This window comes from Cohnella suwonensis (assembly GCF_042655365.1).
Lineage (GTDB): Bacteria > Bacillota > Bacilli > Paenibacillales > Paenibacillaceae > Cohnella > Cohnella suwonensis.
Genome location: NZ_JBHSMH010000007.1, coordinates 115,344 through 173,014, shown reverse-complemented (window position 1 = coordinate 173,014; position 57,671 = coordinate 115,344). Strand labels below are relative to the sequence as shown.

Here is a 57,671-nt window from a genome sequence, read left to right as displayed (position 1 = left end):
GACAATGCCGAAACGCTTGAACTGAAGGATCTTTCCCAAGAGCTTTCCGGGCATGAGCTAGAACAGGTGGCAGGCGGAGCAAAACTCAAAAAAGGTAAAACGCGTGGTCCGATTACAGGGTAACTTATGCGATACAGATTATCGAAGAAGGAGGTTTGGTCCCAATGACGGAAGAGAACAAAACGGCTGAAATCAAACTGGAGACGGAAGTCGAAGAAATCGAATTGACCGATTTGGAAGAGGAGCTTACCAGCGATCATATGGATGATGTTCCCGGCGGCTGGGGCGGCGGCAGAAAAAGAGCCAGAACCCGCACTGCCTAAGCCGCTCATAATTCAATAAGTTTGGAGGTTTGAAGGATGAAGGAAGAGAACAAAACGGCTGAAATCGAACCGAAGAAGCAAAAGAGCGAAATCGAAGTCAACGATTTAGAAGAGGATCTTTCCGAGGATCGCATGGAAGCGGTCCAAGGGGGCCGCGTCCCCGGCGATGTGAGATCCAAAGCAGCCGGTCGTATTCGCTAACTGCTCGTGTCTTGCGAAATACAGTCCAATATATTCAAATTGCTGTTCAAAAGCTATCAAATACACGGTTCGTGCATAACCGTGAATACGGTAGCTTTTTTTCTATGTCGGCAGGAAAAGGGGAACTTCAAGTGGAGCAAGCTGCACGATATGCACTCACCGTAAACGATAAAAAGCTTTCCTTGCGTCGGCTGCTTAGGCGTGCGAGAGTCGGAGATACGATGCCGGTCGTGGAACAAAGCGTCGATAGCCTTGCGCTGGAGTGCTGGGCGGAGCAGTTGGGCTTGAAGGACGGCACCGAGGAGCTGCAGACCGAATTGACGTTATTCCGCAAATCGCGCGGTCTGTTTACCGTGCAGCAAACCAATGCTTGGCTGTTTTCACGGGGGCTGAAGCTTGAGGATGTCGTCGATGTCCTCCGTCCGCGCACACTGCGAAGGAAAATCGCGGATCATATCGTTTCCGAGCACGAAATCGAGCGATATTTCTATGAGAATAAGCTCCAGTATGATCGGGCGGAAATTTCGAAGCTTGCGACCATGGAATACGGCGAAGCGCAAGAGATGCTCTTTCGATTGGAGGAAGGCGCGGATTTCCATACGCTGGCCAGGCGATTTTCAATCGATGACGCTACGCGGAAGTCCGGCGGCTATGCCGGCTTCGTCGACAGGAGCGTGCTTGAGCCGGAGGTTGCGGCAAGAGTGTTTGCCGGCAATAGCGGCGGGGTTCTGGGGCCTTTTGCAATCAAAACAGGCTATTTGCTCGTTCATGTCGAGGCGATCTATCCGGCGGAATTGGACGCTGAGGTCAGGCAAGACATTCGTGAGCGGTTGTTTGAATATAAATTTGAAGCTTATCAAAATAAACTGGACATTCATGAGTTTCTGTGGGAGCTGTGAGCCGTGACAGAACGATATATGGAGTATTTGCATCGTGTGCCGATGCTCAATGTTTTGGCGACCGGGGAAAAACGGCTTTTGGCTGAGCAGATGAAAGAAGAAACGTATCGCATGGGGCAAACGGTAGTCGGCGGGGACCGCTTGCCGGAGGCTTTTTATTTGATCGTGTCCGGACAGGCCAGAAAGATCGGTTTCACCGCGGACGGAAAGGAATCGAACCTGGGGCTGCTGCAGCCGGGGGAGCATTTCGGCGAACATGTTCTGTTAAGCGAAGTCGCTCCGCCGCAGTTGATTGTCAGAGCTTCGACCGAACTCCAGGTTTTGACGATCGGGCAGCAGCAATTCAAGCGGATCATTGCGGAGTATCCGGCGTTGGACAAGTATTTTCGGGATTTTATTTCGTCGGACATTCTGCGCTCTTTTTTGAAAAACAACACCGTGTTCACCCGCGTGGACCATTCCGCCATCCGCTCGCTGCTGGATCGCTTGACGATCCATTCGTATGAGGCAATGGAGTATCTGGTCCAGGAGGGGGAAGCCGGGGATGCGTTTTATATCGTCAAATCGGGAACCGCTTCGGTGGAAATCGGCGCGAGCGCGGCCGTTGTAAACCGGCTGTATCCCGGAGACTTCTTCGGAGAGCTGGCCCTGTTGACGGGCGAGCCCCGCAAAGCAAGCATCCGTGCGGAGGGGCCGGTTACGGTGTTCCGTCTTGCCAAATCGGACTTCGACGACTTGATCCGCAGATACCCGGTTATCCTGGAGTCAATCCGCCGCATTTCGGCGCACTACGCCGGCGAATCGGTTGAAACGGCCTCGGCTTCGGAAGCGCAGTTTGCACCGTCGGAATTCTTTCACCCGACGCCATCGCAGGCTCGTAGACCCTTCAGGTTTCGCATGCCGTCGCTTAAGCGGAACAAGTATCCGGCCATCCTGCAGCAAAACGAGATGGACTGCGGTCCCACCTGCTTGACAATGATCGCCCGCTATTACGGCATGGACGCAAGCGTCAACCGGATGCGGGAACGCTGCAACGTCGGAGCGGAAGGCGCCTCCATGCTGGCGCTCTCGGAAACCGCCGAATCGTTAGGCTTTGACGCCCAAGGCTTGAAAACGACAACTGCGCTACTAAGCGAACTTCAGACTCCCTTCATCGCGCATTGGAATGGCAATCATTTTATTATCGTGTACGAGGTCAAGAAAGATGAAGTCATCATGGCCGACCCGGCCGTCGGATTCGTCGATGAGATTCCGCTGGAGGAATTTAACAAGCATTGGAACGGCTATGTCATCACCCTCAAACCGACGGAGCGGCTGTTGCCGATCAACGATCACGAAAGCTTATGGTCCCGCTATTTTGCCTATTTTCAGCCCCATAAAAAATTGATCGCATCCACGCTTGCCCTTGCGATAAGCATTGAGCTCATCTTTTTGGTTTTTCCCGTCATGTCGCAGCAAATTTTCGATCGTGTGCTTGAAGATGTCGATTTGCCGCTTCTACATATTCTATTGATCGCCATGTTCGTGCTGGCCTGCTTTAATATGCTGAGCATCGCAGTCCGGCAATCGTTGGTGGGCAAATTGGCTTACGTCATCGACCGTTCGATGCTGGAAAGCTTTTATCGTCATTTGTTCAGCCTGCCCTTTACCTACTTTATCAAGCGGACCTCGGGAGACATCATCACCAGAGTGTACGAGAATGAAAGAATACGAAAGCTGCTGACCGACCAAGCGGTACAAGTCCTGCTGGATGGTTTGACCATGATCGCCTACGGCTCGCTAATGGTGTATTATCACCCCGGACTTGCCTTGATTTCATTTTCCATGCTGCCGATCTATTTGGCGTTCTACGCTTATTTGCTCCCGAAGCTACGCCGTAATTTCCTGAAGCAGCAGCTAGCCGAAGGGGAATCCCAGACGCAGATCGTCGAAGCGGTAGGCGCGATCGCGACTGTCAAAGGGCTGTCGATGGAAAGCGCAGTCCGCCAGAAGCTGATGCAGAAGCTGCAAAGCCAGCTCTTGCTTCGGCTGGAGGGGAACCGGTTGGACGTTCTCATCAATGCCGGCACGACAGGATTGCGTATGCTAAGCAACATCGCCTTGCTCTATTTTGGTTCTATGTTCGTGATCGAAGGGGAGCTAAGCATCGGCAAGTTGGTGGCGTTTACGGTATTGTTCACTTCTTTCCTCTATGCCTTGGAGGCGATTTCCCAGCAAAGCGGCGAGCTTTCCGAGGCTCGAATCTCGATGGAGCGGCTGAATGACGTCTATGAGTCGACGATGGAGCATCCCGATCCCAGCCAAATGCGCAAGCTGCCGAGCCTTCGGGGACATATCCGATTCGAGAATGTATCGTTTCGTTACAGCTCCGGAGGTAAAATGATTTTGCAAAATCTGAATGTCGAGATACAGCCCGGACAGACTATCGCGTTGGTCGGACGAAGCGGGTCGGGGAAGTCGACGATCGCGCAGCTGTTGTTAAAGCTGCTCGAGCCAACGAGCGGGTCGATCTATATCGACGGATACCCGCTTCGAGGCGTGCATGCGGCTTCAATTCGCAGGCAGGTCGGGATGGTGCAGCAGGAAGCTGTCATTTTCCGGGGAACTGTACGGGATAATATCGCGCTGCACGGTGAGGACGCCGCTTTCGGAGAGGTTGAACGGACCGCTCAGCTTGCAGGCGCGCATGAGTTTATCGAATCCTTGCCTCTCGGATACGACACGATGATCGGCGAAGGGGGAATACGACTGTCCGGCGGCCAGCGCCAAAGGATCGTCATTGCCCGAGCCCTCCTGCATAATCCGAGGATCCTCATATTCGACGAAGCGACAAGCGCCCTCGACACCGAGTCGGAAAGAATCATTCAGCAAAACATGGAAACGGTGCTACAAAATCGGACAACGCTGATTATCGCTCATCGGCTCAGCACGATTCGGGCTGCCGACATCATTCTGGTGCTGGATCAAGGGATCATTGCGGAAGCCGGCACTCATGAGCAGCTTTTAGCCCAAAAGGGTATGTATCATTACTTGGTGCACCAGCAAGTCTCTTAATGATATTTTACATGAATGCTGCTCGAATTTGTGGGGTATCTAATGAAATAACGAAAGGAGCTGCCGCGGCAAGCTCCTTTCGCATTTTTCGCCCATATAGCATAACATTGCTTAGATGACGATCCTGCCTGGCTGTATTTCAGATTTGTGTGATATTCTTACGTCCGGCAGAAGCACTAAATAAACTCGTATGGTTCAAAACACCTTACTCTTTAACAGTTCAAATTCAGGCCATTTCGGTTGTGAACCGTTTTCATGCGATCCTGACGGCTTCGAAACCACGCCTCCATCAAATAAAGCCCGTTGATCATCGGAGCGATCGCCAAAGGTATGGAAGCAATGAGTAAAGGGGAGCTGTCTTCGAACATGAGCCACACTTTATAGAGAATAAAGGCAACCGTCCCGAAGAGCCATGATACGCAAACAGCCATCGCCTTATAATGCAGAAACCCTTCTCCGATCTGTCCCCCTTGATTCACCAAATCTTTACGTTGCCTCCAAATAGCCGTCATATGAAAAGCTGTATAGACCGGAAGCGTCAAAAAATTCGCTAACGCCAGCGACACTCCGGCTTGGTCGAATTGCACGTTTATGAAATAAATGCCGAGCGCGCTCCAGAACCATCCGAGGATGAGGAAGCTCCACCTGTTGCGGTCTTTCAGATTGTATGTATGGTAGACGAATACCGCGCTGCAAACGAGTGCCAGTCCTCCTAACACCTTGAATCCGATGGGATTCAATCCCATAAGCAGCAGAAGCGGTGAAGACCAGAGCCATAGCGTGAGCCTCCTCCATCCCGGTTTTGAAACCAAAGCCCCTTTCTCCTGCCTGTTCATGTTTTTCGAAATGGCTGTCCATAGCAAATAATACTCCATCCCGAAGATCGCTAAAATAAGAGGCGCCACTGACAACGGTATGCCTCCCCAGAGGACTACCCGCATCGTCGACTGATGAAGCCTCGATAAGATAAGGACGACCACGGTAGCCATAATCCAGCCGTAGCCGGAAGCTATAGATTTTAGATACTCGAAATAGCCGTTTATTTTGCCGTCTCCATCGAGAAAAGCGTGCCTGGCTCTCCACAACGATGCTGCGATAATCAATACATACAGAAGCAGTATGGCAATAATCGTATAAATTTGAGTCTCCGGGGAACTGGAGTAGTTTACGTTTAACGCGAAATGGCCATAGAAAGCCCACACGTAAATCATAAGGATCGCCAGCCAGCGGAAGCCCGCACGGGGTCGAAAAGCGATGAACGAAAACAAGGCGATAAAGATGAAGCTAACCCATCCTACCCAAACCAAGGGGTGGTCGGGAACATAATTTGCAATCTCTTCCGGGCGTTGAAACTGCACAAGAATGAGGATAACCGATACACCCGCCGCCAATAAACAGGCTGCGCTCCATCCCCTCATGAACTTGAAGGAAAAACGAACTTTAGCCCCATATTCGTTCGCATTTCGATGCCGAAGCGACATTTCGAGTGCAAGAACGGCCAACAGGATCGGGGTACCCGCGAACGAAACGGAAATATACGGAGGAGAATATGAGAGTTCGCCTGCAGTCAACGAGAAGATGGAAGCCATCCAAACGATGAAGGTATAGAGCGTCTTGATGACGTAGAAAGCATCCGTCAGCTTCCCGTCAGCGTCAACGAATCGCGTTTTTCTCCTGTACAAGGCGGCGAAAATGAGCGCAAAATAACCGAGTGATGATACGATAAAGCTGAGCGTGAACCAAAGAAGCGTATTTTCGATCGGATAGAGAGAGTTTTCCAACCACAAGATGCCCATCAAACAAATCACCGGTATCGCGAGCCTCTCCGTCCAATGGCCTCTGCCGGTTAGGGCAATCCTTCGCGCCAAGATGCCAACGAGGGGAAAGCTGACGCACCCGCACCACGAGAAGGCGACGACTGAAGAACCGGAGATCGTAAACCCATCCAGCATGAAGAATGCTGCTGCTATCAAAAAACAAGTCAAAGCCCATTTGGAATTCGCGAATTCGCGAAGAATGGCACTCCACATTCTCATCGTTTGCACCTTTTCAGATCGAAAGTTTCTTGGCTGCGGTTTTCTGGGACAAAGCGTAACCGACTCCTACTATAACAGAAGAGAATCCGCAAATCGTTTAACGAATGTAAAATTTGTCGGGACCGAATGGGCACAGGAAGGATCGTGAGTGTGCTTTTTTATGTATTTGATTTGAGCTAAAGTTGGTTATATATTCGGCAAAAATGTACTGGGAAAGCAGCTTTCTCATATAATTGGATAAGAAACCATTTAGCAGATACTAATGACCAGATAGTACCAAGAAGCATATGAAAACTATTTTCTTCTGCCGCAAGAAAAGAAGCAGAGCAATTAGAGTTATTTCATGGTGCACACTTGATAAAAGCAAAAATCTAGAGAACGCGATGTTAGAGTTTCCTGCTTATGAAGAAGACCTATTCGAAGCGTTTCAAAAATGAAGTGTAAAAAAAGGCAATGAAAAGCTAACAATAAATGAGCTTGTTAGTATAGGAGTAATGAAGCCCTACCAAAGGAAAAAATCCGATCCTATTAGATATCACATTCCAGATATCTTTCTAATTTGAGGGATAGAAGAATTAGGGCACCCTTCTTGAGGGTGCCCTTTAATTTCGCCTCATTTATGATACGCTGAACCGTATCATAGGTAACGTCAAGTTTTTTGAAAAAAAACCGTCTGGAATGGACCACCCTCGACGGAAAAGTCGGCGTAAACGTGCTTCTGCGCGCTTTAAGGGGTCATCTCAAAAAAGCGACTCCTCGTAAACGTAAAAGGGGTCTTCTTGTAATATGAGAGCACGAATCCGCCTATTGGAAACGACGAGGATGAACTTTTTATTTACTCCGCACGGTATTTTCAATAGTATGAGAGGAATGGGAAGTTTAGTTGAAAAAAATTCTGTAGGTTTTATATGACAGAGCGGTGCGGAAGCTGGTCGGATCGGCGCAACGGGTAGTACGTGCTAAAAAATTCTTTTTTTTCAGAGTAGGAGATGTCCCTTATGTCGAAAAAGCTTCTTTGTTTCTTTTTGTTATGTTTGTTGTTGAACTCATCGAATGTATGGGCGAACACCGATTCCAGTTTGCTTGTTGCGAATACCAGATACGAGTGGGAAACGATCATCGAGGCAAAGCTGGATTCCGTTAAGCGCGTGGGTGACTTCTATCGAATTCAGCAGGGCAAGCAATACGGATTGATTGACTTGCAAGGGAGAACGGTATTTGAACCTCGGTTCGAAAAAATATTTGTCGTTAATGCCAAGAGCGCTTTGGGCCAACGTAAAAAATCAGCTTCAACCAATGAATTCGTCGGTATGAATGGGCGTGTCGTATTCACTTTGCCGTCTGACGTCCTCGTAGCCGACTTCTATAACGGCGAAGCTATCGTTAGCGCGTACGGCACCATTAAATTAGGCGACAACGGCAAGATGATCGTCAAACCACAGCGTGCGGGCGTCATTGACGCCAAGGGCAAGTTTACTATTCCGATGATCTACGATTATTTACAGAGAGTGGTTGATGTTCGCAGCGGAGTTGTGTATGCCGCAAACAAAGGGTTGGGGGCGAGTGCAGTTTACGGGATCGTCAGCAGAACCGGCAAAATCATCGTTCCTTTCCAGTATAGCTCCCTTCGCTTTAATGCCTTGAGAGATGCCCCCAATCTGAAACTGACGTTGAATGGCGGACTTATTATTGCGGGGAAAAACAAAAAATACGGAGTCATAACGCTTGGCGGCCAAACCATTGTCCCGTTAGCATACGATGATATCAGGGCCGATAAATATTTCGGCAATGAGTCAGCGGGAAGCGGTTATTTCGACAACGGTCAAGCCGTCGTCAAGAAAACCGGGAAATACGGCGTTATCGATCAAAAAGGAAAAGTGATTATTCCGTTTCAATACAGCGATATCGCCAATGTGAAGGAGGTAGTGTGGAACGAGGACATTCGAATTGGCAGTGTCGAAACGGATATCGGCGTTTACAAAGTCAGGAGCGGCAAACAGTACGGTTTAATCAACAATAGAGGTCAAAACCTGGGCAAATTCGAGTGGGATGAAATCGGCTCGTTTTCGGGAGGAATGGCGCCTGTTGTGAAAAACCGCAAAGTCGGTTTTGTGGATAGGAGAGGGAAACTGGTCATTCCGTTGAAGTATGATTTGCCATCTGACAAAAGCGTAATCGACGGGCTCACATTTGAGAAAGGAATATTCATTGTCGCCCGGAATGGAAAGTACGGCTTTGCATCTGACGCCGGCCGGGAAATATCGGAGCCGCAGTGGGATCAGGTGGAACCGTTTCACAATGGGATCAGTAAGGTAAAGAAAAATGGAAAATACGGATACTTGGATAAAACAGGGAAACTTATCTCGGAACCGCAATGGGATAGCGCTACAGTATTTGACAATGGATATGCGGTGATTACAAAGGGCAAGCTGAGCGGCGTAATCAATGCTCAAGGAGAAATCGTATTGTCTATCGATATGATCCGAGAAGAGTTATCCAAGAATGGGATTAATCCAGATCAGAAAATGAGCCTTTCCGTCTTCGACCAAGCAGGTTTTGCGGTGTTGAGAATGGGAGAAGGGACAAATACTACAAGCTATTATATTGACAGGTCAGGCCATCTTGCTTTTGCAAACGGGTATGCATTAATCGGTGAATACGAGAATGGCCTTTCCCGTGTATACGACGGGCCTGTAACCGATGAGAAGCTCGTCGATTGGGACGCTCCGGACGGAAGTTTCCACATTATCGACGTCAAAGGAAATATCGTGCTTACCTACCCTAAGGAATTGGAAGCTGGAACCATTCTGGACAGCGAACCGCTGACCTGGGACCAACACCAAAAGTTCCCGGAAAATTATATCGGTTTTATAGACGTTAAGGGGAAGATTGGCGTCATTACCTTAAGAAATAAGGCTTCTTGAATGATCGTTGCGATTGAGTATATAACTTACGCGCTTTTCATCAAGTTTATTGGGAGTGGACTACATGGGATGGGGAAACTCATTCGGCTTGCGTGATGTGCCTAACCAGAGGTATCCTCGTAAGTTGATTGCTCCACCGTCCGAGCACCTAGTTATTCTCGAAAGAGAAGGGAAGCTCTTGGTAGCTGTTGGTGATGAGTTTATTCAAGGCCAAGTCGAAGAAACTTTCAAGGACTTGGCATAGGGCAACAGACGATACAACAGGTTCTAAATATCGCGTTCGGACAGTTAAAATTGCACAGAGTCAGCCTCGGTGTATTTGATTTTAATGTCCCGCGATCGCCTATTACGAGAAGGGCGAAAATTCGACGACGAATTCTGGAATCTGTGGGATCCTCAAGTTTCGCCGATAGACCCGTTAAGCTGAGCCGTATCATAAGTAACGGCGAATAATTGGCATTCCCCATTTAACCCCAACTAGCCCATCCATTGCCCGTATAACGTAAGTACCGTCGTGAGAAGGCCTGCACTTATAACCGTTCCTGAAGACCATTATTCTTATACTCAACATTGACGTCCCCCTTTTGGATCAGGGCACATCCAAAACATAAGAGCCGGGTTGGATTTATCCCCCCCGGCAGATTTCCTCTTTTACTGGAATGATTGCATAAAGGCGGTCAATTGCCTTTGAAGCTCTTCTCTAACCCTGTCGATGCCGGCTTTCTTGAGTTCGTCCTTGAACTTGGCAAGATCGGCGTCGAAATTGCGAGTCAACCCCGTTGTGAGAATGATGCCCGACGATTGATAAAGATTGCTGATTGCGGCCATCTCGTTGCGCACATTGGTGTCATTGAAGGCGAAGGAAACGACCGGGCTTGTGGATGATTTGTTGTCGCTGATCCATCTCGTCTCGGTATTGATCAGATCATCCGGAACAGAAACGTCATAACGCATGAACGATTTGTTCTCCCAGCCCCAAGGACTATTTGCTTTAGGCGGGAAGTTCTTGTCTCCAAGCTCCGTGACCTTCAGCCTATTGTCTCCGACAGGCTCGAAGTGCTTGCCGGCAATACCGTATGTGGTCAGGTCATAATACTCCTTGTTGCTGCCGAACAGGTTGAGTACCAGCATGGCCCGTTCCGCGTTTTTCGATCTGGCATTGATGGCCATGCCGCTTCGAGCGGCCGAGCTGGATTCATGGATAACATCCGGATACAGATCAACAACTTCTAGCTTCCATTCCGGATGATTTTGCATGATCGTGGTGTGCGTCTGTATTGAGAATTCGATGTGACCTCCGTTGAGTAAGACCTTGCCTTCGTTGAATAGCTGAGGGCCTTCCGTCTTTTGAGACAGGATGCCCTTAGACCACATCCCCGCATCAGCCAATTCCTTAGCCTTCTTCAGCGCATTAATGTAATTCGGATCGTCCAGTGCATAAACTACCTTGCCGTCCATGTTCGCCAGGCTCGTCCAGAACAACGGAGCGTTCGATGTCAGCCTATGCAAGTTTTGCGGCATCTTGTATAGGCTATCGTTGATCAGACCTTCGACCATGACCGATCGACCGTCATAACCTTTGATGGATTTATCGTTCGTATACACCGTCTTGATATAGTTCAAGTAATCGTTCAAGGTTTGGACCGGAGGAATATTGTATTTCTCGCGCAAATCACCCCGGACGAAGTACAGTGGATGACCAACGACTTGCTTGTTTAGATAGGGGATCATGTAAATCTTGCCGTTGACCTTGATTTGATCGTAAGCGTCCGGGGACAAATACTTTACGTAATCAGGCATATACTTATCGATCATGTCCCGAGTGAGTTCTTTGAAGGCATTCTTGTTAGCATTTTCAGAATACCCTACCCAGTCGCCTGCATAAATCATGTCGAACTCTTCCCCGGATGCGAACAGCAAAGGGTATTTTTTATCCATATCGGCCCACGGGATGTACTTGACCTTAAGCGTCGTGTTCAGGTCCTTTTTCAGCTTCTTGTTGACCTCTTCGTAGACAAGCTCCGCATCGGGTTGGGGATCGCCGACCAAATACATCGTCAGTTCCAGCTCTTTGGAGATATCCACTCCGTTTACCAAAGTGGTCGAATCGGATGAAGATGTGGGCTCCGACAGCGAATTGCCATTCTCCTTTGTTGAATTTCCATTGCTGCAGCCAGACATGATCAGTATCGCGACTACCAGTAAAGCCAATGCTGGTTTGAAATTGAAGCGTTTTAATTTCATTCTTTGACCTCCGTCTTTATATAGTTTCATCATTATCGATAAACCGCTTGCGCGGGCTTATCCAGATCGATTCGCGTTGTTGCCTGGGCTTGTTTATCCCTTGACCGCCCCAATCGTCAGTCCCGACACGAAGTACCGCTGCGCAAAGGGGTATAGCAAAATGATCGGTCCTGTCGCCACCACTGTCATTGCCAGCTTTAACGTCTCTGTTGGAAGTTTGGTCACATCCTTACCCGGAATATTCACAAGCTTAGCCAAGGCCTGTGCGCCGGCAACAATCTTATAAAGGTAGAACTGGAGCGTATACAAATCCTTATCCTGTACGAAGAAGAAGCTCATCGTCCAGTCGTTCCAGTATCCCAGGGCGATAAATAGTCCAATTGATGCAAGCGCAGGTTTGGCCAAGGGCAGGATCAACCGTACAAAGATCACAATATCGTTGGCGCCATCTAGCTTACCTGATTCGGTAATGGCATCCGGAATGGCTTGCATGAAGCTCTTCATGACCAACAGATTGAATACGTTCAAGAGAATGGGGAGAATAAGTACAAGAAGTGTGTCGCTCAGTCTCAAATATTGGGTAATCAGAATGTACCACGGGAGCAATCCGCCGCTAAATAACGTCGTAAAGTAGAAGAAGAACGACACCCTGTTCCTCCAGGCGAAGTCCTTGCGGGCAAGGACGTAGGCTGTCATGGCCGTTATAAACAAGGCGGTCAAGGTACCCAGTACCGTCGTTGCGACTGTCACCAAGTATGCTTGTGCGATCTCGCTCGGGCGAGAGAAAATGAGGTCGTAGGCAGCCAGTGAAAATTCGGATGGAATGAGCCGATAGCCGTAATTAATGATGGAGTGCTGGCTGGATAAGGATCCCGATATGACAAGAATGAAGGGAAACAGGCACAAGACGGAAAGCAGCGCGATGAATGTATAAGCGATGAAGCGCATTAATCGCGTATCCTTAGAAACGGGCATTCTTTCGCATCCTTTCGTTCAGAATAAGGAATAATCGCGGTTGATCCTGCGGACCGAAGCGTTGGCTATCAGAATGATGGCGAAGCAGAGGACCGACTGGACTAATCCCGCTGCACCCGCCATTCCCATTTCGCGGGAACTGAGCAAAGCCCGTGTCACAAAGGTATCGATTACGTCTGTATGGCTGTACACCAAGGCATTCTCGCCGACAATCTGGTAATACATCGAGAAGTCGCCTCGAAAGATGCTGCCCAAATTCAAGAGCACCAGAATAATCGCGGTGGGGACCAGGCATGGAAGCGTAATGTACCAGATTTTCTGAAAAACGTTTGCTCCGTCTATCCGGGAAGCTTCATACATTTCCTGATCGATGCCGGCAATTGCCGCCAGGTATAGAATCATCCCATATCCCAATGCCTTCCATGCGTAAAAGAAGATGATGATCCCTACCCAGTACATGGGCTTATCGAAGATGTCCACCGGATCCATGCCAAACGCCTTCCGCATCGTGTTGAAAAAGCCATAGTCAGGATTGAATAAATTGTAGACAAAGGCGCCGACGACGACCCAAGAGATAAAATACGGCAGGAACATGGCTGACTGGCTCAACTTCTTGAACCACTTCCCTGCGACCTCCGAGATGGCAATGGCCGCCGAGACTTGAAGTACAAGACCGGAAGCAATAAAGACCAAATTGTAGAGAACGGTGTTGCGAAGGGCGTTCCAGATTTGATCGTTGATAAACAGGAAACGGAAATTTTCCAAACCGACCCATGGACTGCCCATAAAGCCTCCCGCGTAGTCATACCGCTTGAATGCAATAACTGCCCCAACCATAGGCACATAACAGAAGATAAAGTAAAACGCGATTCCCGGCGCAAGCATCAGAATCAAATATCGGTAGTTCCACCATTTCTGCCATCTATTCCGATTCTCCACTGTCGTTCTCCTTCCGTTGTATATCCCAAAAGATAGCACGATCGTTATTACCGGGCTCTAGTAAAGTTTTTAGATCATAGTAAAATTCTTAGAAATACAGGAAATCCGCATTGCGTCAGCTTTGAAACCAACCGTCTTCATGTTACATATAGAAATAGATTGGGAATTATGCGGGAGGGTCGTTATGTGTAGAATGCTCATCGTTGATGATGAAGTGATCACCAGAGAAGGAATTACAGAAAACCTCAACCTTGAAGAATTAGGTGTAAGCGCAGTAGCCTATGCGGATGACGGCGTGAATGGACTGTTCAAGGCTCGGGAGTGGAGGCCTGACATCGTTCTGGCAGACGTTCGAATGCCGCGGATGAACGGAATTGACATGGCCATTGGGATTCAAGAACTCTTTCCGGATTGCGCGATCATCTTTATGAGCGGATACTCCGACAAACACTATCTAAAGGCGGCCATCCAATTGAAGGCGGTCAGCTATGTAGAAAAACCAATTATCATACAGGAGTTGGAGGAAGCCGTTCGATCGGCGGTTGATCTTTGCAGAGAGGTCAAGGCAAGGAGACGGAATGAAGCGAATCGCCTGACAGCGCTCCGGAAGGCGTTGTGCCTCTCTATGACCCGGCCGAAGGAGCCTGTTCAGCTAAGGGAACAAGCGCAAGCTGCGGATGTCCCGCTTGACGATGCAAGTCATCTCGTAACGGTGCTGTTGAAAGTATCTGATCGAGCTGGAGATCCGAAACCAGAGGAATGGGAGGAACGATTGTCCCAACACGTGCAATGCTGCAGTGAGGCGAATGGTTTTCATTATTTACTCGCGCAAAAAGACGACCTGTACACCGTGATTCACTTATATCAGGACAGATCTTATGCTTACCGGCTTCAACCGGCTACGCTGAGACGGTTCTGCGATTGCCTATCCGTAAGCTTGTCTGGACAGACACGTTTCGCACTGGCTGTCGGACGGCCGGTTGAAGGCATTGCCTCCGCATACGATTCCTATCAATCGGCAGTTGTGGTCCTGCAGCAAGCATTCTACAGAGGATATGATTGCGTGTTGCTCGACGAAGGGCTTGCGGAGAACGGAAAGCCCTATCCGTTGGACCAGCCTATACTGAAAGAATGGACCAGCCTGTTGGAGGCCAGGGATTGGATAGAAGCGGAACGTTTCCTGAATGCCCTGTCGCAAGCGCTAGCGCAGCGTCAGTCCAATTTAGTAACGTCCGTGAAACAATTTTATGCCTTGATGGCATTGGCGCTTAATAACCTCGCGAAGAGCCGGGGCGTCGATCCATCGCATGCCGGGCAAGATGGGAATCTCCTGTTTTGGGAACTTCTTAGTTCAATGGAGACCCTGCAAGAAGTCAACGAGTTCTTGCAACATCAGCTAATGGATGCCAGACTCGCGCTGGAAGATACGCGATCCCCGGGGAATTTCGTCGAAGAGGTAGTCCGCTATATCAAGCAGCATTACGCCGACGAGGACTTGTCCGTCGCGATGTTGGCGGAGCGGGTTCATCTGGCCCCTGCCTATCTGTCCTTCCTGTTCAAAGAGAAGAAGGAGGAGAACCTAAATACGTTCATCACCCGCACCCGAATTGAAAAAGCCAGCGAATTATTGCAGAATCGCAGCCTCTCCGTTGCGGAAATTGCCGGAATGGTCGGTATTCGGGATGGGAACTACTTCACCAAACTATTCCGTAAGATTACTGGGGACACGCCCAAAGAATACAGAATGAGGTTTCGCTCATGATTCACAGCCTTCTTCGCTTGCTTGCCGAACTGGCTTCCCGCGCCAGACTGGTCCATAAGCTGGTGCTGTCGTTTTTTTTCCTGATGCTTCTATGCCTCGGTATGCAGGCAGGTATATACTATTCGAACGCTTCGCGTATGCTGGAGGATAAACTGATTTATTCAGCTCGTCAGTCTTTCGAACAAACTTCGGCCCTCCTGTCCTTGAAAATCTCAAATATCATCGAGAAATCGAATATCCTGATTGAAAATTCAACGTTTACGGAGGCGTTGGCTCATAATACCGATTCCGCAAGCCTTCATGAACAATTGGTTCTTTTTCAGAGCTTTCTCCCTTATGTGGCAGCTCTTGAGGACGGTACCACGCTTACGCGAGTCCGTGTGTATGTTCATGATTTGACCATTACGTCCAACGATCAACGCAATTTTTTTCATATGGATCAGATACACGATGCCAAATGGCTCAAGAGACTCACCCAAGAGGGTCTCCTAGTCGTCTGGATCACTGGCGACGATTGGCAAGGTGACGAGACCCCGCCCTTGACTCGCAATGAGAGTCCCAATATCGGGATGTTATCTTTGGGCAAGTTTATCGTAGATCCCTTTGATTATTCGCGTATCGTAGCGGCGGCTCGTTTCGATTTCCCCAAATCGAACATTTCCGAGATCCTAAAGAAGGCGAATGCAACTCCCAACAGTGTAACCTGGATTCAGAATCGACAGGGGCATTTGGCGGCAGCATCCGACGAATCAAAACTGAAGGAAATGAATTTTCCTTACCTGCAAGACAACGAAATGTCTGCTCCTGCGCATGATCCTATCCAAACCGTTACTCTACAGAACGGCAAAGAAGCATTTATGGTGCGCCAATGGCTGGAGCAGACAGACTGGCAAATGGTTACAGTCATTCCTAAGAGTGATTTGGCAGCTGACAGCCAAATCATTCGTAACCAAGTAGCGTGGCTGGCAGCCATTGTTGGACTCATTGCGCTGGCTCTTGCTTACTTTATCTCTTACTCCATGACACGGCGGATTTCAGCCTTAGCTGCTACCATGAAAGAAACCCAGAACGGCAGGCCAGTGCCTTTCGAGGGGCACCTGGGAAGAGATGAGTTGGGCACGCTAGGGCGAACGTATAATTTAATGATCAAACGGATTTCGGAACTTATGAATGATCAACTGGAGGCAGGAAACCGACTGCGAGAGGCGGAGTTGCGTACGCTTCAGGCTCAGATCAATCCACATTTTCTGTATAACACGCTGGATATGATGAACTGGTATGCCCGCCGAAACTCAGGGAAGGAAATCGTGGAGATCCTGGAATCTGTCTCCCGTTTTTACAAGTTAGTCTTGAACCGGGGAAACGACGTGGTCAGCTTAAAAGACGAGATCGCGCAGATCTCAGCCTATTTTGCCATTCAGAATAAGCGTTTCAACGGATCGTTGAAACTGGTGCTTAAGCTGGACGAAGAACTGCTGCAATATATGGTGTTGAAGCTAATCTTGCAGCCATTGGTTGAAAATGCGATTCTCCACGGAATTCTCTGTAAGGAGGAAAAGAGCGGTACCGTTACGATAAGCGTCAGCAGAAGGGCGGACGACCTGCTCATTCAGGTGGAGGATGACGGAGTTGGAATGCCAGAGAAGGTGTTGGAAAACTTCCGACGCAACATTCCGGCAGTAACGGATTCTAGTGAAACCACCGGAAGCGGCTTCGGCTTGCGCAATGTTCAGGAGAGAATCCGACTGCATTATGGAGGAACTTACGGCATTGAAATCGCCAGTGAGGCAGGTGTCGGCACAATAGTAGAACTTCGGATCCCTACCGTGCGTATCTCTGACAATCAACCGGAAGATATGAAAGTGTAAAGATACCGCTGACGATATCGAGTGATAAGATCCATAATTTTCTTAGCTCAATGTGATCGAAGACTTAAAATGCCACGCAGTTTCCTCCTGCGTGGCATTCGGGTTTCATCCAAAGCTGAGATAACGGAATGTATTGAACTCCACTTGCTTATTTTGTATCCGCGCTTTCTTCAATGATTACGAAGCACCAGCGGTCCAGTTCTATCCGCTCTCCCCTGTGAACGGGCCGGTCCGCTAGCAACTCCATGCCGTCCCCGTGTGGATAGGAGAAGGACTTCGGTTCTTCCGAATAGTTGAAATAGTACCGGACCGTTCGTCCCGCATTATTCGTACCAGACTTTACGATTAGAGGGAACTGGAGCTCCTGGTCGGGGCTCCATAAACCTGCGGACCGACAGACCCTCTCCAATACTTTCCCCATAACCTCGGCACTTATCAAGCAGCCAATATAAATCGCGGTGCCTCTTCCGTAATGGTTTTCAGTGATAGCCGCATAAGCGCCCCAATGCGGATGATCGTACCACGCAAGCACTTCAGCCGTCGTTGGTGTAAGAAGTTCCATCCAGAAGTTAACGCCGCTGTGCTCAGCATCTACCCCGAGTAGATCCCCCTTGAGAGAGACTGAATTGGGTTCGACGAATTGGCTATATTGAACGCCGCAAACCTTGCTTATAAACCCGGGCTGGACATCGGTCCGGACTTTGACATGTCCGTTGGCGAATCCGCTCTTGAACGTGTACACGATGTGACCGCCGTTCTCAACGTACAGGTTCAAACGTGAGAGCAGCTCATCCGAAGCCGCATACAACGTGGGCACTAGGATCAAGTCATATTGCTCGAATGAATCAGAATCCGGATGCAAAATATCGCAACCGATGTTCATTTCATACAGCTGATCGTACATCAGACGGACGATATCGTTGTAGCTGACCTTCCTGCCATGAATCGGGAACCAATGCAGCGCCGTCAAAGCATCGTTGCTGACGAGTACTGCAGCGCGGTTTTTCTTCTTCAAGTTGATCAGCTTTGGGGATAGCCGCGCGAAGTCGCGCCCGATCGTCGCCGCTTCTTCATAGGTCGGATTCGAGCTAAAGTCGTGGCTCAACAAGCCTTTCCAATACGTCTCGATCGAATTGTGAATCGAATGCCAATGCCAGTATTCGACCATGTTAGCGCCGGAGGCGAGATGGCTGAACGCCTGAAGACGCAGTTGACCGGGATAGGGCGTCCAATGGGGGAAAGCTTGCGCCTGCGTCTCCAGCACGAAGTAGTTCATCCCCTTCAGCGAACGGGCCGAATCGCCACAGTAAGAGATTTCCTTCCCGGTCAGCAGGTCTTGCGAAGGGTGATAAATATCGACACCCGCGATGTCGAGTGCTGCGGCCGCCGAGAAGTGATCGACGTCCGGCTGCACGCCGTACGAGCCGTCCTTCCACCCGTAGTCGAAATTGTGCGTGACGAATTGGTCCGGACGCTTGTACTCGTTTACGATGGACGCCTGCCAAGCAAGAAACTCGGTGACGAGCTGCCGTTGGAATCTTGCAAACTCCGCGCCTAAGCTGCCATTGATCGTGCCGACGACGGAGGGAAAGTCCTCCCAGCTGTTAATTCGATTGCTCCAATAATCGAGCCCGAACTCCTGGTTTAACCGCTCCACCGTGCCGAATTTTTCCTTCATGTATTTAACGAACCGATACTGTACATTTGGGCCGCTGGTATGGTAATGCTTTGTTTCGTTGTCAACCTGGTAGCCGATGACGGCAGGATGCCCGCAGACGCGCCCAATCAGCTTGCGAATGATACGTTCGGCGAAGAATAGATACGTCGGATTGGCGATGTCCATAATTTGCCGGGCGCCATAACGGCCGGGACCATTCGGCGTCTCTGCAAGGATGTCGGGATGCTCCTTGACCATCCAGGTCGGAACTGCATAGGTAGGCGTTCCTACGATGACATGGATGCCCGCCTCGTGCATGGCGTCAAGCACCCGATCAACGCTTGAGAAGTCAAAGACGCCGTTCTGTGGCTCATGGGTACTCCATGTCGATTCCGCAATACGGACGAGGTTAATGCCTGCCGCCTTCATCATGCGGATATCTTCGTCAAGCCGCTCGTGTGGCATATACTCGTCGTAGTAGGCGACACCATAGAGCAATTGTTGCATGTCCGTCACTCCTTATTTAGTAATCATTTCAGAAAGTCAACAGCTCCATTTTAGAGGATGAACGGAATTATATAAATGACAAAATCGTGCGACTTGTATTAAAATATTGTCTTAAGTACTTTAATCATCAACAGGTATGACGATCGAATTTTAAGAGATATTTCAATATATTGCGTATCAGGAGGCGGTTATGCGGGAACATATCTTTCTTCCAAAACCGTTATTTCCAAGACAGTTATGCTTTCCGGATTTTATCGGCGGGTATAGCGATTATCCCGAACATAACGTGGACCGTCCGTATCGTACGACGGAGAACAATTTGGACCGCTGCTATAATTTGCATATCGTGCTTAACGGTAAAGGTTACCTGTACACAGAAGGTAAGCGATACGAATTATTCAAAGGACACGGCTTTTTATTTGGACCTGGCATGCGTCAAAGATATCACTCGGATTCTTATGAGCCCTGGAGCATCCGTTGGGTTCATTTCTTCGGAGATCGACTCGAAGAGTTTTTGGACGGCAAAGGACTTGACGAACCTTGGCTGTTCGCTATATCGGAGTTGTCCACTATCGAGAACCTATTCAATAGAATGCTGACAATCGGGCGGACATACCGGATTGAGGACGAACACAGGATGGCCTCCACGTTGTATGAGCTCTTGCTCCTGATGCAGACAACGTCCGATCGGCTGAACGTCCCCATCAACCTAGCCGCCGATAAGATCCGCTCTGTCGCGAATTACGTGCGCGCCCACAGCGGCCAGTCGTTTTCCATCGAGCAAGCGGCAGCTCTTGCTGGATACAGCACGCATTACTTCAGTCGAAAGTTCGGGCAGATGTTCGGCAAATCTTTTCCCGATTTTCTGTTAGAATCCCGTTTGATTCAAGCCAAACGTCTTCTAGCCTCCACACCATTATCCGTCAAACTAATCGCGCTGGAGACGGGTTTCTCCCAGGCTAGTTATTTCAGTTCATGTTTCCGGCGTCTCGAAGGGATGACGCCCATGGAATTCCGAAGCATTCACAGACTGAGAGACCATTAACACAAGTAGGGCTGCATTCCTTCGCAATGAAGAAATGCAGCCTCTCTGCCACCCTTATGTCCTCATTTCGATTTTATTCGTGCGGCGAATCTGGGATCGATACGTCGATCGGCGGATATACCCTAAAGTAATGAACTTATAATGTTTACTGAGGAGGCAACCATAATGGTGCCTTAAATTCGCCGTTAGAGTGATACGCTGAACCGTATCATAAATAAGGCGAAAGCAGTACAAGTGCCGGTTAACCTATATCTTTCAGAATTTGTTTAGAAGCCCCCTATACAATATTGTCCTACTCTATCATTTACCTAAGGGGCTTTGAAATGATGATTCGCAAACTAATGAAGAGCGGATTGGCGCTTATGTTATTGTTACTATCGATTTTACCGAGCAATTTGGTATTTGCGGATATTCAAACGCCAACTCCGGCAGCATGGCCAAGTGTGTTTTCGCCTTATACGACGCTTCTAGATGGCAGTGCCGTTTATGATCCGGCTGGGGATGAACACCCGACGAACGTCGATATTACGAGTGGAATTGATCAAGGGGTTGGATTATTACCGTCGATGTACGTTGCGGGTGATTCCAACAACTTCTTTGTCAGATTGCGCGTAAAAGGTGAACCGTATGACCGTAAAGGAGGATTTTTATCTTCTGTATGGCTTGTACAGTTGGCTGTAAATGGCCAGCATAAAGCAACAATCGGTTTGAACGGTAAATCGACTACGACGGACTATGTTTACGTAGCGAATGCAGACGGATCTATCGTGAATAAAATTTACGAAACAGACGGTACCGGAACGGCAGTGCCTGGTACGCGTATTACTTCTGCGGAAAATGGGCATTATTTCATCGATTTCCAAGTGCCGATTACCAGCATTATTTCGACGATTAATGACCCAAGCATGACTTCCGCATCTTCATTTCGGTTATTTTTCGGAACATCCAGATCGGCGAATTTATCGGTGATTAACAAGGAATACATGGACACCGCTTCAAACGGCGGGACAAGTGTCGATTTCGCAGGTTCTGCCCTTCCATTAAATGAAACGCCACTGGCCGTTGGGATTGATGGCGGGTCGAGTAAAACTTATAGTACAGCTAGCAACATCATGACAGGTACAAGCACATTGGCAGCAGGAACGGCTTCTATCTCGATTAATGGCGGAACACCTGAAAATGTCGCTATTGCAAATAACGCATGGTCATACGCATTGCCGACAGCTGTTACGGGTACAAATGGCGTGCACAAGGCTGTCGTTACATTGAGCGATAAGGGTAAAACCGTTACGGCGAAGCAAGACATTATGGTAACAGCGAGTGTGGATACGTTATTCATTAACGGGGGGCCAATTGCATATACCAGTTCGGCTAATCCAGCATTATCCGGAACCTTCTCATCTACGGTTACAAGGAACAATTATAAAATAAACGTATACGTAAGCGAAACAAAAGACGTACTAGGAACGTCTTATGCGGCAACGGATTCATCAGGAACTTGGAATCTGGCATCCGTTGCATTACCTAGTCCTATTAACGAGAAGAAATACTATATTACAGCGGAATGGATTGAGAATGGCCAAAATAAAACGCCATTCGCAACCGCTCAGCAAACACTGATCTATAGATCGGACATTACGGTATCACCTGTTACCGTAGCCATTAATGCTCTTACAGCCGGAGATGCCCAACCTATCATTTCAGGTACATCTAGCGGAGCAAATAAAGTAGAGGTTCGTGTCGACGGCGTGAGTACGGCTTTTGCTGCGCTCGCAGGAGATGGACAGTGGACGGTACCGGCATTGGAGAAACCTCTTTCCATGGGTTCCCATACCCTTACGGCGGTTGCGACGAATGCTTATGACAATACAGCTGTAGCCACAACTACGCATACCGTATCGGCTGCAGTCATTACGATTGATAATGGCGCTTCGCTAACGATTAACGATCCGAGTCCAACCATCCGCGGCAACACGAATGCTTCGAACGGGGCGACCGTTACGCTTCAATTAGGCGGAAAAACGTATACAACGAACGCGAACAATGGCCGTTGGAAAGTGGAAGTGCCGGACGCTTTCACTGACGGACTCTACACGGTAACCGCGTCGATTACAGGTGCTTCAGCCACGCAACAGTTAACAATCGATAGCTCGACAACCGTTGCCGTTACGACGCCAACCGGAACCATAACCAATTTGAAGCCCTCTTTTACAGGAACGACGGAACCGAATAATTCCGTATCGCTAAGAGTGGAAGATTCCGCGAGCAGTGTCGTATTTATTCAAAACTTGACTGCGAACGGAAGCGGGAACTGGGCATATACGCCTTCCGCGGATTTAGCTTTAGGTAGCTATTCGATAATAGTAACCGCTGCGGATGACTTTGGGAATGAAGCGACTGCAACCGGAGCTTTTACAGTGGAAGCAGCGCCTTCTCTAACGGTATCCAGTGCAGCCCCTGTTTCACGGACAGTGGCATACGGAACGGATTTAACTGCCGCGAAGACGAACTTGCCGTCCCAAGTAACCGTGACATTATCGGATAGTTCGACGAAAGATGTCGACGTAACATGGAGCGCGGAATCTACACCGACCTATAATGGAACTCTCGCGGGCAATTACGTTTTCACAGGCACATTATCCAATCTGGGTGCAGGTATAACGAACAGCGGAAGCGTTACAGCTTCGGGAACCATTACGGTAAGTCAGGCCCAATTAAAAACGGGCAATGACATCTTAACGTTTGTCATTAACGGAACTGCAGCAACGGTCAACTCTACGAACCATACCGTCACCATCGAATTGCCGGCAGGAACGGATGTAACGAATTTGACGCCAACCTTCACGCTGTCCGAAGGGGCCAGCGCCAAAATCGGCAATAATTCACAAACAAGCGGTACAACAGCCAATGATTTCTCCAATCCTGTGACTTACATCGTTACTGCGGAGAACGAAGTTGCGCAAAGCTGGACAGTGACCGTTACGGTAGCACAACAAGGTCAAACAGCAGCCCCAATGGTGAATCCGGTCTATGTCGGAGACACGACGATTTCGGGGACAGCGGATTCGAACGCGGCGGTTGCCGTTTCAACATTGGGAACCGCAGCTGCCGACGCATCCGGTAATTGGACCTTTACAATGGAAGAAGACACACCGTGGAATTTAGATGCAGGGGATCTTTTATCCGTTACGGCTAAAGCGGCGGATAAAACGATCAGCAATGCGGTTACAACAACCGTTCGCGTCAATATCAAATCGTTCGCTCCGATTGCGATCACGGTATTCAAAGGTACGAGCGCTGCGGATGTTCAATCTCACTTAAGTACGTCCATGGCGGCAACATTGGACGATGATACCTCGACGAGCGCGATTTCGATTTCATGGGATCTATCCTTGGTGAACTTCGATTCGGCTGGCAGCAAAGCGGTGACAGCATCATTAGGGGCCTTGCCGGCAAACGTATATAACAATCGCAATGTATTTCCACAAGCGACGATTGCCGTACTGGATAACTTATCGCTTGCGGGAAGCGGCGGCGGTACCCAAACGATCACCGTAACGAGCGCACAACCGAGTGCGTCGATTCAACTGTACGACAAGAATGGGCAAACGATTGGTTCGCCGCTAGCCGCTAATGCATCGGGCTATGCGCAATTCACGAATGTCGCATTCGGAACAGATTATTACGTAAAGCAAACGACGACCGCGAACTTAACGAGCCAGCCGTCCAATAAAGTGAACGTAACGGCAACTCCATCCAACAAATTGTCGATTGCAGGAAGTATGGATGGATTGAAGACAGTCACCATCGCAGGAGCAACTCCGGGAGCTGCAGTCAAGCTTTACGATAAAGATGGAGTCGTCGTACAGACAGCCGTTGCGGCAGCGGACGGAACCGTGAAGTTTACGAATGTGCCGGAAGCGGAAGATTACTATGCAACGGAAACCGTCGGCGGACAAGAAGCGGCCCCTTCTCCCACCGCTGATGTTTTGCCGAAAATTCAAGTACGGTTTCAACAAACGGATATTTGGGAAAGCGTAACCTTGCCGGTATTTGCGGTTGATCGGCTTCTGCCATCCATTCCGATCCAATGGTCATCGAGCAATCCGCAAGTTTTAAGTGTTTCTCAGAACGCTTCCGATAACGAATTTGAAGTCAGTGTCTATCGTCAGGCACAAGATATTTCGGTTATTTTAACCGCAACATTATCGTTCGAAGGAAGAGAAGTGAACCGTACCTTCTTGCTTGTCGTAAAGGGAACGAACTTCACCTCGAAAACAACAAGCCCCGCGGACAATACCGTAGGACTTAACGGCAATTCGACTTTAACGGACTATACGGTTAAACGGACAACGTTAACGAGTACAGCCGGCTCCGAGTATGTGGACAAGCTTTTGATTGGGGACAATGCCAATTTAAGCGGGAATGTGTTGATTACGTTCGATAATCAATCCAGTGGAACCGTTGCAGATGAGCAAGCTGTTGAATTAACGTCAGGCGCCTTGAAAAAAATCACGGGCGATTTAACCGTCCAAACACCTGAAGGAACGTTTAGTCTGTTGCAAACCAATATTCAGCAGCTTACGGGAGACGGAAATGATTTATTCTTCCGCATTGTGCCGATGCGTTCAGATGCGGAAAAAACGGCTGTTATCCAACGTACAAACACTGCAATGAATGATGAGGCGAGTAAACTTGGCAGCAACAAGCTTGCTGAAGTTGTCGACATCCCTCGTGAAATTGAAACGAACTATTCTGGAGTCAATACATGGATTACGCTGCCCATCAAAAACATTACGCTGACGAAGAAGCAAGCGGTGGATACTTTGCGTTTGTATATCGAGCATACGGATGGTACCAAACAGGTTGTTGAACCGGGCCAAAACGGTGCCGTAATCGTTGATGCAAATGGAAATGTTGTTACTGACGATAATGGGCCGGCAGTCGGCTTGAAGTTCATGATCAGTCATTTCAGTACATTTACGTTCTTCAAAATCGCCGATGCACCAACGAACTCCGGAGGAGTTACGCCAACTCCAGCACTGGAAGTCACAGTGGATAGCATTATTGGTGACCTCGTGGAAAATGAAGCTTTCACTGTAACGGGGGAAACTTCTGCGTCGACAGCAGTTGATCTTTACGTAGGCGATAAGCTCATCACAACGATTACATCGGACTCGAAGGGTCACTGGGCATATTCAATCACGGCTGGTTTAGCTGCAGGAACGTATGAAGTAAGAGCGGTAGTGAAAGATGCAAAAGGAAATGCGATTTCCAGTCAAGTGATGACACTTGCCATTCAGGCTAAGCTTGGCTCGCACACTCGCTATATTTATGGTTTTGTGGATGGTACGTTTGGACCGCTTAAATTCGTGACGCGTGATCAAATGGCGGCCATGTTGTCGCGTAATTTGACGGATAACCAAATTCCGCGCGCAAATGAGATCGCGTATAAGGATACGGATAAATCGTGGGCCAAAAATGAAATCGAATACGCACGTGTTGCGGGTGTGATGAAGGGTTACGACACCGGCAACTTCGGACCGAAAGATCATGTAACGCGTGCACAGATGGCTGTAATTGCAGTTCGCTGGCTGGATAAACAATGCAAAGAGGATTTATCTTATAGCCAATATTGCAAAGCCGCAGATTCTGATGCAACATTTACCGATATCCAAGGCCATTGGGCGGAAGAACAAATAAAACGCATTGGCGCGATAGGTATCATGATTGGTTCAAGCAACGGTACATTCCGTCCGGACGATAAATTAACCCGAGAAGAAGCCGTTACCATATTGAACCGGTTATTCTTGCGGGGGCCTCTGGAAGGAGTTTCATCTGCAACTTTCCCTGACGTCTCGGTCAATGATTGGGCGTTCAAAGAAATTGAGGAAGCCGCAACGGATCATCGTTATGAATTAAAAGGCAGCAAAGAGTACTTAAGAAAATAATGCTCTTGATATGCCATCCGAAGCTATCAGGACATCCTGTAAATGGATGTCCTGATTTTTTCGTCTTCAGACCCGTTAAGCTGAATCGTATCACAAATGACGCGAATTTTGGTTGAAGAAGGATAGGAACATGCAGAATAAACAGATCACGATTCAAGCGTTGAACTATGGTAACCGTCCACATTATGAATGAGCATATGGAAGAGAGTTACATCACCATACAAAGCAAAAGGCGATCAGGCTGCTCAGCATTTGGGCGCCGCTGCGCATCAGCGGCATAAACACCGCCGATACCAGTGATTCGGTCTGGTTCAGCATGATACCATGACTATTCCACTTCGATCGCTTTTACTGTTTCACCCTCAATTAATACGGGGTGGTAGTAGGTGTTGGTTGGCAAGTCTTTTTTGCCTTGTAAATTCTTAATGACCCAGTCCGCTGCGTCGCGTCCCATTTGTTCTTGGGGGTGCGTCAGCGTCGTTAGTTTGATATTCGCGTTTTTGGCGATATATGAATTGTCCTGGCCAATGATGGATAGCTCGTCCGGAATGGAGATTCCCAGCTTTCTGCAGATATGTACGACTTCCAAGCCTACCTCGTCGTTGTAACATACAAGCGCAGTCAATACATCCCGATTGTCTTTCAGATACACTTCCAAGTTAGCGGACAGGTCCGACTTCGTCGATGTATCGAAAGAAAGCACATGCTCTTGCTGGAACCGTAATTTGGCTTCCCCAAGAGCCTTGATAAATCCCTTCATTCTATACTTCCCTTGCAAATCATCCATTTTCGCGATGATGCCGATCTGGGTATGTCCTTTGGCAATTAACTCCCGGGTTGCGAGATAGCTGGACTGCACGTCATCGAGACAGAAGAAAGGAACTTCCAGCTCTTCATAATAGGCATTGATCATCGCGAACGGAACCTCCTGCTCCTTAAAAGACAGGTAGTAAGCGATATTGGGGTTGAATACATTGCTTCTGGTAGGTTCAATAATCAGTCCATCCACGCCGTAGGACAGCATCATTTCCAACGCCTTTTTTTCCTGGGAGATATCATTATTAGTACTGGCTAACAGCAAGGAATAGTTATCTTCATTTAGTCGGCTTTCAATGCCGCGGATAATGGAGGGGAAGATGTAATCCGAGATATAGGTCGTGATGACGCCGATCGTTTTATTCATGGCCTTGGCACCCGTTCTGGAGCGGTACTGGCTGCTGACGTACGTGCCGGATCCCCTCTCGCTTCGCAGGAACCCCTCGTTCGATAACTCCAGAATGGCTTTTCGAACCGTTTGCCGGCTAACGTTATAGCTCATCTGCAAAGCGGACTCCGAAGGGATTTTCTCGCCTGCTTTGTACGTTCCAGAGAGGATATGACTTTTAATATCTTCAATAATGAGCTGGTACTTTGGCTTCATGCCATCCACTTCTTTCATCGTTGTTCGATAAAGTTGTACGTACACATTCTAGCATGAATGGCGTGAAATGCAAATGCAGTGATACTTATTTATGATTTCAACCGTACAAATTCCATGTTTATCCTTAGGAAGACAATTGGATGAGACGAATAGGGAGGGCATTGCAACTTATGTTAGTATAACTATTAGACTATATTGACAAATGTACGTACAAAAAATATACTAAGGCTGTCAGTAAGGGAAAGCGCCTTCTTTTACCACGAACAGAGAGGGGACATACGTGATTATGAATCATGTAGACTTGAAAGAAGCGATAACCAAGGGTGAAACTTCGCTAGGGATCGAATTCGGATCTACGCGGATCAAAGCGGTGCTGATTGATCGTCGTTTCGAGACCATCGCATCGGGAAGCTATGAGTGGGAAAATCTGTTGAAAGACGGATATTGGACGTACAACCAGGAGGATATTATTAAAGGCCTCCAAACCGCTTATCATGAAATGAAGCAGGAAGTGGAACGGAAATACGGAGTCGCCCTCCGAACCGTGGGATCGATCGGGTTTTCCGGTATGATGCACGGTTATATGGCATTCGACGGCACGGGTGAGCTGCTGGTGCCGTTTCGGACTTGGCGCAACGCAACAACTGGCGCGGCAGCTAGGGAATTAACCGACTTGTTCCAATTTAATATCCCAGAGCGCTGGACTATCGCGCATTTGTACCAAGCGATTTTAAACCAAGAGGAGCATCTGCCTCGCATTGATTACGTAACGACGCTGGCGGGATATATCCACTGGCTTCTGACCGGAAATAAAGCGATCGGCATCGGCGATGCTTCCGGCATTTTCCCGATTGATGAAGCAACTCATAATTACCATCCAATGATGGTTAAGCAATTTGATGAATTAAACGCAGCCAAAGGCTATCCGTGGAAGCTTGAGGATCTTCTTCCTAAAGTATATCTCTCCGGCGAGCAAGCTGGTGAACTGACGGAAGCGGGAGCCCGCATTCTGGACCCGGCAGGGGATCTGCAGTCCGGTATTACGCTTTGTCCTCCGGAGGGCGATGCCGGCACAGGCATGGTTGCGACGAATAGCGTCAGGAAGCGTACGGGAAATATATCCGTGGGCACTTCGATTTTTGCGATGATTGTACTGGAGAAAGAATTATCCAAGGTTTATCCGGAGATCGATATGGTCACGACGCCGAACGGCAGTCCGGTCGGCATGGTGCATGCCAACAACTGCTCCAGCGATCTTAACGCCTGGATGGGACTGTTCCGTGAATTCTCCGAAGCGATGGGATTCAATGCGGATTCCGGCAAATTGTTCAGCGTGTTGCTGAATAAGGCATTGGAAGCCGACCCGGATGGCGGCGGTTTGCTCAGCTACGGTTATCTCTCGGGCGAGAATATTACGGGAATCGACAAAGGCCGGCCGTTGTTTGTTCGCTCGCCTGAAAGCAACTTTACGCTGGCGAATTTCATGCGGACGCATTTATTCACGGCTTTCGGAGCATTGAAGCTCGGCATGGACATTTTGACCGAAAACGAAAATGTAGCGATTGACAGCATCTTGGCTCATGGCGGTTTATTCAAGACTCCTGTCGTCGGGCAAAAAATCTTAGCGGGCGCGCTGAACGTACCGATCTCGGTTATGTCCACGGCCGGCGAAGGCGGAGCATGGGGCATGGCGCTTCTCGCCTCGTACATGATCAACAAGGATCAAGAAGAGAGCCTTGACGACTTCCTCGAGCAGAAGGTCTTCCAAAATGTCGAAGGACAGGAGATTGCTCCGGATAGAGCGGATGTAAAAGGGTTCCAAGCATTCATCAAACGATATCAAGCAGGGTTGGCCATCGAACAGGCCGCTGTAGACCATCTGCTGGAGAACGGGAGGGACTAACGTTGTTAGAACAACTGAAAGAAGAGGTATATCAAGCGAATCTGGATTTGCCGAAGCACGGACTCGTGAAATTCACTTGGGGTAATGCGAGCGCCATCGATCGGGATAGCGGCCTGTTCGTCATTAAACCGAGCGGAGTCAGCTATGAGAAAATGAAACCGAGCGATATGGTCGTCGTGGATCTTGACGGCAATGTGGTCGAGGGAGATCTGCGACCTTCCTCCGATACCGCGACTCACGCCGTATTGTATAAGCATTATCCGCAAATCGGCGGCATCGTGCATACTCACTCGACTTGGGCAACCATCTGGGCGCAAGCGGGTCTGGACGTACCCGTCATGGGAACGACGCATGCGGACACCTTCTATGGCGCTGTACCATGCGCGCGGTTCTTGAACCAAGAGGAGGTTGACCGGGGTTACGAAGCGGAGACCGGACACGTTATTATCGAAACGTTCGAAAAGCGTGGATTGGACGTCATGGCCATCCCGGCCGTCCTACTTCAGGGACATGCGCCTTTCACTTGGGGGAAAGACGTGAAGTCGGCGGTCGTGAACAGCGTCGTGCTGGAGGAAGTGTGCAAAATGAATCTGTACGCGCGGCAACTGAACCATTTTGCCAAAGAACTGCCGCAGGGCATTCTGGATAAGCACTATCTCCGGAAACACGGGAAAGATGCTTACTACGGGCAGAAGTAATAGCCTCACCAAATTACAGAAAAGAGGATGATTGGGATGTCAGCAACAGCAGCTAAACAATTTTGGTTCGTCGTAGGTTCGCAGCATTTGTATGGAGAAGAAGCGCTAGCTGAAGTAAAAGCTCACGCGCAAACGATGACCGATGCGTTGAATAATAGCGGTGTTCTCCCTTATCCGCTGGTCTTGCAAGACCTGGCCGTCAGCGCGGATAAAATTACAAGCATCATGAAAGAGGTCAACTATCGCGATGAAGTAGCTGGTGTTATCACGTGGATGCACACATTCTCGCCTGCAAAAATGTGGATTCGCGGTACGAAAATGCTGCAGAAGCCTCTGCTTCACTTGGCGACTCAGTACAATGAAAGCATTCCTTGGGCAACGATCGATATGGACTTCATGAACCTGAACCAAGCTGCTCACGGCGACCGCGAGTACGGATTCATCAATGCCCGTCTGCAGAAACAAAATAAAATCGTCGTGGGCTATTGGGAGCGTCCGGCAGTGCAGCAGCAAATTGCGGATTGGATGGACGTAGCGGTTGCTTATAACGAAAGCTTCAACATCAAAGTCGCCCGTTTCGGCGACAACATGCGTAATGTTGGCGTAACGGAAGGGGACAAGGTCGAGGCCCAAATTCAATTCGGATGGACCGTCGACTACTACGGCATCGGCGACCTCGTGCAATACGTGAATGGCGTTACGGAGCAGGAAATCGATGATTTGATGGGTCAATATGCGGAGCTCTACGAATTCGATTACGGCACGAACAGCAAAGAAGACTGGGAAGCGAGCGTCAGAGTCCAAGCAAGCTATGAAATCGCCCTCAAACGTTTCTTCGACGAGAAAGGTTATAATGCCTTCACGTCGAACTTCGAAGATTTGCATGGCATGAAACAGCTTCCCGGTCTTGCCGTCCAACGCTTGATGGCGCAGGGCTACGGCTTTGCCGGCGAGGGCGACTGGAAGACGGCCGCGCTCGATCGCTTGCTGAAAGTGATGAGCCGCCATCAGAACACGGGCTTCATGGAGGATTACACTTACGAGATGGCTGCCGGCCAGGAAGCCATTCTGCAATCCCATATGCTCGAGGTAGATCCGTCCTTGGCAAGCAACAAGCCGAAAATCATTGTTTCCCCGCTCGGAATCGGCGATCGCGAAGATCCGGCGCGTCTCGTATTCGACGGCAAAGCCGGCGATGGCGTAGTCGTATCGATGGCTGACTTCGGCACTCATTATAAATTGCTGATCAACGAGGTTACCGCATTCGAACCGACGGTTCCGGCTCCTAACCTTCCTGTAGCTCGTGTCCTGTGGACGGTGAAGCCGAACTTCCAGGATGGGGTAAAAGCTTGGATCGAGAATGGCGGCGGCCATCATACCGTCGTTTCCTTGAACCTGACGACGGACCAAATCGCAACCTACGCCAAGCTGGTTAACTTGGAATACGTCGTCATTAAGTAAACCGGACTAGCTGGAACCGCCATAACGTCCCAAAACCGTTTCTTTCGTAAATGGCCGATCGCATGCCTATTTACTAAGAAACGGTTTCTTTGTTTTTCAGAGATGATATGCTGAACCTGGACCGCAAAGCATCTGAACTATGGGGTATGGATATATCGGAAAAAAATCGAAAAGCCGAAATGATTGAGGTCCGCCAAGGAACCGAAGTCGATTTGATCGTAGGAGATGATGCAATCGTGTTGTCGCCAAAAGCATTTAATGATACGACGGGTTTTGTTTCTGTTTGTCCAATCACTCATACGGTCGGACCAAATCAAAAATCTCGATTGGCGAGCTCAACGCATTGATATCGTTGGTAAAGCTCCCGATGGAGTAGTCGATGAGTGTTTAGACAAAATACATACATTTTTGTAAGCGGCTCTATCCTTCAGGAGCTGTTTATTGTGATAGCTTGTTAATAAAATTCGCCTTTTAAGAGGTTAAGTTGAACCGTATCATAAGTAGGGCGAATAAATAAAATCAAGCCAGTGGATGCCTGTGTTAAATGCATTCTCTGGCGTAAACGGATCATATTTCTGTAGAAAAGTGCATCGTGCAGATTTGTTTTTGTTCATGGGTTTAACTCAGATTGCATAAAGTGCTTTTTGCATATCGTCTACGTCTTCCTGGGCAGCCTTTTCCCCAGCCAATTCGGCAGCCGCGGCAGACGAATCTGCCCGCGGCTGTTCTCGAATTAAGATGGCTTCTTCGACAGCTCCGCGAGCTGCGATGGCGTGAACGTGCCTTTGAACACTTGCAGCTCATCGAGCTCGCCATTGAACGGCGTATCCCACCAGTTGACGCCGAGACTGAATACGGCATCAGCTCCGGAGAAGATGTCCGGGAAGTTGCTGCCCGTGAACTTCAGCTCCCCGTTGACGTAAACCGTTAGCGTGCCGTTATCGACTGCATAGGCCAGATGCGTCCATACGCCTGTCGGGATCGTGAGGCCGGTGACGCCGTCGTACCAGACGCCGCTGCCGGACCATACCATCGTATTGTCGGCTACCGGCCCTTTAGGTACGAGGCTTACCCAGTTGTTGCCGTCCTTGGCTCCGAAGAACGTCGTCGTGAAGGAGGTGAGCTGAGCGGGCTTCACCCAGAGCGATACCGCGTACTGGTTGCTGTCGATCAGCTTGTTCGGCAGACGAACGCCCGACGCGCCGTTGAACACCGCCGATTGACCGTAGACACCCGTCGTAAACGCGATGGAACCTTTCGTATTGTCGATCCGATTGCCTGTCACCTTGCCGGCTGCGAAGTTGCCGGTAGCATCGTCCAAGTTGTTCTCGAATGAATATTTAGCGGTCAGCTGCGCATCCGCGAAAGGAATGACGGTTACCGTGAAGCTCTTCGAATCGGTGACTTTACCTTTCGTCACGGTCGCGGTTAACGTTACGACGACCGCTTCCGAGCCTGCCTCCGGATGGTTCACGACGCCTTCCGAGGATACGATATCAGGATGGCTGGACGTCCATGTAATCGCAGCTTGGTGCGTCCCGACGACTGGAAGCTCCAAATTCGTCATGACGCGATCGGCGCCCGCAATACTCAGATCGGCAATGACGTCCGCCACGATCTGTTGATCGTTACGCTGTTCCTGATGGCTGCCCCATACGGTGATGCCTTCGCGCGACATCGCGGTGAAGGACATGACGAAACTCTCCGTTTGCGGGTCCCAGCCTTGAACGAATACGCCTTTATACGTGGTACCATTCAGCACAAGCTCGGCTTCGTTCTGACTCGTGAGCTTCCATGTTCCCTTGATGTCACCCGTTACCTTATGGTTTTTGTCTAGTTGGATATAACTGGATTCGACGATTTCGGACGACGTCGCTTTGCCGTGGTTAATGAATTTGTATTCGCCGATCACGTCCTGCTGTTTCACTTTGTCCAGCGACTCGCCCGCATAACGGTAAGGCGAGGCGACAAGCCAGCCGTCCTCGTTCATGAACATCTGGTGCACGCGAAGCTCATGCATTTCACCCTGTTGCGGGAAACGCGTGTGGAACACGAGGAACATTCGCCCCGTCTTAGGGTCTTGATAGAACGAGTTATGCCCCGGCGATACGTAGCCGTAGCCGATTCCGGTTCCCGGATCGCCGACCTCGCGCTTGAACAGGAAGTTGCCCATCAACTTGTTGCCGAGCGTCGCTTCATCGATATTGCCCGGTAACACCGCGCTTTGGCCGGCGGCATCGACGAACGGACCGAGCGGGCTTGCCGAACGGTACAGTCTCATGTTGTAGCCGCCGTCGGCGCCGAGCCAGCCGAGCGTCTCGAACAGGTAATAATATTGCGTTTCCTCGTTGTAGACCATGTACGGGCCTTCGCCGGACTTGAAGTATCCGCCCGCGATTTTCGTGCCGAAGTACCGGTCGACGAGCCGACCGTCGGCGGTCACCGAATCTTTGCCCGGGTAGATCGCCTTGCCGGTGGACGGATCGATCTGCAGGGTGAAGATGCCGCCGGACCAAGAGCCGTAAGACATCCAAAGCTTGCCTTGCTGGTCGAACATCAGCGCCGGGTCGATGGCGTTCGGATACGAACTATTGGCGTAGGTGCCGTCCACGTTGAACCAACTGCTGCTTTCACCGCTCAGCTTCCCGTCCTGGATGAGCTGAGGGATGTTCGTGTTCGTCCATTGTTTGTTGATCGAGCTGTTCAAGTCGTACGCCTCATCGGCGGTAAATCCGGAATAGACGAGCGTATTGACGTAAGTATAAGGGCCTTCGATGCTGCGCGAAACGGCGAAGCCGATCGCGGAGCGAATGTACGTGGACGAAGTGCAGTAGTACAGCATATACGCGCCTTTCGTTCCGTCCGCGTTCACGTAATGCGGATTCCAAAGCACGTCCGGCGCCCAGACGGAGAAGCCGCCCTTGCTGTCGGAGTCGTTCTCTCCCGCCCAGCGGAACGAGGCGGCGAGATTGCCCGACAGGTCGCCGTACAGTATGTTGTTCGGCGTCGTATAGCCGTTCGTGAAGCGGGTCCAGTTCATCAGATCGGTCGATTTGGCCGCTTCGATGTGAGAGCCGAACACATAGTAATTGTCGCCGTCTCTGACGATCGAAGGGTCATGGACGGATACGTTGGCGAATGGAGGCGCGGGTAATAGGCTAGATGCGTCTTTCTTGGAGGCATAGGCTACGCCCCACGTGGCGGTTGCCAAAATCGCGAAGGACAAAGAGAGAGGCAATAACAGGCGCTTAAATCGTGTGATCATCTATTTTATTTCCCCTTTCGAAAGTTATTCGAAGATCGGCTTGCCTTCTGCGCTCCACCGAAGCTTGCGAACGAACGTATGGCGGTTCGGATCGTACAACGGATCGCCGACGATCTCTTTGTACGTTCGGGCGTGGAAGACGAGGATGTCGTCTTGGCCGTCCTCGGACTTCGTGAAACTGTTGTGGCCAGGACCGAAAAGGCTGCGCGACTCGTCCATCTTCAGCACGGGCTGAGCCGATTTCGTCCAGGAAGCGGGGTCCATCGGATTCGCGTCCTCCGACGCTTCGAGCAGGCCCATGCAGTAATGATGGTTCGTCGCGCTTCCCGAATAGGAGATGAAGAGTCGGCCGTCGTGCTTGATGACGGCAGGACCTTCGTTCACGAGGAAGCCGATCGTTTCCCAATCGTACTCCGGCTTCGTCAGCATGACGCCATCCGCCGCGAGCGTCCACGGATTCGCCAGCGGTGCGATGTACAGGTTGGAGTTGCCTTGGATGTCGGGGTCCTTCTGCGCCCAGACGAGGTAGCGGGTACCGCGGTGCTCGAAAGTCGTCGCGTCGAGGGCGAACGATTCCCACATCGTCTTGATTTGGCCCTTTTCCGTCCATTCGCCTTCGAGCGGATTGGCCGCCGTATTCTCCAACACGAACATACGGTGGTCGAACAAGCCGTCGTTCGTCTCCGTCGTACGAGCAGCGGCGAAGTAGATGTACCACTTGCCGTCGATGCAGTGGATTTCGGGCGCCCAAATGTTCGCGCTCATCATGCCGGCAGGGCGCTTCCGCCAAGCCGTGACAGGCTCCGCATCCGCGAGTCCCGCGATCGTGCTTGCCCGCCGGACTTCAATCCGGTCGTATTCCGGCACGGATGCCGTAAAATAATAGAAGCCGTCCTCATGCTTGTATACCCACGGGTCCGCACGCTGCAAGAGGAGCGGCTGTTCCGTGGCCATCGTCTGTTGTTGTACAGTCATCGTTCTCTCTCCCTCTCTATCTCTGAGTCGCTGGCTGCGCTCGTCGACGCAGGCGCAGCACGTTGCGCGCCCCACAGGGCGACGCCTTCCTTGGACAACGCGGTGAAGGAAGCGGTCCAAGCTCCCGCGGCCTGATCCCAAGACTTCAGCCAGTATCCGTCGTACGCGATGCCGTCCACCGTCAGGCGAAGGCTCGATTGCCCGCTCAATGCCCATTGGCCGCTGCCCGCACCCGAGATGGTGCCGTCCGCCTCAAGTCGAATCGAGACGGATTCTCTCAGCTCGGCGGAGATGTCCAGGCCGTGGTTCACGAGCTCGTAATCGCCCGCGGCCGCGTCCTCTTTGACTTCCCCCAGCTGCTCGCCGGCGTACCGGAACGGGGCGACGACGGGCCAGCCGTCCGCATTGAAGAAAAATTGGTGTACCCGAATCTCATGCTTGTCTCCGGTATACGGAAAGCGTGAATGGAAGATCAAATAATAACGGCCGCTTTCCTCGTCATAGTAAGTCGAATTGTGACCCGGCGACACGTAGCCGTGTTCGCGGCCCGCGTCCGCCGGATCTCTCCACATCACGTTGCCCATCAGCTTCATACCGTAGGGCTCGATGGACTTGTCGTCGAACAGCGGGAGCGACGGATCTGCCTTCGCATCGATCATGTCGTGGCCTTGAGCGTCGACGAACGGACCGTCGGCATTTTTGGACCGCGCGACGCGGATGTTGTAGCCGCCATTCGCATCGAGTCCGCCGTACGACAGAAACAAGTAATAGTAGCCGGTGTCCGGGCTATATTGCATGTAAGGGCCTTCGATTCGGCTATGATTGCCGCCGAGCAGCTTAGTGCCGTAGCCTTGATCCGGGAGCGGCTTGCCTGTTGTCTCGTCCATCTTCAGGATGAAGATGCCGCCCGAATACGAGCCGTACACCATCCACAGCTGGCCGTCCTTATCGTAGAAGACGTCTGGATCGACGACGTTCGGATGCACCGTCGCGTCGTAAAGTTCCCCGTCCTCGCTCGGCTCGCCCCACATGCCGGATTTCAGTATAATGCCGAGATTGCGATACGGACCTTCGATGTCATCGGCCACCGCCACGCCCATCGCGGAGAGCGGCGAGTCGCCGCGGCACGCGTTGTAGTACATGTAATATTTGCCGTCCGGCAGACGGATGACGTCGGCCGCCCAAAGCGTGTCCGTCTGCGCCCAATCCAGCGTTTCGCGCAGCTCCTCGGTGACGTTCGGAATGAGGGGATTGCCGTCGGCTACGCCGGACGCGACGATTTCCCATTGCATCAAATCTTTCGACTTCGCCGCCGCGAGGTGTGAACCGAATACGTAATACGTTCCGTTCTCCGCTCGAATGACGGATGGATCATGCACGGATGCATTCATGTACACGGGAACGACCTCTTTCACGCCTTTGCCTGAATCGCTGCAGCCCGCGAGCAGCCATGTGGCAGCCAACACGGCGAGGCCGCCCGACCGCAGCCCGGGGCGTCTATTGGCTCCTTGCGCCATCATGCTTGCGGGCTCAGCCGCACAATCGCCACCGATGCAGGCGGCAGCTTGGCGGACAGCGTGCCGTCCGACCACCTTGCTTCGTCGAACGAACGCTGCACGACCCGATTCGGCTGTTCGAAGGTGTTGTGGGCGTGAATGTCATCCGCAGCAAGAAGGGTGCCGCTTGCCGCGTAGCTGGCGGAAGCGCCGCGAAGCTCGATGCTGACGTCGGCCGCGTTCGCCGGATCGAGGTTCGCCAGACTGACGCTGATGATACCCTCCTTGATCGATGCGGACACTGTCACTTGCGGCATTTTCTTGCCATATCCTTCGTATCCGCCAAAAGAGCCATGGATGGCGAGTGCTTCGGCGTCTTGATGTACCTTGAACATCTCGAGCACGTGGTAGGTCGGCGTGAAAATCATCCGATCGCCTTCCGTCAGGATGACCGCTTGCAGCACGTTCACCATCTGCGCCAAGTTCGCCATGCGGACCCGATCGCAGTGCTTGTGGAAGATGTGTAGGTGGATCGCCGCGACGAGAGCATCGCGCATCGTGTTCTGCTGTAGCAGGAAGCCAGGATTCGTGCCAGGCTCCGGCAAGAACCATGTGCCCCATTCGTCAACAATTAAGCCGACGCGTTTCACCGGGTCGTACCGGTCCATAATCGTGCTGTGGCGTGTAATCAGTTCGTCTATATGGAGCGCCTTCGCCATCGTCTCGGCCCATACTTGCTCGTCGAATTCAAGAGCGGACTTCTTGTCTTCCCAGCAGCCCGGGATCGTATAATAATGCAGGCTGAGCCCGTCCATGACGTTGCCTGCCTTGCTCATGAGCACTTCCGTCCAACGATAGTCGTCGATGTTTGCGCCGCCCGCGATTTTGTAAATTCGGTTATCGCCGAATTGCCGGACGTACGTCTGATAATTGCGGTATAGATCCGCGTAATATTCCGGGTGCATGTTGCCGCCGCAGCCCCAATTCTCGTTGCCGACGCCGAAATATTTCAGCTTCCACGGCTTCTCGCGGCCGTTTTCTTTCCGCCAGTTCGCTATCGGAGATTCGCCGTCGAACGTCATGTATTCGACCCACTCGCTCATCTCCTGCACGGAGCCGCTACCGACGTTGCCGCAGATGTAAGGCTCGGTGTCCAGCAGCTCGCACAGCTGGAAAAACTCGTGCGTCCCGAAATGATTGTTCTCTACGACGCCGCCCCAATGCGTATTGATCATCCGCTTGCGCGATTCGCGTGGACCGACGCCGTCCTTCCAGTGGTACTCATCCGCGAAGCAGCCGCCCGGCCAGCGGAGGTTCGGGATGCTGAGCTTCCGCAGCGCTTCGAGCACATCGTTGCGGATGCCTTTCGTATTCGGGATCGAAGCGTCTTCGCCTACCCATAACCCTTCATAGATGCAGCGGCCAAGATGCTCCGCGAAATGTCCGTAAATATGGCGATTGATCGTGCCGACCTTCCAGTCAGCGTGTACGACTACGTTGTGTTTGGTCATGTGCAGGTTTCTCCTTAGTCTATCTTTGTCTATGTGTTTGAGAGAGGGAGGACGCAGCTAGCCTTTGATTCCCGTCATGGCAATGCCTTCGATGAGGAACCGCTGCGCGAACGCGAACAGGATAAGCGTCGGCACGAGCGCGACGACCGCGGCGGCCATCAAGAGCGTCCATTCGGTGACGTAATAGGATGAGAATGATGCAAGTTCCAGCTGAAGCGTATACTTCTCAGGCGTATTCAAGTAGATGAGAGGGCCAAGAAAATCGTTATAGCCCGCGTTGAACGACAGAATGCCTTGCGTGATGAGTGCCGGTTTCGTGAGTGGAAGAATAATTCTGACAAAGATGCCGAACGGGTTCATCCCGTCGATCTTGGCCGCGTCATCCAGCTCGTCAGGCAGCTGCTTGATGAATTGGCGCAAGAAGAAGATCGTCATCGGCGCGCCGAACATGCCCGGAATGACGAGCGGCTTCCAGCTGTCCGTCCAGCCGAACGACTTGAACATGATGAAGGCAGGGATCATCATGACTGCGCCGGGAATGACGAGGGTGCCGACCAGGGTCATGAACAGCTTGTCGCGGCCCGGGAACCGCAGCTTCGCATAGGCGTAGGCGGATAAGGCGCAGACGAAGAGGCCTATGATCAGCGTCGGAACAACGACGAGCATTGTGTTGGAGAAGCCGCGAACAATATGTCCTTCAGTAAAAATGGTTCGGTAGTTGTCCCATGCGAACGACGACGGTATCCATTGCGGCGGATACGTAAATACTTCACCATCCGGTTTCAGCGACGTCGACAGCATCCATAGGAATGGCACAGCCATAGTGGTACCGCCAAGGATCAGCAGTGCATAGACAATGATGTTGGTGAATAAGCTGGAGCTTTTGTTGCGACGGGCTAACGCATGCGAGCTCATGTATGTGTATCCCCCCCTTAGTTGTAGTGGACCCAGCGTCTGGACAGCAGGAAATTTAGGACAATGACGACCATGATGACAGCGCCTGTGAGCCAAGCGATTGCAGAGGCGTAGCCCATCTCGCTGTAATCGAACGCCACGTTGTACAAGTAGTACACAATCGTTGTTGTAGAGTAGTTCGGGCCGCCGCCTGTCAACAGCTGGAACCGCGGGAAGTCCTGCAGCGCGGCAATGAGCGACGTCACAAGAATGAAGAACGTTACTGGCGAGATACCTGGCAGCGTAATATGCCTGAATTTGTTCCATGCGTTCGCGCCATCGACGATCGCTGCTTCATACAGCGAAGTTGGAACGTTGCTGAGCGCCGCGAGATACAAAATTATGCTGACGCCCATGCCGCCCCAGATGCCTTGGATGATGATCGCGATCATCGCCCAGTTCTCGTCAGCGAGCCATGCTGGCGGGCTCATGCCGAGTTCGCTCAAGTAGTAGTTCAGCAGGCCGAAGTCAGCATTAAAGATCCATTGCCAGATCATCGCGAGCGCGACAATCGAGCAGATCGTCGGCAGGAAGAACAGCATGCGGAAGAAATTTCGTCCCCGCAGCTTGCGATCGAGCAGCATCGCGATGAAGAGGGAGATGATCATACCGATCGGTACGCCGAGCGCCGCATAGAACGTGTTCCAGAGTGTCTTCCATACGAGCGGATCGTTCGTGAGGGCGCGCTCATAGTTGTCGATGCCCGTAAATTCGGCCGGTTGGCCGAAGCTGAACGACGTAAAGCTCATGTAGAGCGAATTGAGCAGCGGGTAGAGCATAAAGACGAGCACGCCGATGAACGGCGGGACGATGAACAGGAATCCCCACCACATCTCTTTGCGGTATAGCGATTTGGGTTTCGCCGGCTTAACTGAAGGTGTATTCATCAGAGCGGGCTCCTTTCAAAATTTGTTCCTTTAAATAAGGAAGCGCAACGCATGCGCGTTGCAGCTTCCCCTTATGCGTGTTGGCTTACTTGAAGAGATCCGGATTGCCTTCTTTCAAATCCTTCTCGACGAGCGGCTTCAGTTTCGTGAAGAAGTCGACCGCGGACTCTTTGCCCGTCCAGAACTTGCCGAGGTTTTGGTTCAGCGTATCGAGCCACTTGCCGTTCGGCAGGTACGTCCATAGACCTGGTTGTTGGCCTTCGCCTGCTTTGATGAACACTTCCGGATGCGCTGGCTTCTGGCCAGGCTGCGTGTACACTTCGTCATCCGCCATCGACTTGAAGTTCGGAATTTGGAAGCCAAGCTCCGTCATCTTCGTCTGGCCTTCAATACCCGCGAAGAACTCAACGAGCTCGAACGCTTCCTCCGGATGCTTCGATTTGGCATTGACGCCGAGGCCGACCGAGCCGGACCAGCCGTTGTTCCATGTGCCGTTCTGGGAAGGAATCGGCGCGACGTCCCAGTCGAATTTCAGCTTGCGGTATGTCGGTACCATCCAGCGGCCGCCCGTAATCGTCGCGAGTTTGCCGGCTTCGAACATTTGGCCGTCATTCATCGACTGCAACGCCCGGGAATCCGGCACGACCTTGTGCGTGTTCGTCAAATCATAGATGAATTGCATCGCATCCGCTCCGGCCGTCTCGTTCAGCACGAACGACTTGCGATCCTCGCTCAGGATATTGCCGTCGTTGCCCCAGACGAAGCCTTCCCACCAGATCGGGCCTGCACCATAGATGTCGGTTTTGCCGTCGCCGTTCTCGTCGACCGTCAGCTTTTTCCACATCTCCAGCGCTTGGTCCCATGTCATCGGCGTTTCAGCGCTTGGATAAGGAACGCCGAGCTTGTCGAAGATCGCCTTGTTGTAGTACATAACCGTAGGGCCGATATCTTTCGGCAGCGCGTAATAAGCGCCTTGTCCCGTAATGCTGCCGTCGTAGCGGTAGCGCTTCAGTCCGCCTTCCCACATGTCGGCAAGATCCAGCTTCGGACTTGCTTCAACGAACTTCGTAATATCGAGGAACGCACCTTGCTTCACCCAAATGGGAAAGTCGCCGTCACTCGTGAAGATGACGTCAGGGGCGGAGTTGCCAGCGATCATCGTGTTCATCTTCTTCGTGTAATCAGCTGGGATATGAATGAATTTGACTTTGATATTCGGATTCGCTTTTTGGAATTCGTCCAGCACCGCTTCGAATACTTTGCGTTCGTCCGGCGCACCCCAAGACGAAATGGAGATTTCGACTTTCTCGCCCGACGGCGCTTTGGAAGCTTCGGGAGAAGCGCTACTGCTAGCGGCTGGCGTCGTTCCCGCCGGGCTGCTTTCCGCCGCATTATTACCTGAGTTGTTGCCGCACGCTGTGCTTGCCAGCGCCGTTGTGAGCATGAGGAGCATAATCAAACTTTTTCTCATCTGTGTGTAACCCTCCTTGTAATGGGTGAGACAATGGATAAGATCTCGTTAAGCGCTTACATTATGAACTCTTTAAAAGGCGTCCTCCCTTCCCGGTACGCAGTACTGCTTTGTAATTAGTTCCAACATTTGCGAAGTAATTCTCTTATACAACAATGATTCATAATTTTGCGAATTACTTCACATTTAAGTGTTATATTCTGCATGATAAAGCGGTTTCATTGGTTTGTCAATAAAGTTTTATTAAGTATTTCATGTTTTTATGAAATTATTTGATTAAAAATGAATCATTTTCTGTCGAATAGCCTCACTCTTGTCAAGTATTAGGGCGATACGTTATATTTAATAAAAAAACGAAATATATAAAAGAGGTCGTATGGAGACAATCGTATCGGAGAACAATCTCCCCTTATTCGAGGCATTGGCCAGCAACGTTCGGATCAAAATTCTAGAGCTGCTCGGACAGAAGCCAATGATCATGAAAGATTTGGCGTCCGCGCTTGGTCTCAGCAACTCGATCATTACGGTGCATATTAAGAAGCTGGAGAAGGCCGACTTAATCCGCACCGAAATGATTCCCGGCAAGGGAGCGTCTCAGAAGCTTTGTACGCTGATCGCTGATCGGATCGAGCTCGTGTTCCCAAGCAAAGGACTCATTCCTCGCAACTTCCATATCTCTAACACGTCGATCGGTCATTTTACCGATTTCGACGTGAAGCCGACCTGCGGTCTGGCGACCAAGTACAAGATCATTGGCGACGGCTTCGATGATCCGCGGTACTTCCTTGACCAGGAGAGGGTCGACGCGAAGATCTTGTGGTTTTCCAAGGGCTTTATTTCGTACAAAATTCCAAACTACCTCATGCCGAACGAAGAGCCTGAGGAGCTGGAGATCACGATGGAGCTCGCCTCCGAAGCGCCTCTCTCCAATGCGCATTGGCCTTCCGACATCTCATTCTCGTTCAACGGTTTTCCGGTCGGGAAGTGGACGAGCCCCGGCGATTTCGGCGGCACACGCGGCAAGTACACGCCGGAGTGGTGGAATATCGAGATGAACCAGTACGGTCTTCTTATTCATATCCGGATCAATGGCGACGGCACGTTCATCGAAGGCACAAAGGTGTCGGACTATACGATCAACAACGTCGACATTCGTCGGCTGCAATGGGATTTGAAGCTCGAAGTGAAGGAAGATGCGAAAAACATCGGTGGATTGACGATTTACGGTGCCGGCTTCGGCAACTACTATCAGGATATAGTGAGCAAGTTGACGTATATTGATCAGAAGCATTTGAAATGATGGCAAGGCGACACGCGAAAGGTTCGGAACGAAGTTCGTTTCCGCGGCTTTTCGCGTTTTGATTATGTAGAGGGAGATTCGACGGATGGGGAAGGAGAGTGTGTGGCCGGTTTTGCTATGCGACAAGAAAGGCAAGCTGGCGGAGGGCAGCATTGGCCGGGCGCGGCAACCACTCGTAACGTGCAACGTGAAGCGCAGTTGCCGCAGATCGTGCAGGGAGTATATCATCGACACATTCGTAGAGGATAAAGAGGGATACTGGTACAATTGGAGGGAAATGTTCGATGCTACGCTTCTTGAGCGGGAGTTCTTCGAACACTACTCTTCGAACACTACTCTTCGAACACTACGATAAGGAGATGGAGGCCCGCATTCCTTATTGCGAGGGGCGGCCGTTGAATTCGATGGACGATCTGTTCCAGACTTCCGTCAGAAATGGTTTCCGACGACTCTCGTGAGATCTCCACCGTGGAACATGGGAGCGTATGTGGAGTTTACTTTCTCCCAAACGAAGTCCGTTACTTGTCGACTGCGAGGGAAAAGTCAGAGCCATCAATGTAAGGCCCTGTCTGGGCAAATGAGCGGGTATGATTAAATCAGATCCCTGCGCTATGGCCACTATGTTATAGGGAGAACGATAGTTCAGTATTTTGAAAAAAAACAGGACCCCCGGATGGAATCCAGGAAGTCCTGTTTTTTCGCCTATTTCCGCAACTGAGCAACTCGCGATCGTCAACTTAAGAGGTCATTTGGCCGGATGCGCGACGAGGTTGGTTTCTTAGTTGTCCGGAGCGCGGGAGTGCACCTTCTCGCCTTGTACCCATACTTCGCGGATATGTTCGGGGCGGGCGAGGTACATGATTTTCTGGAAGATGTCGTGCAGCGGCTCGCTGGCGCTGAAGATCGGCAGCTTCGCTCCCGGCATGGTCGTGTCGATGAGCTGCGCGTCCCAAGCGTGACCTTCCGCGAGCCGGCCGATCGGCAGGCTTAAGCTCTCGCCGCCGCCAGCCGTCGCCAGATAGAAGGCTTCGTCGATCGTGATTCGGGATTCAGGCACTCCGCGCCGCCCTGGCGGAAAGGTCGCGTTCACGCCGTCTTCCAGCATGCGGGACGAGATGACGGCTTGCCGCGCGTTGTCGAACAGGCTGGGGGAGAACCCGCCCGAGAGATCGGAGCCCAAGCCGATCTCGACACCTCGGTCCAGCCAACGCGCGATCGGAATGACGCTGTTGGCGAAGTAGGCGTTGGAGATCGGACAGTGGCTGATCGCCGTGCCTGTCCTGGCGAACAGAGCCGCGTCCTCGTCGTCGAGGAAGTTGCAGTGCGCCATGACGGACTTGTCGCCGAGCAGTCCGAATTCGCGAAGCGCAAAGGCGTCGTGCTTGCCGAATCGCTCCCGGACGTAACCATGAGCCCAATCGCTCTCGCTGCAGTGCGACTGAATATGCGTATCGTGCCGAGCGGCCAATTCGCCCAGCCCCTTCAAGGCTTCGTCGGTGCAGCTCGGGATAAACCGGGGCGTGACGACCGGGTATACGCCCTGCTTGGCGGTCGGGGCCAACCGTTTGACGGCGAGGATGAATTGCTCGGTATCCGCGAGCGCCGTCTGCGCGTCGGCATCCCGATAATACTCGGGCGTCTGTCCGGGATCGTCCATGACGACTTTGCCGATCAAGCCGCGCTGTCCCCTCTCCGCGCAAATCTCGGCCAGCAGCAGGCTGGCTTCCTTATGGATCGTCGCGAAGTAGAGCGCGGTCGTCGTCCCGTTTGCGAGCAGCGTACCGACCAGGTCCCGGTAAACTTCTGACGCAAAGCTCAAATCGGAAAACTTCGCTTCCAGCGGGAACGTGTACGTATGAAGCCAATCGGACAATGGAATGTCCAGCGCCGTGCCGGCCTGCGCCCACTGGGGAGCGTGTACGTGCAAATCGATGAAGCCGGGCAGCCAATATTGCCCCGGGGCCAGGCGCTGGACGGGATTCGAATCCCGCACCGCTTCATAGTCGGCATCCCCGGGAGGCAACACCCGCTCGATGATGCCGGATTCATTGATGCAGAACAGATGATCCTGCAGAATGGCAACTTCTTTGGGGGATCTGCTCGTAAACGCCGTCCCTTGAAAAACCCGCGCAAAAGTGTTCATATTTATCGCAGTATCATTCCTTTTCGGTGCTCTCAAGCTCGGCATTGATCCGCTGTACGACTTCCTCCATCTTCTCGTACGTGATGACTCCCGCCGAATTCATGTCCATATAGGACTGAATTCCCCAGAAAGCCTTTTTTAACGCTTCATCCAGCTTGTCATCTACCATGTCCGGCGTGATTAAGCCGTTCTCGACCAGGAACTGGTAAAAGGTCTGTTTGGCCGCCTCGGACTCGAACAACTCGGTAAAGCCGCTGTCCGTTCGGACCTTCGAAACATAGCTGGCCGGGTTGACCACTCGAACGTCCGCCGTCAGCCGGATATCCCGGCTGGAAGCGCCGATCCGAATCGCATACGCCGACGTCTCGGCCACCCATTTACCGAATTCGGGGTTGTACAAGGCGAAGTCCCGTTCCTTGAGCTCCAACGTGACCGTCCGGGTCTCCCCGGGCAGCAGCGCCACTTTGGCAAACCCCTTTAGTTCCTGCGGCGGCCGGGGCAGCTTCGACTGCGGCTGCGCCAGGTAAAGCTGCACGATTTCCTTCCCGTAAACCGGCCCTGCATTGGTAACGTCCACGGACACCTTCAGAACGCCGGGAAGGTTCAATTCCGTATGCGACAGCACTAGATTGCCGTACTCGAACTGCGTATAGGACAGTCCGTAGCCGAACGGATAACGGGGAGCGATTTGCTTCTTGTCATAATAGCGATATCCGACATAGATTCCTTCGCTGTAGTGCAGCTCCGTCTGATTGCCCGGGAAACTCAGAAAAGCCGGCGTATCGCTTAATTTCTCCGGTATCGTCACGGACAGCTTGCCGGAAGGATTGACTGCGCCGAACAGGATCTTGGCCAGCGCCTCGCCCATCCCTTCTCCGCCGAACCAAGTCTCCACCACGGCCTTCGCCCGATCGGCCCAAGGCATAGCTACCGACTCTCCGTTAGCCAGAATCAGCACCGCGTTCGGGTTCGCCGCACAGACGGCTTCGATCAGCCTCTCATGCCCGGGCTCGATGTTCATATCCGTGCGGTTATAATCGTCGCTCTCCTCGGGCAAGTAGGCGCCTGCGAAAACCAGAACCGCGTCGGCTTCCCGCGCGATCGCCGTGGCCTCGCTCAGCAGCGACGGATCGGCGTCGCCATGGGAGGAATAGCCGGACGCATAGAGGAGCTCTATCTGCCCTTGGCACAGGCTGCGGATGTGATCCAGCGGGATGTCCACCTCGCGGGCGTTGACGATCGCGCAGCCCGTACCTTGATAGAGGGGCTCGGCGGCCAGCCTGCCGACGACCGCCAGCTTCTTGATCTTGCCGGAGCTTAACGGCAACAGCCCGTCCTCGTTCTTGAGCAGCACGATGGATTCCTCGGCGGCCTCCCGGGCGAGTCGGTGATGCCGGGCATAATCGACTTCGGGCAGCGGGCTGAATCGCTCCGTCAGACGGCCGACGAGCTGCAAAATATGCTTAACCCGAAGGTTGAGAAGCTCTTCGTCGAGTTCCCCGTTGAGTACGGCTTCCTCCAGATAAGCGGACGAACTCAAGGATAACGGCATCTGCAGATCGAGCCCCGCCCGGGTAGCGGCGACAATGTCCTTGATCGCTCCCCAGTCGCTGACGACGACTCCGTCGAACCCCCACTCCTCGCGCAGAATTTGGTTTAGCAGCAGCGGATCTTCGCTGGTCTGCACTCCGTTAATCTTGTTGTACGCGCTCATAATGGTCGTGGGCTTGGCCTTGCGGACAACCCGCTCGAAGCCGGCCAGATAGATTTCGCGCAGCGCCCTCTCCTCGACGGTGACGTTCACGCGCGTTCGTTTGGTATCCGAATTGTGGCAAGCGAAGTGTTTGGGCGAGGTGCCGACGCCGTTTGCCTGTACTCCGTTCACCATGGCCGCCGCCAGCTCGCCTGTCAAATAAGGGTCCTCCGAATAATATTCGAAGTTCCGGGCCGTCAGCGGATGCCTGCGGATATTCATGCCGGGACCGAGCAGCAGGTGGATGCCCAGCCGCCGGCATTCGTTCGCGATCGCTTGGCCGATCTCGAAGATCAGCTCCGGGTTCCAGGAGCAGGACACGGTCGAGGCGGAAGGGAAGCAGGTCGCCTCGTGGGTCATCGCCAACGCCTCTTCGCTGTCGAAACTCCCGCTGATCGACTCATAGAAGGATGCTTCCCTATGAACATCGGAACCTTTCTGGAACCGAACGCCGCTGGAGCCGTCGCTCATCAAGATGGAGGGGATTCCTAAGTCTTCAAGCGATTTTGTCCTCCATAACCCGTCTCCCGTACATAGCATCACCTTATCGTGCAATGACATCCGACTTACCAGCTTGTCCAATTCGCTGTTCATGCTCTTCCTCGTTTCCTTCCGATGCCGATCTTTATTTTACAAGCCTGTCCCATTCATTCTGCAATTCTTGCAAGAAGCCGTCCGTATCCGCTTTGCCCGCTACAAGCTTCTGCACCGCTTCGCCGAAGGCTTGCGCGACGCCGTCCGGATAATAAGAATTGTAGGAGCCGTATACTTTGCCTTCCTTCACATAGCGGGAGAGATCCGTTCCCAGAGAGCCGATGTCCGCATCGTTAGCCGTAAAAGTGCTAAAGGCCGGAATCATCTTCATATCCTTGGTGATATGGGCTTGGCCCTCGGGCGTGGTGACCAGCCAATTCATGAAGTCTTTGACTTCTTGCTTCACTTTGGAATTTTTGCTGATCGCCCAATAGCCGGTCACGCCCACATACAATTTGTCGTTCTCATCGGCCTTGTCATTGACCGGAAGAGGCATAAGCCCCATATCGGGACCTTTATTCGCGCTGTCGAACGTCGGTTGCAGCCAGTTGCCGCCCAGCGTCATGGCCGCATCGCCATTCACCATCGCGGTCGTCTGGGCGTTGAAGTTGGTGCTGAGCCCGTTCTTGCCCTGACTATAATCGTACTTGATAAATTCCGCTACTTGCTTAAAAACGTCGTTGCCTACGAAGGTAGACGAACCGTCATAGAGTCCTTTAATAAAGGCCTCCGGGTCCGGCTGGCGGGCGATCCCCATAGTCACCAGGAAGTTGCCGGCTTGGTACCAGTCCATGTAGGCCCCGATCAACGGCTGAATGCCGGCGGACTTCAATTGATCGACATCGGTTTTGAGCGCGGTCAGCGTGAGGGGCACATCCGTAATTCCCGACTTCTGGAAAAGCTGCTTGTTGTATATATAACCGTAGCCTTCCACCGATACCGGCATCCCGTAAACTTTACCGTCATCGCCGGTAATGCCTTTTTTGGCGATATCGATCATGTCCTTTGTCCAAGGTTGATCCGAAATATCCTCCAGCTCGGATTGCCACAGCTTCAAGTCCTGATTGCCTATAATCGTAAAGACGTCGGGCAATTCACCGGAAGCCTGCTTGGTCTTTAGTCCCGTCGAATAATTGTCGCTGATCGAATCGATTTGGAATTGCACGTCCGGATGAAGCGCCGTATAGGCTGCCGCCGTTTTTTTCAGCGCCTCGTCAATTTCGATTTTCGACTGATAAATATGGATCGTCTTGACGGCGCTTGCCGATGAAGCGCTCGCCGTCGCGCCTTCCTGCGATTGTTCTCCGCACCCCGCCAGCAGCAGCGGCGCTCCCAAAACGGCATATAAAACCGAGCGTGACTTGTTTGTTCTCTTCATTCTCCAAACCTCCCGTTTTTTTTTGTAAAACCTAACCTTTGACAGCGCCCGCCATGACGCCTCCGACAATCCTCCTTTGCAGCAGTACGAAAACAACGATTATCGGAAGCATGCTCATGGATAGAGCAGGCAGGGCGACATCCCAACGGCTGTTATACATGCCGAACAAGCGGTTGACCGCGAGCTGAACGGTACTATGCGTCTCGTTGTTCAGCAGGACTAGCGGGATCATAAAATCGTTCCATACCCAGAACATGTCCATGATGAACACGCTGAACGCCGTCGGCGCAAGCAGCGGGAACGCGATTCGGAAGAAAATGTAGATCCTCCCGCATCCGTCCACTTGGGCGGCTTCTTCCAATTCATAGGGGAGGGTCTTCACTCCGCTTCGGATCAGAAAATAAGCGAAGGCAAAACCGATGCCCCAATAAGTCAGTACCGCGCCAAAGAGGGTATTGTTCAGATGCAGGAACTTCATTACCCGAACGAGCGGAAGCATTATCGTCACGAAGGGAATCAGCACCGACAGCATAATCAAATTACCGAAGATGCGGGAGTAGATCGTAGGATGCCTCTCCGACCAATAGGCGGTCATGGTGGACAGAAGCAGAATGCCGCATACGGCGCCGAGTGCGAGGATCGCCGTATTTTTGACCACATGGGGAATGTTCAGAACCTTCCAAGCTGCGGTATAATTATCGAATTTCCATGCCGACGGCAACCCGAGAGGATCGGCGATAATGGCATTGAGCGGCTTGAAGGAATTCATGAACATGATCCACAGCGGGGCGATGAATAGGAGGGCTCCCACCGCCGCGAGCAGAAATCCGATCGATGTAGACAGGTGTCTGCTCTTCATAGTAGCTGCTTCTCCTTCCGCTGACTGATATACATCTGGACCGAAGTGAACGCTAATATGATCACGAAAAACACGAACGCTTCAGCAGTGGCAAGCCCGTACTTATTGTTGGAAAAGGCGTCGTTGTATATGTTCAAAGCCATCGAAGTGGTCGAGCCGTAAGGGCCGCCTTTGGTTAGCGACAAATTGATCTCGAACATCTTTAAGGCGCTGGACAACGTCCAGAAGAGGGCAACCGTCATATAGGGGAGACAAAGAGGCAGTTTGATCCGTAGCAGCGTGTGAAGCGAGCTGGAGCCTTCTACCTTGGCGCTCTCGGTCAGCTCGGAGGAAATACCGCTCAGACCGGCAATCATAATGACCATGACATACCCCGCATTTTGCCAGACATTGACGATGACCAAGGCGGCGAACGCGTGGTTTTCCGTCCCCAACCATTGTTGCGTCAGGAAATTCAGATGCAGCTTGTCGCCGATCGCCGGAAAGCCGGACACGAATATAAACTGCCAAATAAATCCGAGAATCAATCCGCCCATCGTCTGCGGCAAATAATACGCGGCCCGCATCGAGCTCTGGAACGGAAGCCGAGAGGTCAAAGCGACGGCCAGCAACAGCCCCAGCAAATTGATGAAAAATACGCTGACGACCGTCAAACGCAAGGTGAACCAGAGGGAATCCAGAAATCTGACTTTGCCGGAGAAAATATCGCGGAAATTGTCCATTCCGACGAATCGGATGTCATTGGATATGCCGTTCCAATCGGTAAAGGAATAAACCAAGCTGATGGCAAAAGGAATCGCAACGACGATCAAAAAAATAACGATCGAGGGGCCCAGAAACAAAACATGGTCGCGCAGCATGCCGTTGTTTCTCGTCTTCCTCCGCTGCCTCATCATCATGCGAAAGACCCCTTTATTTTCCTGTGTCATGTTTTATTACATATACTTTACTTGCTTAATTTCATTATATAAAATGGAGATCAAAATTCATTGCTTTTATTAGCCCGTTTATAGCAATAAATTGATATTTCCGAGGTGATAGCGTTGAACTACGATCACGAAAATATAAGAGTTCCCGAAGGTTTCCTGGCTTGGATGTATTTGCATTCGGAAAATGGGATATCTATGGTAAAAGAGCATTGGCATCGTAGTTTGGAATTAACGTTAATGCTTGAAGGTGAGAGTATATACCATATCGATGGAAACAAAGTTGTCGTTCAAGAAAAGGAATTGATTCTGATTAATAGCGGAGAGCTGCACAGCTGCCAGGTTCTTGAATCGCAAGCATACGAGGCGATGACCATTATTTTTCCGTTCGATTTGCTGAAGCAGGCCAATCCGAATATTGAAAAATATGCCTTTAGCTTAGACGTTGCGTCTCCGGACTATGCGAAGCTGGTTACTCTGTTTATGGAAACATACCCGTTATTCAAAAAGCGGGCTTCCGAACCGTTTTACCAGTTAAAATTAAACGGCGTTTTTTATGAAATTTTGTATATTCTGATGCACGGCTTCATGACTGAAAAAAAGCCTTCCTTGACCTTTAAATCCCAAAAATACTGGAACCGCTGCCAAATGATCATCCAATACATCGACGATCATTATAACGAAACGCTTACGCTGGACTTGCTATCCCGCGAATACGGGATTTCCAAGGAGCATTTGGCACGAACGTTCAAGGAATATATGGGATCCACCTTCAAAAAGCATCTAACGCGCGTAAGGCTGTTCTACGCTTATCAGCTGATGGTGTACACCGATATCTCTTTGTTGGAAATCGCAATGAAGGCAGGCTTTAATGACAGCCGTTCCCTGATCAAGTGCTTTAAGGACGTGTACGGAATTACCCCGCAAAAATACAGAAAAACCTCGGTGGACCACCACATTCTACGTCATAAGCGTTATATGTCGTGACAGCCGTGGGGCATAAAAAGGCGATAAGGGGCATAATGACAGCAGGATCTCATGAGATTGGATCCTATGTGAATGATCAAAGAGGTGGATCGGTGAGATGCAAAAGATATTGCGATTGCTTACTTACGTGCTTCTTATGTTGCCTGTAATCGTTATATGCAGCTTCATTGGCCAGAAGGGCGCTGATCACGAAGCGTTGGCTGTGACGAAACCCGAATATAAGAATCCGATTATTAAGCAGCGCGCCGATCCTTGGATATACAAGCATTCAGACGGCTACTATTATTTTACGGGATCGGTTCCGGAGTACGACCGAATTGAGCTACGCCGTTCGAAGACGATTCAGGGCTTGGATAAAGCGCAGCCCGTCGTTATCTGGACGAAGCGGGAAAGCGGCCCATTGAGCAAGCATATATGGGCTCCCGAGATTCATCGTATTGATGGCAAATGGTACATCTATTTCGCGGCAGCGCGAGTGGATGCGCCGTTCGATCACCGCATCTACGTACTGGAGAACGATTCGGAGAATCCGATGTTAGGAACATGGGTCGAGAAAGGTCCAATCAAGACGAAGTGGGAAACGTTCTCGATCGACGCGACTACTTTCGAGCATCGCGGCAAACGGTATTTGGTGTGGGCGCAGAAAGACCCGAATATTTATGGAAATTCGAATTTATATATCGCTGAGATGGAAAATCCATGGATAATAAAAGGAGAGCAAGCGATGCTGTCGAAGCCGGAATTCCCGTGGGAAATCATCGGTTTCTGGGTGAATGAAGGTCCGGCTGTGCTGAAACGTAACGGAAAAATCTTCATTACTTACTCCGGCAGTGCAACGGATGCGAACTATGCGATGGGAATGCTCATGGCTGACGAGTCAAGCGAATTGCTGAATTCGGCTTCCTGGGGTAAATCCAAATCGCCCGTGTTCCAAAGCAACGCGGAAACGGGACAATACGGACCTGGACATAACAGCTTTACGGTTACCGAAGACGGCAAACGGGATGTGCTTGTATACCATGCCCGTAATTATAAAGAAATCGTAGGCGATCCGTTATACGATCCGAATCGGCATACGCGCGCCCAAGTATTTATCTGGAACAAGGACGGTACACCGAATTTCGGAGTGCCTGTAGCGGACAGTCGCTAAGGAAGCTGTACAAAAAGCGCGGAGAATCGTATGAGACGATTCCGACAATCATTCCATCTCAGGAATCTCCTGAAGTTGGTATCCTTCAAAGATATCGATCAAGATGGCAAAAAAGATGTTATTGTGTTGGCCGATTACTTAACCGGCCCAGGTTCAGAGGGCAATGTTCCATTTACGGTTCCAACGGTATTTATACAGAAGGATAAGGAGTTTATCTCGGATCTTGATTTGGATAGCAGCCTTTACTCCTCTGGGGACATAACCATGGTCAGTGACGTTGTTGCTTATTTTAAGAAGAAAACTACCCAAGAAGAAGTAAACATCCGACTGTGTCGTAAAGTGCTGGCCCCTAACATGGAAGAAGGAATGATTGAGGAGACTTATGGTGGCGGAACAATGTGGGGGCATAACGGTAACAGAGAAATCGGATTCTTAAAATATTACATGAACAAGTATGTGAAAATGAAGCAAAAAGGCGCTGCAGCCTCCTCTCCAAAGGATGTTAAAGAGGCAGAGAAAGAATTTGATGACGAATTACAAGGTTTAAATACGGAAATTCAGAAATTCAAAAAACTAACCTCTGAAAAAGACGATGCAGGCCTGCTCTTATTGAACCATTTGGTGGATCGAGTGGGTTCTTCCGTCAATGAGTAGTACAATGGAAGAGGCGAAACAAACATTTGCTCTCGAAAATTGGCACAAATACACGTAATAAAAGGAGTGATAGGCATTGAATTTGTTTGATCGGTGTTTTGAAAAGACTTTATGCCAGGAATTGAAATGGATGAACGAGCCCGATACTTGGAGCTTTAACGCGAACCGATCATTGGAGATCACTGCGCCTTCAAAGACGGATTTTTTCATAGATCCATCAGGAGAATCGGTTAGATCAACCGCGCCGTTTCTTTATACTTTGGTCCACGGAGATTTTAATATGGTAACAAGGGTCGGCGCGGAGATGAAAGCTCCCTATGACTCCGGATGTTTGATGGTTATGTCGGATGATCGCCATTGGGCGAAAATTTGTTTCGAGTATTATGAAAACAAACCCACCATTATAAGCGTTGTCACAAATAACAATTCGGATGACTGTATCTCGTGCAAGGCGGAAGCGAGCAAGCCCTATCTCAGAATAGCCAGAGCAGGGAACTGCTTTACCTTTTATTATTCGGAGGATGGACAAAAGTGGGAATTCATCAGATATTTTGGACTGGAATGCCAGGAGGAGTTAAAGGTGGGCCTTGTTGCGCAATCCCCGACTGGGGAAGGTTGCCGAGTCACATTTGATCAATTGGTCATTAACCAAAATATAACCGGGAACCCATAAAGCCGGAATCTAATGTTCCCTGACCGTCCGATTCTGGCTGCTATCGTCGGATCGAAGCGAACGCTTCTGATGGATGCGGGCAACTCGCCGGCTCATGCCATGCTTTTCCGGGAGGGGCTTGCAAAGCAAGGGGTCAGGCCGCCTGACCTGCTCGTTCTGACTCACTGGCATTGGGATCACTCGTTCGGCATGTCCGAGTGGGGCATTCCTTCGATCGCGCATACGGAAACGGCCCAAGCCCTTCGCAAATTAAAGGGCTTGGATGGGTCTGATGACACGTTGGAATCGTTGGTGAAGAAGGAAATCATCAGCGACAGTTCAGTCGCCCACATCAAGCTCGAGTACGGGGCGGATCGCCGGATTCAAGTGATTGAGCCGGATATCGTATTCGAGAGTCGCCTTAGCATCGATCTTGGCGGCGTCGTCTGCGACATTGAGCACGTAGGTGGAGACCACGCGGAGGACTCCTGCTTACTGTACGTGAGAGAGGATCGAACGTTATTCCTCGGTGACGCGTTAGGACCGTCGGTCTACGGCGGCCCCCGCTCTTACACAAGCGCCAATTTTCTGAGGCTGATCCGCCGTATGTACGAATATGATGCCGAGATTTATGTCGAATCCCATGGAGAACCCGTCGATAAGGAGGCTTTTCGTCTGGATATTCGAGATTGGGAGCACTTGGCCCGACTGGTGGAGCGCTTCGGCAGCGACCGGGAGCAAATCGCCCGCGAAATGGCGGCTTACCTGAGGGCAACCGCGCTCCCGCTCGATTTCGTGCAAGCGATCGAGTGGTTTATGGTCGGGCTTGAACTTAGGGACCCGATTCGGTGACTAGCTTGGAAATGGGGACGCGAATGATCTTCGAGAAGTAGATGGCTTGCCGCTTCTACACGCCATTGCAATAATTCGGAGAGGAGGGCGGTCATCTATACGTTGCCTATCCTAAGAAAGGGAATAAAGTCTATCCGACTTCGCGACATGCTGATCATGCCAGTCGTTTGCTTCAGCCGGACTTCCTCCCATCTTCACCATCAAACCTCTGGAGATGGATAGGCCGAGTCCGGAGCTGAGCCCGGACCGGGACTCGTCGGCCATATAAAAGCCATTGAACAACAGCTCAGGGTCCGATCCGCGAAGGTGCGGAGCGCTGTTCGCCAGTGACAAGACAGCCGTTCCCTCCTGCACGGCGAGGCCAATATCCAGTTTTCCGGAGGCATGCCGAATCGCGTTCACTCAAGGCTGCGGACCTCTTTTTTGACCAAAAGCAGTCGGAGCAGGCAGAACACTGCCGCCGCGACGGATAATGCTGCGATGGCGATCGGCATGTTCTGTTCCTCCTTTTGTTATTTGATCTCTTTGCGTTGGAAGACGGCGATCCCGATTCCTACGAACGCGATTGCGACCAGAATGGGAATATAAACGGATTACGCGAAGTCGGAACCGCTCATAGACGAGTCGGCATAACGATTGATAAGGTTAAAGATAGAATACTTATAGAGCGTATCGACGAACGGAATGAACTTGCCGGCCGCGATATCGAAGGTATTGTTAAGCCGAGAGCGATTTATCACTCATAGGAGTCTCGATTATGAGGTGCAGATTTATATTGCCAATAAGTAGACAACAAGGGACGCCGGATTTCGGCGTCCTTTGCTTTAGAGTGTCAGAAAGTATAAGTTTTCAATTTCCTTTGTACTCATCTGATACCTACGCAAAGCTGCTTCAGCGTCTAAGTACGACGAAGGCGTGTTTGCTTGTTTGGTGAAGTGCGGAAAGTCGTACAAAGTGGCGTTCGAGGTAGTCCGTCGTAGAAGTTTTGTTCGAAATATCGTACAAAGTGGCTTGCGAGGCAGTCCGTCGCAAAGTTTTGTACGAAATATCGTACAAAGCGGTGAGCGAGGTAGTCCGTAGCAAAGGTTTTGTACGAAATATCGAACAAAGTGGTGAGCGAGGCACCCCGTCGCAGAAGTTTTGTACGAAATATCGCACATAGCGGTTTATGCAATCGTTCGATTCAATACGTCCAAGGACGTCGGAGACGTTTTTGCTTGCCCGAAACTTGCCGTTACAGATAACGCATTTTTGTAACGGGAGTAACAGAATTTTGCAAATGCGCCATGTACAATGAATCTCAATGCAGTGTATTTACGAGGCATAGATCCTATACGCAAAAGGAGATTCATGTATGTTGTTGCAACGGTTCACGCAAGCAAGGCCGGCGAAGCTGATTTTCGCCATCGTACTCATCGCCGCCCAGCTTTTATCTTTCTATCCTATTGGAAAAGCGAACGCGGCTTCCGAAATTTCCGCGAAAGTCGAAGCGAGCGCTCAAACCGCAAAGCCCGGCGACACCGTCACGTTAAATGTCGCCGTTGCCTCCGCGATTACCCGCTCGATTCACGTTCAGTTCCAAATCGTCGGAGCGAGCGGAGCGGCGGTCTATCAGAAATGGCTCACCCAGCTGCCGGTAACGGCAGGCGCCACGACGGCATATCCGGTCGAATGGGTCGTGCCGGACAGTCTTCCGGCGGGCAAATATAGCGTCAGCCTTGGTATTTTCGGGGCGGATTGGGACCGGATGTACAGTTGGGATTCGGGCCTTGCGCCCGTAACGATTCAGTCCGAATCGGCGCCTCCCGGATTTACCGCGACCGTCGACGCCCCGTCCGCGGCCGCGGCGGGCAGCACCGCCGCGGTCACGGCCAACCTCGTCAGCGACCGGGCGGCCAGCGCTTCGGCGAGCATGGCGATCTTCGACGCCTCGAACGCCAAAGTGCATGAAGAATCGTTCGCCGGCTTGGCCTTCGCGGCTAACGCCGCCAAAGCCGTCACGGCCCAATGGAACATCCCGGCCGATGCGGAAGCCGGCTCCTATCGGATTCAATTGG

The 57,671-nt window shown here is 51.1% G+C and carries 40 protein-coding genes (2 of these 40 cut by a window edge); 21 read left to right on the top strand and 19 right to left on the bottom strand.

Features of this window, described 5'->3' with window-relative positions:
- From ACFPPD_RS05565 to ACFPPD_RS05545, 5 genes are all read left to right on the top strand, one after another.
- Positions 1-123: the 3' portion of a hypothetical protein gene (locus tag ACFPPD_RS05565; protein ID WP_209746606.1), read on the top strand. The gene continues 57 nt to the left of window position 1, outside the view; 123 of the gene's 180 nt are visible here — the last part of the coding sequence; the start codon falls outside the window, past its left edge; it ends in the stop codon at positions 121-123.
- Between the two features lie 41 nt (positions 124-164).
- Positions 165-323 (top strand): hypothetical protein, encoded by a 159-nt coding sequence (locus tag ACFPPD_RS05560; protein WP_209746604.1) that lies wholly within the window; start codon positions 165-167, stop codon positions 321-323.
- A 36-nt stretch (positions 324-359) separates the two neighbouring features.
- Positions 360-524, top strand: coding sequence for a hypothetical protein (locus ACFPPD_RS05555; RefSeq protein ID WP_209746602.1), 165 nt, complete (start codon positions 360-362; stop codon positions 522-524).
- Between the two features lie 131 nt (positions 525-655).
- Positions 656-1,423: a peptidylprolyl isomerase gene (locus tag ACFPPD_RS05550; protein ID WP_209746600.1), complete on the top strand. Its 768-nt coding sequence runs from the start codon at positions 656-658 to the stop codon at positions 1,421-1,423.
- A gap of 3 nt (positions 1,424-1,426) precedes the next feature.
- The gene (locus ACFPPD_RS05545; RefSeq protein ID WP_209746598.1) at positions 1,427-4,477 is read left to right on the top strand and encodes a peptidase domain-containing ABC transporter; all 3,051 of its coding nucleotides are present in this window, start codon (positions 1,427-1,429) and stop codon (positions 4,475-4,477) included.
- A gap of 212 nt (positions 4,478-4,689) precedes the next feature.
- Here ACFPPD_RS05545 and ACFPPD_RS05540 read toward each other — a convergent pair whose 3' ends face one another.
- On the bottom strand, positions 4,690-6,513 hold the full coding sequence (locus tag ACFPPD_RS05540; RefSeq protein ID WP_209746596.1) for a hypothetical protein: 1,824 nt from the start codon (positions 6,511-6,513) through the stop codon (positions 4,690-4,692).
- Positions 6,514-7,511: 998 nt separating this feature from the next.
- On the opposite strand from ACFPPD_RS05540, the gene ACFPPD_RS05535 reads away from it, so the two are divergent.
- Positions 7,512-9,437, top strand: coding sequence for a WG repeat-containing protein (locus ACFPPD_RS05535; RefSeq protein WP_209746594.1), 1,926 nt, complete (start codon positions 7,512-7,514; stop codon positions 9,435-9,437).
- Between the two features lie 651 nt (positions 9,438-10,088).
- Here the strand turns inward: ACFPPD_RS05535 and ACFPPD_RS05530 are convergent.
- The 3 genes from ACFPPD_RS05530 to ACFPPD_RS05520 all read right to left on the bottom strand — a co-directional run bounded on the left by ACFPPD_RS05530 (position 10,089) and on the right by ACFPPD_RS05520 (position 13,595).
- Positions 10,089-11,681 (bottom strand): extracellular solute-binding protein, encoded by a 1,593-nt coding sequence (locus tag ACFPPD_RS05530; RefSeq protein WP_209746590.1) that lies wholly within the window; start codon positions 11,679-11,681, stop codon positions 10,089-10,091.
- Between the two features lie 93 nt (positions 11,682-11,774).
- Positions 11,775-12,656 (bottom strand): carbohydrate ABC transporter permease, encoded by an 882-nt coding sequence (locus ACFPPD_RS05525; RefSeq protein ID WP_209746589.1) that lies wholly within the window; start codon positions 12,654-12,656, stop codon positions 11,775-11,777.
- Between the two features lie 18 nt (positions 12,657-12,674).
- Positions 12,675-13,595, bottom strand: coding sequence for an ABC transporter permease (locus ACFPPD_RS05520; RefSeq protein WP_378081455.1), 921 nt, complete (start codon positions 13,593-13,595; stop codon positions 12,675-12,677).
- 184 nt (positions 13,596-13,779) lie between these two features.
- On the opposite strand from ACFPPD_RS05520, the gene ACFPPD_RS05515 reads away from it, so the two are divergent.
- Positions 13,780-15,357 carry a response regulator gene (locus ACFPPD_RS05515; RefSeq protein ID WP_209746587.1) on the top strand — a complete coding sequence of 526 codons (1,578 nt, stop codon included), beginning with the start codon at positions 13,780-13,782 and terminating at the stop codon, positions 15,355-15,357.
- Positions 15,354-17,225, top strand: coding sequence for a cache domain-containing sensor histidine kinase (locus ACFPPD_RS05510; protein WP_209746585.1), 1,872 nt, complete (start codon positions 15,354-15,356; stop codon positions 17,223-17,225). The genes ACFPPD_RS05515 and ACFPPD_RS05510 overlap by 4 nt, the downstream gene beginning before the upstream one ends.
- A 148-nt stretch (positions 17,226-17,373) precedes the next feature.
- Here ACFPPD_RS05510 and ACFPPD_RS05505 read toward each other — a convergent pair whose 3' ends face one another.
- The gene (locus tag ACFPPD_RS05505; RefSeq protein WP_209746583.1) at positions 17,374-19,389 is read right to left on the bottom strand and encodes a beta-galactosidase; all 2,016 of its coding nucleotides are present in this window, start codon (positions 19,387-19,389) and stop codon (positions 17,374-17,376) included.
- A gap of 190 nt (positions 19,390-19,579) precedes the next feature.
- Between ACFPPD_RS05505 and ACFPPD_RS05500 the strand changes: the two genes are divergently transcribed.
- Both ACFPPD_RS05500 and ACFPPD_RS05495 read left to right on the top strand, forming a co-directional pair.
- The gene (locus tag ACFPPD_RS05500) at positions 19,580-20,434 is read left to right on the top strand and encodes an AraC family transcriptional regulator (RefSeq protein ID WP_209746581.1); all 855 of its coding nucleotides are present in this window, start codon (positions 19,580-19,582) and stop codon (positions 20,432-20,434) included.
- A 323-nt stretch (positions 20,435-20,757) separates the two neighbouring features.
- Positions 20,758-26,385, top strand: coding sequence for an Ig-like domain-containing protein (locus ACFPPD_RS05495; RefSeq protein ID WP_209746579.1), 5,628 nt, complete (start codon positions 20,758-20,760; stop codon positions 26,383-26,385).
- A gap of 328 nt (positions 26,386-26,713) precedes the next feature.
- Here the strand turns inward: ACFPPD_RS05495 and ACFPPD_RS05490 are convergent, their stop codons facing one another.
- Positions 26,714-27,805, bottom strand: coding sequence for a GntR family transcriptional regulator (locus ACFPPD_RS05490; protein WP_209746577.1), 1,092 nt, complete (start codon positions 27,803-27,805; stop codon positions 26,714-26,716).
- Positions 27,806-28,091: 286 nt separating this feature from the next.
- Between ACFPPD_RS05490 and ACFPPD_RS05485 the strand changes: the two genes are divergently transcribed.
- From ACFPPD_RS05485 to ACFPPD_RS05470, 4 genes are all read left to right on the top strand, one after another.
- A complete protein-coding gene (locus ACFPPD_RS05485) occupies positions 28,092-29,708 on the top strand; it encodes a xylulokinase (RefSeq protein WP_209746707.1) in 1,617 nt (538 codons plus the stop codon).
- Between the two features lie 2 nt (positions 29,709-29,710).
- Positions 29,711-30,406 (top strand): L-ribulose-5-phosphate 4-epimerase, encoded by a 696-nt coding sequence (locus ACFPPD_RS05480; protein ID WP_209746575.1) that lies wholly within the window; start codon positions 29,711-29,713, stop codon positions 30,404-30,406.
- A 36-nt stretch (positions 30,407-30,442) separates the two neighbouring features.
- A complete protein-coding gene (gene araA, locus ACFPPD_RS05475; protein ID WP_209746573.1) occupies positions 30,443-31,867 on the top strand; it encodes an L-arabinose isomerase in 1,425 nt (474 codons plus the stop codon).
- An 89-nt stretch (positions 31,868-31,956) separates the two neighbouring features.
- On the top strand, positions 31,957-32,214 hold the full coding sequence (locus ACFPPD_RS05470) for a hypothetical protein (protein WP_209746571.1): 258 nt from the start codon (positions 31,957-31,959) through the stop codon (positions 32,212-32,214).
- 386 nt (positions 32,215-32,600) lie between these two features.
- Here the strand turns inward: ACFPPD_RS05470 and ACFPPD_RS05465 are convergent, their stop codons facing one another.
- The 7 genes from ACFPPD_RS05465 to ACFPPD_RS05435 all read right to left on the bottom strand — a co-directional run bounded on the left by ACFPPD_RS05465 (position 32,601) and on the right by ACFPPD_RS05435 (position 42,426).
- Positions 32,601-35,132: a lipocalin-like domain-containing protein gene (locus ACFPPD_RS05465; protein ID WP_209746569.1), complete on the bottom strand. Its 2,532-nt coding sequence runs from the start codon at positions 35,130-35,132 to the stop codon at positions 32,601-32,603.
- 24 nt (positions 35,133-35,156) lie between these two features.
- Positions 35,157-36,107 carry a glycoside hydrolase family 43 protein gene (locus ACFPPD_RS05460; protein WP_209746567.1) on the bottom strand — a complete coding sequence of 317 codons (951 nt, stop codon included), beginning with the start codon at positions 36,105-36,107 and terminating at the stop codon, positions 35,157-35,159.
- Positions 36,104-37,627: a glycoside hydrolase family 43 protein gene (locus tag ACFPPD_RS05455; RefSeq protein WP_378081447.1), complete on the bottom strand. Its 1,524-nt coding sequence runs from the start codon at positions 37,625-37,627 to the stop codon at positions 36,104-36,106. The genes ACFPPD_RS05460 and ACFPPD_RS05455 overlap by 4 nt, the downstream gene beginning before the upstream one ends.
- Positions 37,624-39,114, bottom strand: a complete 1,491-nt coding sequence (locus ACFPPD_RS05450; RefSeq protein WP_209746565.1) for an alpha-N-arabinofuranosidase — start codon at positions 39,112-39,114, stop codon at positions 37,624-37,626. Before ACFPPD_RS05450 ends, ACFPPD_RS05455 begins: the two co-directional genes overlap by 4 nt.
- Before the next feature lie 57 nt (positions 39,115-39,171).
- Positions 39,172-40,029, bottom strand: a complete 858-nt coding sequence (locus ACFPPD_RS05445; protein WP_209746563.1) for a carbohydrate ABC transporter permease — start codon at positions 40,027-40,029, stop codon at positions 39,172-39,174.
- A gap of 17 nt (positions 40,030-40,046) precedes the next feature.
- The gene (locus tag ACFPPD_RS05440; protein ID WP_209746561.1) at positions 40,047-40,955 is read right to left on the bottom strand and encodes a carbohydrate ABC transporter permease; all 909 of its coding nucleotides are present in this window, start codon (positions 40,953-40,955) and stop codon (positions 40,047-40,049) included.
- Between the two features lie 85 nt (positions 40,956-41,040).
- Positions 41,041-42,426, bottom strand: coding sequence for an ABC transporter substrate-binding protein (locus ACFPPD_RS05435; RefSeq protein WP_209746559.1), 1,386 nt, complete (start codon positions 42,424-42,426; stop codon positions 41,041-41,043).
- A gap of 376 nt (positions 42,427-42,802) precedes the next feature.
- Between ACFPPD_RS05435 and ACFPPD_RS05430 the strand changes: the two genes are divergently transcribed.
- Positions 42,803-43,726, top strand: coding sequence for an ArsR/SmtB family transcription factor (locus ACFPPD_RS05430; RefSeq protein WP_209746557.1), 924 nt, complete (start codon positions 42,803-42,805; stop codon positions 43,724-43,726).
- Positions 43,727-44,504: 778 nt separating this feature from the next.
- Here ACFPPD_RS05430 and guaD read toward each other — a convergent pair.
- Genes guaD through ACFPPD_RS05405 form a run of 5 tightly spaced genes read right to left on the bottom strand, consistent with a single transcriptional unit; the run spans position 44,505 to position 51,292 of the window.
- Positions 44,505-45,869: a guanine deaminase gene (gene guaD / locus ACFPPD_RS05425; protein WP_209746555.1), complete on the bottom strand. Its 1,365-nt coding sequence runs from the start codon at positions 45,867-45,869 to the stop codon at positions 44,505-44,507.
- A gap of 13 nt (positions 45,870-45,882) precedes the next feature.
- Positions 45,883-48,216 (bottom strand): glycoside hydrolase family 3 C-terminal domain-containing protein, encoded by a 2,334-nt coding sequence (locus ACFPPD_RS05420; protein WP_209746553.1) that lies wholly within the window; start codon positions 48,214-48,216, stop codon positions 45,883-45,885.
- A 31-nt stretch (positions 48,217-48,247) separates the two neighbouring features.
- Positions 48,248-49,534 carry an ABC transporter substrate-binding protein gene (locus ACFPPD_RS05415; protein ID WP_209746551.1) on the bottom strand — a complete coding sequence of 429 codons (1,287 nt, stop codon included), beginning with the start codon at positions 49,532-49,534 and terminating at the stop codon, positions 48,248-48,250.
- A gap of 31 nt (positions 49,535-49,565) precedes the next feature.
- A complete protein-coding gene (locus ACFPPD_RS05410; protein WP_209746549.1) occupies positions 49,566-50,393 on the bottom strand; it encodes a carbohydrate ABC transporter permease in 828 nt (275 codons plus the stop codon).
- A complete protein-coding gene (locus tag ACFPPD_RS05405; RefSeq protein ID WP_209746547.1) occupies positions 50,390-51,292 on the bottom strand; it encodes a carbohydrate ABC transporter permease in 903 nt (300 codons plus the stop codon). Before ACFPPD_RS05405 ends, ACFPPD_RS05410 begins: the two co-directional genes overlap by 4 nt.
- Positions 51,293-51,436: 144 nt before the next feature.
- Here ACFPPD_RS05405 and ACFPPD_RS05400 point away from each other — a divergent pair, with 144 nt between their 5' ends.
- The 5 genes from ACFPPD_RS05400 to ACFPPD_RS05380 all read left to right on the top strand — a co-directional run bounded on the left by ACFPPD_RS05400 (position 51,437) and on the right by ACFPPD_RS05380 (position 55,614).
- Positions 51,437-52,306, top strand: coding sequence for an AraC family transcriptional regulator (locus ACFPPD_RS05400; RefSeq protein WP_209746545.1), 870 nt, complete (start codon positions 51,437-51,439; stop codon positions 52,304-52,306).
- A 97-nt stretch (positions 52,307-52,403) separates the two neighbouring features.
- Positions 52,404-53,456 (top strand): glycoside hydrolase family 43 protein, encoded by a 1,053-nt coding sequence (locus tag ACFPPD_RS05395; RefSeq protein WP_378081439.1) that lies wholly within the window; start codon positions 52,404-52,406, stop codon positions 53,454-53,456.
- Positions 53,457-53,531: 75 nt separating this feature from the next.
- Positions 53,532-54,110: a hypothetical protein gene (locus tag ACFPPD_RS05390; RefSeq protein ID WP_209746543.1), complete on the top strand. Its 579-nt coding sequence runs from the start codon at positions 53,532-53,534 to the stop codon at positions 54,108-54,110.
- Between the two features lie 76 nt (positions 54,111-54,186).
- A complete protein-coding gene (locus ACFPPD_RS05385) occupies positions 54,187-54,783 on the top strand; it encodes a DUF1349 domain-containing protein (protein WP_209746541.1) in 597 nt (198 codons plus the stop codon).
- A 12-nt stretch (positions 54,784-54,795) separates the two neighbouring features.
- The gene (locus ACFPPD_RS05380; RefSeq protein ID WP_209746539.1) at positions 54,796-55,614 is read left to right on the top strand and encodes an MBL fold metallo-hydrolase; all 819 of its coding nucleotides are present in this window, start codon (positions 54,796-54,798) and stop codon (positions 55,612-55,614) included.
- Positions 55,615-55,725: 111 nt separating this feature from the next.
- Here the strand turns inward: ACFPPD_RS05380 and ACFPPD_RS05375 are convergent, their stop codons facing one another.
- Entirely contained in the window at positions 55,726-56,016 is a 291-nt protein-coding gene (locus tag ACFPPD_RS05375; protein WP_209746537.1) for an ATP-binding protein, read from the bottom strand.
- Positions 56,017-56,968: 952 nt separating this feature from the next.
- Here ACFPPD_RS05375 and ACFPPD_RS05370 point away from each other — a divergent pair.
- Positions 56,969-57,671 carry the start of a hypothetical protein gene (locus tag ACFPPD_RS05370; protein ID WP_209746535.1) on the top strand. It continues 3,224 nt past the right edge of the window, so only the first 703 of its 3,927 coding nucleotides appear in the window; the start codon lies at positions 56,969-56,971; its stop codon lies beyond the right edge, outside the window.

Coding starts and splice junctions, on each gene's coding strand:
- ACFPPD_RS05410 (WP_209746549.1), bottom strand. CDS start 50,393: ATGAAGAGCAGACACCTGTCTACATCGATCGGATTTCTGCTCGCGGCG.
- ACFPPD_RS05510 (WP_209746585.1), top strand. CDS start 15,354: ATGATTCACAGCCTTCTTCGCTTGCTTGCCGAACTGGCTTCCCGCGCC.
- ACFPPD_RS05435 (WP_209746559.1), bottom strand. CDS start 42,426: ATGAGAAAAAGTTTGATTATGCTCCTCATGCTCACAACGGCGCTGGCA.
- ACFPPD_RS05455 (WP_378081447.1), bottom strand. CDS start 37,627: ATGATGGCGCAAGGAGCCAATAGACGCCCCGGGCTGCGGTCGGGCGGC.
- guaD (WP_209746555.1), bottom strand. CDS start 45,869: ATGAACACTTTTGCGCGGGTTTTTCAAGGGACGGCGTTTACGAGCAGA.
- ACFPPD_RS05485 (WP_209746707.1), top strand. CDS start 28,092: ATGAATCATGTAGACTTGAAAGAAGCGATAACCAAGGGTGAAACTTCG.
- ACFPPD_RS05535 (WP_209746594.1), top strand. CDS start 7,512: ATGTCGAAAAAGCTTCTTTGTTTCTTTTTGTTATGTTTGTTGTTGAAC.
- ACFPPD_RS05380 (WP_209746539.1), top strand. CDS start 54,796: ATGTTCCCTGACCGTCCGATTCTGGCTGCTATCGTCGGATCGAAGCGA.
- ACFPPD_RS05500 (WP_209746581.1), top strand. CDS start 19,580: ATGCGGGAACATATCTTTCTTCCAAAACCGTTATTTCCAAGACAGTTA.
- ACFPPD_RS05495 (WP_209746579.1), top strand. CDS start 20,758: ATGATGATTCGCAAACTAATGAAGAGCGGATTGGCGCTTATGTTATTG.
- ACFPPD_RS05555 (WP_209746602.1), top strand. CDS start 360: ATGAAGGAAGAGAACAAAACGGCTGAAATCGAACCGAAGAAGCAAAAG.
- ACFPPD_RS05540 (WP_209746596.1), bottom strand. CDS start 6,513: ATGAGAATGTGGAGTGCCATTCTTCGCGAATTCGCGAATTCCAAATGG.
- ACFPPD_RS05460 (WP_209746567.1), bottom strand. CDS start 36,107: ATGACTGTACAACAACAGACGATGGCCACGGAACAGCCGCTCCTCTTG.
- ACFPPD_RS05505 (WP_209746583.1), bottom strand. CDS start 19,389: ATGCAACAATTGCTCTATGGTGTCGCCTACTACGACGAGTATATGCCA.
- ACFPPD_RS05440 (WP_209746561.1), bottom strand. CDS start 40,955: ATGAATACACCTTCAGTTAAGCCGGCGAAACCCAAATCGCTATACCGC.
- ACFPPD_RS05445 (WP_209746563.1), bottom strand. CDS start 40,029: ATGAGCTCGCATGCGTTAGCCCGTCGCAACAAAAGCTCCAGCTTATTC.
- ACFPPD_RS05415 (WP_209746551.1), bottom strand. CDS start 49,534: ATGAAGAGAACAAACAAGTCACGCTCGGTTTTATATGCCGTTTTGGGA.
- ACFPPD_RS05530 (WP_209746590.1), bottom strand. CDS start 11,681: ATGAAATTAAAACGCTTCAATTTCAAACCAGCATTGGCTTTACTGGTA.
- ACFPPD_RS05465 (WP_209746569.1), bottom strand. CDS start 35,132: ATGATCACACGATTTAAGCGCCTGTTATTGCCTCTCTCTTTGTCCTTC.
- ACFPPD_RS05560 (WP_209746604.1), top strand. CDS start 165: ATGACGGAAGAGAACAAAACGGCTGAAATCAAACTGGAGACGGAAGTC.
- araA (WP_209746573.1), top strand. CDS start 30,443: ATGTCAGCAACAGCAGCTAAACAATTTTGGTTCGTCGTAGGTTCGCAG.
- ACFPPD_RS05490 (WP_209746577.1), bottom strand. CDS start 27,805: ATGAAGCCAAAGTACCAGCTCATTATTGAAGATATTAAAAGTCATATC.
- ACFPPD_RS05515 (WP_209746587.1), top strand. CDS start 13,780: ATGTGTAGAATGCTCATCGTTGATGATGAAGTGATCACCAGAGAAGGA.
- ACFPPD_RS05420 (WP_209746553.1), bottom strand. CDS start 48,216: ATGAACAGCGAATTGGACAAGCTGGTAAGTCGGATGTCATTGCACGAT.
- ACFPPD_RS05525 (WP_209746589.1), bottom strand. CDS start 12,656: ATGCCCGTTTCTAAGGATACGCGATTAATGCGCTTCATCGCTTATACA.
- ACFPPD_RS05405 (WP_209746547.1), bottom strand. CDS start 51,292: ATGATGATGAGGCAGCGGAGGAAGACGAGAAACAACGGCATGCTGCGC.
- ACFPPD_RS05395 (WP_378081439.1), top strand. CDS start 52,404: ATGCAAAAGATATTGCGATTGCTTACTTACGTGCTTCTTATGTTGCCT.
- ACFPPD_RS05450 (WP_209746565.1), bottom strand. CDS start 39,114: ATGACCAAACACAACGTAGTCGTACACGCTGACTGGAAGGTCGGCACG.
- ACFPPD_RS05430 (WP_209746557.1), top strand. CDS start 42,803: ATGGAGACAATCGTATCGGAGAACAATCTCCCCTTATTCGAGGCATTG.